General features: G+C 68.8%; 53 protein-coding genes (1 of these 53 only partly in view). 19 read left to right on the top strand and 34 right to left on the bottom strand.

Translation table 11 applies throughout. From position 1 onward, the window contains the following. Window positions 1-4: 4 nt before the first annotated feature. Both OO70_RS33505 and OO70_RS33510 read right to left on the bottom strand, forming a co-directional pair. Window positions 5-1,312 carry a hypothetical protein gene (locus OO70_RS33505; protein WP_043679674.1) on the bottom strand — a complete coding sequence of 436 codons (1,308 nt, stop codon included), beginning with the start codon at window positions 1,310-1,312 and terminating at the stop codon, window positions 5-7. 46 nt (window positions 1,313-1,358) lie between these two features. Next, window positions 1,359-3,815: a Flp family type IVb pilin gene (locus OO70_RS33510; RefSeq protein ID WP_051741876.1), complete on the bottom strand. Its 2,457-nt coding sequence runs from the start codon at window positions 3,813-3,815 to the stop codon at window positions 1,359-1,361. Window positions 3,816-4,139: 324 nt separating this feature from the next. On the opposite strand from OO70_RS33510, the gene OO70_RS33515 reads away from it, so the two are divergent. From OO70_RS33515 to OO70_RS33530, 4 genes are all read left to right on the top strand, one after another. Then, entirely contained in the window at window positions 4,140-4,577 is a 438-nt protein-coding gene (locus OO70_RS33515) for a hypothetical protein (RefSeq protein ID WP_051741877.1), read from the top strand. A gap of 82 nt (window positions 4,578-4,659) precedes the next feature. Next, window positions 4,660-5,937 carry a hypothetical protein gene (locus OO70_RS33520; protein ID WP_158711548.1) on the top strand — a complete coding sequence of 426 codons (1,278 nt, stop codon included), beginning with the start codon at window positions 4,660-4,662 and terminating at the stop codon, window positions 5,935-5,937. Then, complete coding sequence (locus OO70_RS33525; RefSeq protein ID WP_051741879.1) at window positions 5,934-6,530, top strand: hypothetical protein; 597 nt, start codon at window positions 5,934-5,936, stop codon at window positions 6,528-6,530. The genes OO70_RS33520 and OO70_RS33525 overlap by 4 nt, the downstream gene beginning before the upstream one ends. After that, window positions 6,527-7,264, top strand: coding sequence for an ATP-binding cassette domain-containing protein (locus tag OO70_RS33530; RefSeq protein WP_043679680.1), 738 nt, complete (start codon window positions 6,527-6,529; stop codon window positions 7,262-7,264). The genes OO70_RS33525 and OO70_RS33530 overlap by 4 nt, the downstream gene beginning before the upstream one ends. A gap of 78 nt (window positions 7,265-7,342) precedes the next feature. Here OO70_RS33530 and OO70_RS33535 read toward each other — a convergent pair whose 3' ends face one another. From OO70_RS33535 to OO70_RS33600, 14 genes are all read right to left on the bottom strand, one after another. Next, on the bottom strand, window positions 7,343-7,930 hold the full coding sequence (locus OO70_RS33535; protein ID WP_234337010.1) for an OmpA family protein: 588 nt from the start codon (window positions 7,928-7,930) through the stop codon (window positions 7,343-7,345). A gap of 55 nt (window positions 7,931-7,985) precedes the next feature. Continuing rightward, the gene (locus tag OO70_RS33540) at window positions 7,986-8,567 is read right to left on the bottom strand and encodes a hypothetical protein (RefSeq protein WP_043679685.1); all 582 of its coding nucleotides are present in this window, start codon (window positions 8,565-8,567) and stop codon (window positions 7,986-7,988) included. A 34-nt stretch (window positions 8,568-8,601) separates the two neighbouring features. Continuing rightward, window positions 8,602-9,204, bottom strand: coding sequence for a pilus assembly protein TadG-related protein (locus OO70_RS33545; RefSeq protein ID WP_043679687.1), 603 nt, complete (start codon window positions 9,202-9,204; stop codon window positions 8,602-8,604). Then, the gene (locus OO70_RS33550) at window positions 9,201-9,434 is read right to left on the bottom strand and encodes a Flp family type IVb pilin (RefSeq protein ID WP_043679689.1); all 234 of its coding nucleotides are present in this window, start codon (window positions 9,432-9,434) and stop codon (window positions 9,201-9,203) included. Before OO70_RS33550 ends, OO70_RS33545 begins: the two co-directional genes overlap by 4 nt. 190 nt (window positions 9,435-9,624) lie before the next feature. Continuing rightward, window positions 9,625-10,506, bottom strand: a complete 882-nt coding sequence (locus OO70_RS33555) for a response regulator (protein ID WP_043679692.1) — start codon at window positions 10,504-10,506, stop codon at window positions 9,625-9,627. Window positions 10,507-10,568: 62 nt separating this feature from the next. Beyond that, entirely contained in the window at window positions 10,569-11,762 is a 1,194-nt protein-coding gene (locus tag OO70_RS33560; RefSeq protein WP_199827468.1) for a sensor histidine kinase, read from the bottom strand. 404 nt (window positions 11,763-12,166) lie between these two features. Beyond that, window positions 12,167-13,057 carry a DUF5936 domain-containing protein gene (locus tag OO70_RS33565; RefSeq protein ID WP_043679697.1) on the bottom strand — a complete coding sequence of 297 codons (891 nt, stop codon included), beginning with the start codon at window positions 13,055-13,057 and terminating at the stop codon, window positions 12,167-12,169. 16 nt (window positions 13,058-13,073) lie between these two features. Continuing rightward, window positions 13,074-14,015: a type II secretion system F family protein gene (locus OO70_RS33570; protein WP_043679700.1), complete on the bottom strand. Its 942-nt coding sequence runs from the start codon at window positions 14,013-14,015 to the stop codon at window positions 13,074-13,076. A gap of 11 nt (window positions 14,016-14,026) precedes the next feature. Next, window positions 14,027-15,367, bottom strand: coding sequence for a CpaF family protein (locus tag OO70_RS33575; protein WP_043679703.1), 1,341 nt, complete (start codon window positions 15,365-15,367; stop codon window positions 14,027-14,029). 24 nt (window positions 15,368-15,391) lie between these two features. Next, window positions 15,392-15,748: a TadE/TadG family type IV pilus assembly protein gene (locus OO70_RS33580; RefSeq protein ID WP_043679706.1), complete on the bottom strand. Its 357-nt coding sequence runs from the start codon at window positions 15,746-15,748 to the stop codon at window positions 15,392-15,394. A 1-nt stretch (window position 15,749) separates the two neighbouring features. Continuing rightward, window positions 15,750-16,136 carry a TadE/TadG family type IV pilus assembly protein gene (locus tag OO70_RS33585; RefSeq protein ID WP_043679973.1) on the bottom strand — a complete coding sequence of 129 codons (387 nt, stop codon included), beginning with the start codon at window positions 16,134-16,136 and terminating at the stop codon, window positions 15,750-15,752. An 11-nt stretch (window positions 16,137-16,147) separates the two neighbouring features. Next, a complete protein-coding gene (locus OO70_RS33590) occupies window positions 16,148-17,395 on the bottom strand; it encodes an AAA family ATPase (protein ID WP_043679708.1) in 1,248 nt (415 codons plus the stop codon). A 9-nt stretch (window positions 17,396-17,404) separates the two neighbouring features. After that, window positions 17,405-18,118: a Flp pilus assembly protein CpaB gene (gene cpaB, locus OO70_RS33595; protein ID WP_043679711.1), complete on the bottom strand. Its 714-nt coding sequence runs from the start codon at window positions 18,116-18,118 to the stop codon at window positions 17,405-17,407. A 131-nt stretch (window positions 18,119-18,249) separates the two neighbouring features. Next, the gene (locus OO70_RS33600) at window positions 18,250-19,059 is read right to left on the bottom strand and encodes a hypothetical protein (RefSeq protein WP_234337011.1); all 810 of its coding nucleotides are present in this window, start codon (window positions 19,057-19,059) and stop codon (window positions 18,250-18,252) included. A gap of 378 nt (window positions 19,060-19,437) precedes the next feature. Between OO70_RS33600 and OO70_RS33605 the strand changes: the two genes are divergently transcribed. Beyond that, complete coding sequence (locus tag OO70_RS33605; RefSeq protein WP_199827469.1) at window positions 19,438-21,126, top strand: chitinase; 1,689 nt, start codon at window positions 19,438-19,440, stop codon at window positions 21,124-21,126. A 70-nt stretch (window positions 21,127-21,196) separates the two neighbouring features. Here OO70_RS33605 and OO70_RS33610 read toward each other — a convergent pair whose 3' ends face one another. After that, window positions 21,197-21,424 (bottom strand): antitoxin, encoded by a 228-nt coding sequence (locus OO70_RS33610; protein ID WP_043679719.1) that lies wholly within the window; start codon window positions 21,422-21,424, stop codon window positions 21,197-21,199. 191 nt (window positions 21,425-21,615) lie between these two features. Between OO70_RS33610 and OO70_RS33615 the strand changes: the two genes are divergently transcribed. The 3 genes from OO70_RS33615 to OO70_RS33625 all read left to right on the top strand — a co-directional run bounded on the left by OO70_RS33615 (window position 21,616) and on the right by OO70_RS33625 (window position 24,945). Further along, window positions 21,616-22,137 (top strand): SigE family RNA polymerase sigma factor, encoded by a 522-nt coding sequence (locus OO70_RS33615; RefSeq protein WP_043679722.1) that lies wholly within the window; start codon window positions 21,616-21,618, stop codon window positions 22,135-22,137. A gap of 52 nt (window positions 22,138-22,189) precedes the next feature. Beyond that, window positions 22,190-23,434: a hypothetical protein gene (locus tag OO70_RS33620; protein ID WP_043679724.1), complete on the top strand. Its 1,245-nt coding sequence runs from the start codon at window positions 22,190-22,192 to the stop codon at window positions 23,432-23,434. A gap of 122 nt (window positions 23,435-23,556) precedes the next feature. After that, on the top strand, window positions 23,557-24,945 hold the full coding sequence (locus OO70_RS33625; protein WP_043679727.1) for a M14 family metallopeptidase: 1,389 nt from the start codon (window positions 23,557-23,559) through the stop codon (window positions 24,943-24,945). A 21-nt stretch (window positions 24,946-24,966) separates the two neighbouring features. Here OO70_RS33625 and OO70_RS33630 read toward each other — a convergent pair whose 3' ends face one another. From OO70_RS33630 to OO70_RS33650, 5 genes are all read right to left on the bottom strand, one after another. Further along, window positions 24,967-25,677, bottom strand: coding sequence for a hypothetical protein (locus OO70_RS33630; protein WP_043679730.1), 711 nt, complete (start codon window positions 25,675-25,677; stop codon window positions 24,967-24,969). Between the two features lie 75 nt (window positions 25,678-25,752). After that, complete coding sequence (locus OO70_RS33635) at window positions 25,753-27,231, bottom strand: GntP family permease (RefSeq protein ID WP_043679733.1); 1,479 nt, start codon at window positions 27,229-27,231, stop codon at window positions 25,753-25,755. Window positions 27,232-27,358: 127 nt separating this feature from the next. After that, window positions 27,359-27,769, bottom strand: a complete 411-nt coding sequence (locus tag OO70_RS33640) for a RidA family protein (protein ID WP_043679736.1) — start codon at window positions 27,767-27,769, stop codon at window positions 27,359-27,361. A 10-nt stretch (window positions 27,770-27,779) separates the two neighbouring features. Next, a complete protein-coding gene (locus OO70_RS33645; protein ID WP_043679975.1) occupies window positions 27,780-28,550 on the bottom strand; it encodes an IclR family transcriptional regulator in 771 nt (256 codons plus the stop codon). Next, window positions 28,547-29,593: a sugar kinase gene (locus OO70_RS33650; RefSeq protein ID WP_043679739.1), complete on the bottom strand. Its 1,047-nt coding sequence runs from the start codon at window positions 29,591-29,593 to the stop codon at window positions 28,547-28,549. Before OO70_RS33650 ends, OO70_RS33645 begins: the two co-directional genes overlap by 4 nt. 138 nt (window positions 29,594-29,731) lie before the next feature. Between OO70_RS33650 and OO70_RS33655 the strand changes: the two genes are divergently transcribed. Continuing rightward, window positions 29,732-31,009, top strand: coding sequence for an amino acid deaminase (locus OO70_RS33655; protein WP_043679742.1), 1,278 nt, complete (start codon window positions 29,732-29,734; stop codon window positions 31,007-31,009). 31 nt (window positions 31,010-31,040) lie between these two features. Further along, a complete protein-coding gene (locus tag OO70_RS33660; RefSeq protein ID WP_043679744.1) occupies window positions 31,041-32,648 on the top strand; it encodes an N-acyl-D-amino-acid deacylase family protein in 1,608 nt (535 codons plus the stop codon). A 27-nt stretch (window positions 32,649-32,675) separates the two neighbouring features. On the opposite strand, the gene OO70_RS33665 is transcribed toward OO70_RS33660, so the two are convergent. Further along, window positions 32,676-33,500, bottom strand: a complete 825-nt coding sequence (locus OO70_RS33665; RefSeq protein ID WP_043679747.1) for a trypsin-like serine peptidase — start codon at window positions 33,498-33,500, stop codon at window positions 32,676-32,678. A 159-nt stretch (window positions 33,501-33,659) separates the two neighbouring features. Between OO70_RS33665 and OO70_RS33670 the strand changes: the two genes are divergently transcribed. From OO70_RS33670 to OO70_RS33695, 6 genes are all read left to right on the top strand, one after another. Then, window positions 33,660-34,871 carry a pyridoxal phosphate-dependent aminotransferase gene (locus OO70_RS33670; RefSeq protein ID WP_043679750.1) on the top strand — a complete coding sequence of 404 codons (1,212 nt, stop codon included), beginning with the start codon at window positions 33,660-33,662 and terminating at the stop codon, window positions 34,869-34,871. Between the two features lie 112 nt (window positions 34,872-34,983). Further along, window positions 34,984-35,403: an SCO4983 family protein gene (locus tag OO70_RS33675; protein WP_043679753.1), complete on the top strand. Its 420-nt coding sequence runs from the start codon at window positions 34,984-34,986 to the stop codon at window positions 35,401-35,403. A gap of 288 nt (window positions 35,404-35,691) precedes the next feature. Further along, window positions 35,692-36,771: a substrate-binding domain-containing protein gene (locus OO70_RS33680; RefSeq protein WP_043679977.1), complete on the top strand. Its 1,080-nt coding sequence runs from the start codon at window positions 35,692-35,694 to the stop codon at window positions 36,769-36,771. A gap of 14 nt (window positions 36,772-36,785) precedes the next feature. Then, window positions 36,786-38,003: a toxic anion resistance protein gene (locus tag OO70_RS33685; protein WP_043679756.1), complete on the top strand. Its 1,218-nt coding sequence runs from the start codon at window positions 36,786-36,788 to the stop codon at window positions 38,001-38,003. Then, window positions 38,000-39,538, top strand: a complete 1,539-nt coding sequence (locus OO70_RS33690; protein ID WP_043679759.1) for a vWA domain-containing protein — start codon at window positions 38,000-38,002, stop codon at window positions 39,536-39,538. Before OO70_RS33685 ends, OO70_RS33690 begins: the two co-directional genes overlap by 4 nt. Beyond that, a complete protein-coding gene (locus tag OO70_RS33695; RefSeq protein WP_199827461.1) occupies window positions 39,525-40,136 on the top strand; it encodes a hypothetical protein in 612 nt (203 codons plus the stop codon). The genes OO70_RS33690 and OO70_RS33695 overlap by 14 nt, the downstream gene beginning before the upstream one ends. Window positions 40,137-40,140: 4 nt before the next feature. Here the strand turns inward: OO70_RS33695 and OO70_RS33700 are convergent, their stop codons facing one another. The 7 genes from OO70_RS33700 to OO70_RS33730 all read right to left on the bottom strand — a co-directional run bounded on the left by OO70_RS33700 (window position 40,141) and on the right by OO70_RS33730 (window position 47,422). Continuing rightward, window positions 40,141-41,304: a hypothetical protein gene (locus OO70_RS33700; protein ID WP_043679762.1), complete on the bottom strand. Its 1,164-nt coding sequence runs from the start codon at window positions 41,302-41,304 to the stop codon at window positions 40,141-40,143. Beyond that, a complete protein-coding gene (locus OO70_RS33705) occupies window positions 41,301-42,092 on the bottom strand; it encodes a PP2C family serine/threonine-protein phosphatase (protein ID WP_043679765.1) in 792 nt (263 codons plus the stop codon). Before OO70_RS33705 ends, OO70_RS33700 begins: the two co-directional genes overlap by 4 nt. Window positions 42,093-42,095: 3 nt before the next feature. Further along, window positions 42,096-42,857 (bottom strand): vWA domain-containing protein, encoded by a 762-nt coding sequence (locus tag OO70_RS33710; protein ID WP_043679768.1) that lies wholly within the window; start codon window positions 42,855-42,857, stop codon window positions 42,096-42,098. A 32-nt stretch (window positions 42,858-42,889) separates the two neighbouring features. Beyond that, entirely contained in the window at window positions 42,890-43,813 is a 924-nt protein-coding gene (locus tag OO70_RS33715) for a hypothetical protein (RefSeq protein ID WP_199827462.1), read from the bottom strand. An 80-nt stretch (window positions 43,814-43,893) separates the two neighbouring features. Then, a complete protein-coding gene (locus tag OO70_RS33720; protein WP_043679771.1) occupies window positions 43,894-44,355 on the bottom strand; it encodes a hypothetical protein in 462 nt (153 codons plus the stop codon). Beyond that, the gene (locus OO70_RS33725) at window positions 44,342-45,325 is read right to left on the bottom strand and encodes a serine/threonine-protein kinase (RefSeq protein WP_043679773.1); all 984 of its coding nucleotides are present in this window, start codon (window positions 45,323-45,325) and stop codon (window positions 44,342-44,344) included. Before OO70_RS33725 ends, OO70_RS33720 begins: the two co-directional genes overlap by 14 nt. A gap of 252 nt (window positions 45,326-45,577) precedes the next feature. Beyond that, window positions 45,578-47,422, bottom strand: a complete 1,845-nt coding sequence (locus OO70_RS33730; RefSeq protein ID WP_043679775.1) for a phosphoenolpyruvate carboxykinase (GTP) — start codon at window positions 47,420-47,422, stop codon at window positions 45,578-45,580. 329 nt (window positions 47,423-47,751) lie between these two features. On the opposite strand from OO70_RS33730, the gene trhA reads away from it, so the two are divergent. The 3 genes from trhA to OO70_RS33745 all read left to right on the top strand — a co-directional run bounded on the left by trhA (window position 47,752) and on the right by OO70_RS33745 (window position 50,799). After that, window positions 47,752-48,465 (top strand): PAQR family membrane homeostasis protein TrhA, encoded by a 714-nt coding sequence (gene trhA, locus OO70_RS33735; RefSeq protein ID WP_043679777.1) that lies wholly within the window; start codon window positions 47,752-47,754, stop codon window positions 48,463-48,465. A gap of 115 nt (window positions 48,466-48,580) precedes the next feature. Continuing rightward, window positions 48,581-50,170, top strand: coding sequence for an MFS transporter (locus OO70_RS33740; RefSeq protein WP_043679780.1), 1,590 nt, complete (start codon window positions 48,581-48,583; stop codon window positions 50,168-50,170). A gap of 5 nt (window positions 50,171-50,175) precedes the next feature. Beyond that, window positions 50,176-50,799 (top strand): TetR/AcrR family transcriptional regulator, encoded by a 624-nt coding sequence (locus tag OO70_RS33745; protein ID WP_456113481.1) that lies wholly within the window; start codon window positions 50,176-50,178, stop codon window positions 50,797-50,799. Between the two features lie 27 nt (window positions 50,800-50,826). On the opposite strand, the gene OO70_RS33750 is transcribed toward OO70_RS33745, so the two are convergent. The 4 genes in view from OO70_RS33750 to OO70_RS33765 are tightly spaced (each overlapping or abutting the next) and all read right to left on the bottom strand, a layout consistent with a single transcriptional unit that may run on beyond the window. Continuing rightward, window positions 50,827-53,244 (bottom strand): galactose oxidase early set domain-containing protein, encoded by a 2,418-nt coding sequence (locus tag OO70_RS33750; protein WP_043679787.1) that lies wholly within the window; start codon window positions 53,242-53,244, stop codon window positions 50,827-50,829. Next, on the bottom strand, window positions 53,241-54,431 hold the full coding sequence (locus tag OO70_RS33755; RefSeq protein WP_043679790.1) for a glycosyltransferase: 1,191 nt from the start codon (window positions 54,429-54,431) through the stop codon (window positions 53,241-53,243). The genes OO70_RS33750 and OO70_RS33755 overlap by 4 nt, the downstream gene beginning before the upstream one ends. Next, window positions 54,431-56,077, bottom strand: a complete 1,647-nt coding sequence (locus OO70_RS33760) for an ArnT family glycosyltransferase (RefSeq protein ID WP_043679793.1) — start codon at window positions 56,075-56,077, stop codon at window positions 54,431-54,433. The genes OO70_RS33755 and OO70_RS33760 overlap by 1 nt, the downstream gene beginning before the upstream one ends. Further along, window positions 56,074-56,811, bottom strand: partial view of a glycosyltransferase gene (locus tag OO70_RS33765; RefSeq protein WP_043679796.1) — the 3' portion only. 531 nt of this gene lie beyond the right edge of the window; the window shows 738 of its 1,269 coding nt (coding positions 532-1,269); its start codon lies off the right edge, out of view; it ends in the stop codon at window positions 56,074-56,076. Before OO70_RS33765 ends, OO70_RS33760 begins: the two co-directional genes overlap by 4 nt.

The raw sequence follows: 56,811 nt of genomic DNA on the forward strand, positions 1-56,811 counted from the left end.
GGGGTCATGACGGAGTGGGGGGTGGGGGTGGGGGCTCGGGTGACGGTGGAGACGGAGTAGGTTCCGCCGCCAGTCGGGCCAGGGCCTCGCGGCTGCGGGGCACGGTGTCGTGCCCGCGCAGCATCGCCACGGCCTGCTCGGGGACGAAGCCGAACCGGGCGTACCGCTCGGCGAGTTCCATCGCCCACGAGGTGACGAGGGTGTCGTCGTCGACGTACATGCCGAGCCAGGTGAAGACCTCGCCGGCGATCCAGCCGCTGATCCATGTCGTCCAGCGCCGGACGAAGTGCGCGGCCTCCTCACTGTTCGGGTCGGGCGGTACGCCGGGGATGCCGAGCAGCGCGCACTCCCGCGTCGCCTCGGTCATCCGCTCCTCAGTGACCAGGCGGGCGTACGGCATCAACTCCCGCATGACCTGCCGGACTTCGAGCCAGGCGGGTGGTTCCTCGTCCTCGTAGCCGTGCCAGGAGGGGGCGGGGACCGGTTCGTTCACGGGCTCGGACGGAGCGCAGGCCAGGAGAATCGCCCTTGCGCGGGCGATGTTCTCGTCGCTCTCCGGCAGTTCCACCGGCCATTGGAAGCCGGCGCCCCAGCTGTACGGGAGTTCCCGTACGGCGGGAGGCAGCAGGGGGTGCTCTCCCTGCGCCGGTTGCCGGGCACGGGCGTCGTAGCCGGGGCGGCGCAGCCACAGCAGTGCGTCCCGCGCCTGTGCGCGGCTGTTCTCGCTCGCTCCGGCGTCCTGTACGACGCGCAGCAGGGCCTGTTCGCCGTGGGGTGTGCCGAGGGCATGCAGCAGGTTCACCGCGTCCTGGGAGGCGAGCCCGTTCTCGACGCAGCGCTCGGCGGCCGCCGCGACACCCGCCTCGTCGTACGGCTTCTGCTGAAGCCAGCGCAGCACGTCATGGGCCCAGCCCTGGAGCACCTGGTCGGTCAACACCCCGACGATCAGGTCGAGTTGGTCCTCCAGCCACCAGGACGGTACCGGCAGTCGCGCTGCGCCCGCCCACTCCCGCAGTACATCGGCGATGCCCTCGCGGGTGAACCGGTCGGCCGTCGGCATGACCTGGTCCAGGCGGTACCCGGCCTCGTGACGGATCCGGTCGAAGAGTTCCCACGACTCGTCGCTCCAGACGCGCGGCACGGGCGGCGCCGACGAGCCCGAGAGCGCGGCCGCCAGTGCATCGAGGGCGGCTCGCTCGGTCGCCTCCGTGTGCGGCAGCTCGTCCAGTGCCGGCTTCCGTTCCCAGGTCAGGTCGTTCCACGGTGAGGGGAGCCGCCGCATGTCCGCGGGCAGCAGGTGATGTGCGGTCACTGTCCGGCCGCTCCGTTCCTCTGGTCGTCCGCCGGTCCGCTCCACGTCAGGAAACACCCAGATACTGCATGGCGGTCTTCGGGTCCTTCATCCTGCCCGAGTCCCGTGCCGCCTGCCGCTCGGCCGGAGTCTTCCTGCTCCATGCGTCGTTCATCGCCTTGAGCTGCTGCGCCGAGATGTCCTGGCCGGCGACGCGAAGGTCGAGGCCGTTCTCGGCGAGAGTCTGCGCGGGAGTGCCGTCCGGGACGGTGCCGGTCTTCTTGTCCTTCTGGAAACCGTCGAAGACCTTGTCCCAGCCGTCCTGCGTCTCGATCTCGTAGCGGGCCTTGCGGCCGGGGTTCGCCTTCTGCCAGTCGGCCAGTTTCTGCGCCTGGGCACGGATCGAGGCCTGGGTGGCGGCCTGTCCCGTGTTCTTGACCTCCACGACATTGAGGGTGCCGTCCTTGCCCTTGTAGACCACGTCGGCGTCGTCGATACCGCTGAGATCGGCGGTGGTGCCGTCCCCCATGTCCACGGTCTGGCGACCCTTCTTCGCGCCGACGCCGGCGTAGACCTTGGTGCCCTCGGCGGCATCGTCGGCGGCACGTGTCGCGGCCTTGACCTCGGCCATGGCTTCGGCCAGTTGATAGCGGTTGCCGGCCCTGAGCACGGGGCCGCCGAGCGAACCGCGGCTCTGGCTGTCGATGGTCGTGTTCTTCAGCATGTCCGCCAAGTCCTTGAGGGACTGGGTCAGTTCGACCTTCCCGATCTCCCCCTTGCTGAGGTCCGGGTTGTCCTTGGCCTTGGCGACAAGGTCGTCGATCTTCTTCTCGTCGAGCGTGAACCGGTCGCCCTTGGGCGTCTTCTGCTTGTCCTTGGCGTCCGTAATGGCCTTCTTGGCCTCGTCCGCGGCGTGCTGCAAGTCCGCGGCACGGGCCGCCGCGTCGGCCTCGTCCGCCTTCTTACGGGCGTCCTCCGCCTCCTTCTTGGCGTCCTCGTCGCAGCCGCCTCCTTGAGCGAGTACGACGTGGGGCGAGCCGCCGGCGGCCAGGACGGTGGTGCCCGTGCCGGAGGAACCGGTGAGTCCGCCGTCGTACTTCGGACCGTTGCCGTCGTACGGAATGCGGCGGCTCGGTGCGCCGATCGTGCAGCCGGTCTTCTCGGCCTTCTTCTCCGCCTCCTCGGCCGCGTCGTCGGCCTCTTTCGCCGCCTTCTCCGCGCCCTCCACGTCACCGACCTTGGCCGCCCTCTTCGCGTCCTCCGCCGCCTTGGCCGCCTTCTCGGCGAGTTCGCCGAGTTTGCCCAGCTTGCCGATCTTGCCGAGGTCGCCGACCTTCTCGACGACCTTGCCGATGTCGTAGCCCGGGATGAAGAGGGAGCCGACGTTCCAGAGGACGTGACTGACGGCACGGGTCTTGTCGCCGTTCTTCCAGTCCTTGGCGACATCGTCGCCGATGAACACGTCGTAGAGGACCGTGCCGCCCGTCTTGACGGAGGCGCCGGTCCAGTCCCACAGAGCGCCGCCGTAGTCGCCGTCGGACCACTTCTTCCCGGCGTCCTTGGAGTTCTCCGACCAGTCGTGGCCGAGCTGCTTGCCGTAGTCGCCGATGCCCTTCACGGTGTCGACCGGGTGGCGGACCATGTCGTAGATACCGGTGAGGTCGCCCCAGACGCCGTCGACGAAGATGCCTTGGCCGACTTGCTTGACCTGGTTGCCGGCGCAGCCGAAGAAGGCGCCTACGCCGGAGAAGCAGCCGTCGTCGTCTTTCTTGTCGTCGGCGGGGTCGGTCTTCTTGTCGTCGGTCGGGTCGGTGGTGGTGGTTGTCGTGTCAGTGCCGCCCGTGCCTCCGGTGGTGCCGGTACCGCCAGTGGTGCCGTTCCCGTTCCCGTTGCCGTCGCCATTTCCGTTGCCGTTGCCGTTTTGGGCGGTCACGTCCGTGTCGCCGCCGGCCGGCGCCGGGCAGGCCATGCCGGTGACCTTGCAGATCTCCGACTGGATGCCGGTGAAGATCTGGGTGCCGAGGCCGCTGACGAGCAGAGCGGTGATGAGGGCTGCGACGATGGCGATGAACCCGGCGTACTCGACCGCGGTCTGCCCGTCGTCCCGGCGCCAACGGATCAGCCGGGACAGGGAGAACGGGCGGCGCTCGACGCGTTCCAGCTCGGTGAGGCCGTACCACTGGCGGCTCTCCGGGCGGAACAGGAAGAAGAGGATGAGGATCGGGAGGAGGAGTTGCAGTCCGCCGCGGGCGGATCCGGAGACGAGGTTGACGACACCGCCGAGGATCAACCAGCCCTGTACGGCGACGAGTCCGTGCCGGACCCGGGTGCCGCCCTCCCAACTCCGCCGGGCCAGCCACCAGCCGAGGGCACCCGGCGCGGCGGCGTACGCGACGAGGGCGATGACCTGTCCGTCGAGGGCGTCGTACGACGCGGCGGTCATCAGCAGGCCGAAGCCGCCGACGACGGTGACCGCGAACAGGGCGTTTACGAGGACCAGGGCCACGGACAGTTCTCCGGGCATCTCCTGACGCCCACCCCGACCACCCGGCCGGCCGCCACCGGCCTGCGAAATGCCTCCGACCGACGCCATGTTCCCCCCTGCGTGGCAACTTCCGCCGGTCCTCCCGACGTTGGTTCACAACATGGCTGAGGTTAGAGACGGGGCGCGTGCCCGGGATGGGTCCGTGGGCCCAGATCCGTGCCCAATCTCCGGTGGGGCCCGGAGCTCAGGACCATCCGATAATCGACGTGATCATGACCAAAAAGCAGCTTGTAACCACCGAGTAACCATCCGTACCTTCAAGCTTCATTCACGTGAAGGCAAAGTAAAGGGGGGTGGAAGTTCATGCAGATGCAAAGCACCGTCAAGAGGGCTGGGGCTGCCCTGGTCGCCGCAGCGAGCCTGGTCGTACTCAGCGCTTCGACCGCGTCCGCCAACTGGTCCAGCTACATCTCAAGCTGGACCGACGGCGACAAGTCGAGAACCTGGGAGGACCAGGGAACCTACAGCCAGATCCAGTTCACCAACTGCTTTGCGCAGTACGGGACAACAGAGTCCGTTGTCGTCAAGCTCTGGCACTACTACTCGGTCCTTCCCAACGAGAGCCTCGGCAGCAAGACGTTCACCGCTTGCTTCAATGGCGGCACCAGCAACGGCGAGTGGACCAACGTCCCGAGCGGCACCAACACACTGCAGTTCGAGGCCGACAAGATAGCCCAGGGCGGCTCCTGCTGCCTGCTCAACGTGGGCACGGTGTACGTCGACACGTCCAAGGCCGACTAGTCGATCTCAGGGCCAGAAGGATCCATGTGGTGGCACCCGGAACATCTACCGGGTGCCACCTTCCACTCCTGCCGGAGTCAATGTGCGCATATCAACCCTCATACGGTCGTCAACCGCTCTCCCCGCCCTGGTGCCCGCCCTCGGTCTGACGCTCTCCTTCTACGTCTTCTCCACTCATGACCAGGTCGCCTACTGGCCGTATCCATATGCTCCGACCCTGGTCCAACGGTCCATCGAACAGGTGTATGCGCTCTCCTACGCGCTGGTCTCCGCGGCCGCTGCCTGGCAGGGAGCGCGGTTCAAGGAGTCACGCGTCCGTGAGTCGGCCCCGTACCGGCGGGAGTGGACGGTCGTCGCCCTGGCCCTGAGCCCTGTCGTGGCCGTCGGCTGGCTGATTCTGCTCGTACCGGTGGCCTTGGCCTTCAGTGAGCGACCCACGTGGCCCACTCCGGTCAGTCTTCCCCCCTTGCTGCTGGGTATGGCGCTCTGCGCGGCACACGGGGTGATCGGCTTCGTCGTCGGACAGCGTCTGAAGCCCGCGCTGGCCGTTCCCGTCATGGCATGCGGAGTCTTCCTGCTGGTGTCCTATCCGCATGCCATGGAGCCCTTCTACCTACGGCACATGTCGGGCGAGTACTTCGCGCACCTCGGGTTCGCGGAGACCGCGACCGCGGCGTCGATGGTGGCGCAGCTCCTTCCCACTCTGAGCCTCGCGGTCGCGGCCTCACTCACCTTGACGCGGGGACACGCGCTGCTGCGAAGCGGGCTGGGACTGGTCGTGTGCGTGGGCGCCGTGCTGATTTCCCACAGCATCGTGAAGGACTGGAACTACAACCCCAGCGTGAACGTCAACGCCGTGCGGACAACCTGCACGGGTACGGCTCCGGAGGTCTGTCTCCCGGTGAACGCGGGGAAGGACGCGAAGGCGATCAGCGATGAGGTCCACCGGACCTTCGCCGTGCTGGAGAAGTACCAGGTGGTCGACTCGCCGCCGAAGCGTGTGGAAGAGGCACTGGACTACGGCAGGTTCACGCCGGACAACACGAAGGACACCGGCTATCTCCTGTTGTCCACGGCGCAGCAGGAGAACCGGGTCAATGCCGAAGTCATCGGCACCTACGTGAAGTTCCCCTGCGAGATGCCGCAGCCGACACTGCGGCGGGCCGTTCTGCTCTGGCTGGAGCAGAAGACGGGAACCATGCCCGGTTACGAGCGGATAGCGGCCGGTGACCCGTTCTACACCCCGGCGCAGCACCAGGAGACTCTGAAGGCGGTGGACGAGGTCTCCGCGAAGTCGGCGACCGAGCAAGTGTCCTGGTACAAGAAGATCTCCCGGTCGGCCTGCGAGGGATCCTCGTGATCTGGTGGCTGAAGACCCGCTTGGTCCACACCGTGCTCGCCTGCGGTGTCGCTGCCTTCGGCCTGCTGACGTTCCTCTTCCAGGACGGGACGGTCGTCCTGCCCGCGATCAGTGTCACCGCGGGCAACACCGTCCTGCTGGCCGGCTTCACCCCACTGCTCGTCGTGGGAGCTCTGGTGCAGAGTCTCGACTCCCGCCTTACCACGGCCGAAGTGACAGGCACCCGTCCGGTCGCCTGGCTGGACACGGGTCTGGTAGTGGTGACCATGATCACGGTCGCGGCACTCACAGCCGTCGGAGGCTTCCTTCTCGACTCCCCCGCAGTCGTCGCGGCCGGTCGTAACAGCCTGTTCCTGACCGGCCTGGCGCTGTGCGCGCGCGGGTGGACGGGAAGGTCGAGCATCGTGTTTCCCACGGCATGGATCTTCCTCGTGGTCCTCGTGGGACACCGCACCGCAGACGATTTCTTTCCCTGGGCCGTCACCGGACTCGCCCTCGGATCGTCCACCGCGGCCGTCGCCGCCGGAGCGTCCCTTCTCCTCGGCATCTCACTCAACCACCACATGACAACCCGGCAAGGATCGCGCCCATGAGCATCGTGTTCACCGACTGCACCTACCGGTACAAGCGTCGGCACCAGCCCGTGCTCACCAACTTCTCGTACCAGGTCCCGGACGGCCTCACCATTCTCCTGGGACCCAACGGAGCCGGGAAGTCGACTCTGCTGCGGCTCGGAGCCTCCGTGATCCAACCGCAGTCCGGTCGGATCACCTGTGACACCATCGCCTCGACCGCGCGGGAGTACCGCCGCCACGTCTCCTGGATGCCGCAGCAGATCACCCCGGTGGCCGGTCTGACCGCCAGGGAGCAGGTCTCCTACGCCGGCTGGTTGAAAGGCATGAGCCGTCGGGACGCATGGGACCACGCTCTGGGCGCACTCACCAAAGTCGGCCTCCAGGACCGGGCCGACGACAAGGCCAAGACCTTGTCAGGCGGCCAGCTGCGTCGCGTAGGCGTCGCCGCCGCACTCATGCACGACTGCCGAGTCCTCCTCCTGGACGAACCGACAGCGGGCATGGACCCCACTCAGCGACGGGTGTTTCGCGACCTGCTCGCCACGGCAGTGGGCACGAGCCAGCTCAGCATCCTGATGTCGACCCACGATGTGGCGGACCTCACCGACGACGCCGACCACATCACCGTCCTGTCCCAGGGACACATCCGTTTCGACGGCGTGCCCCACCAGTTCCTTCGCAACGCCCCCGCCGACACCTCTGCCGCACGACACGCGGAAGCCGCCTACACGGCGCTGACGTCACACGGTTGAGACAAGGTGCCGCCTGATCCTTACTGCCGCGGTGAAATCGGCCCGGGGCGCGGACCACCTGTTGTAAAGCCACGTCGCTCAGCTCCCCGTGCGCGGGAACGTCACCTCGACCCTTCGGTTCTTCTTGCGGCCGGCCTCCGTGGAGTTGTCGGCGATCGGGTACTGCTCGCCGTAGCCGCGTACCTCGAAGGTGATGTTCGGGTCGTTCAACTCCGAGTCCAGGACGGCCTGTACGGCGTCGGCGCGCTGCTTGGAGAGGACGTCGCCGTGTGCGGACGAGCCGAGGTTGTCGGTGAAGCCGAAGACGCGGACCGTTGTCGCGTTCTGCTTCTTGATCTCCTCGGCGATCGTGTCGATACGGGACTTCGCCGCGGCGCTCAGCTTGGCGCTGTTCTTGCTGAAGAGGACCTCGGCCTGGAGGGCGAAGGTGACGTCCGTGTTGGTGTCCTCACGGCGTTCCTCGCCGCCCTGGTCCTCGACGACCGACTTGATGTCCAGAACCTTGGGGTCGGCGAGCGTCGCGCCCTCGGGGAGTTTCAGGTCCGGGTCGTTCGGGTCGACCTTCACCGGGGCGGAGGCCGAGGCCTCGGTGCCCGGGGGGACGCTCGGGCTCGGGGTGTCGTCGGCGTGGGCCGCCACCGCGCCGACGATGTTCGCGGCGACCATGATCGTGGCGGCGGTGACGACGAGGGCGAGACGGGGAGTGGTGGTCACTGTGGCCTCACCCGGAGATCTTGATGGTGCCGCTGGCGAAGGTGGGCAGTTGAATCGTGACGTCCGTCGTCCCCGTCGGCGGCGCGGGGAACTGCATGAAGACCGGCAGCGTCTGCCCCGCTTCCAGATTGCCGAGGCCGGTCGTCGTCAGCGGGCGGCCCTCGGTGTCCCGCAGCACGTAATAGCGCTTCTTCCCCTTCGAGTCCACCAGGGTGGCACCGCCCAGCGAGATGCCGTGGGCGATGATCTCCGTCTCGTCCCCGCTGACCTGGGCCGGGACGGTGACAACCTTGTCGCCGTCGTTCTTGAGGGTGCCGTTCACGGTGACGAATCCGCCCGAATCACGTGTGGCGGAGGTGATTTGAAGAAGCAGGCCGTCGGCGCCCTGGAGCTCGGCCAGGGGAGTCTCCGACTGTCCTTCCTGAGAACTCGGGTCGGAGCCGGCGCTCTTCGACGCGGACGCCGATGTGTCCGGCTTCTTGCCGTCGTCGCCGCTCCCGCCGCAGCCGGCCACCCCGAGGGCCAGACCGGCCGCGAGAGCCAACGCGACCGTCCCCCTGCGGGCCTTCGCAGTGAACCGAATGCTCATCACTCTGCTTCCTTCGTCACTCGTCGTTCGCTTGTCAGTCGGCCAGATGGACGTCGAAGAGGTCCTGGGGCTCCGGGAGATCGGTGAGATCGGTCGGATCCAGGTCCCAGTTCCTCCCGTCCTTGCAAGTGAGCTGCGGCAACACACCGCTGCCGGCGTCCGCGCCGGGGAGTTCGAACGTGCAGAGCGGCTCGATGACCGCCGCGGCGAAGGCCTTCGACCTCTTGGTCGCCGTGATGGGGACGATGGACTCTCCCATCGTCTTCGTGGTCTGCACATTCACGTCGTAGCGCAGGAGGGACGGGTTCCCCTCGCACCTCAGCACATTGGCGTCGTTCTGCGCCGCGAGCTGGTCAGCCCGCCCGCAGCCGCCGAACACCACTCCCTGGCCGTCGAAGATGCCCTGCCACTTGGTCGGGTCGAGTACGTCGTTCACCCACTCGTCCGCAAGTTGGTCCCGGGTGTCCTGTGCCGCCGCGAGCGCCGCGGCGTCAGCGGCCGTCTGGGCGCCGCTCCGGTTCACTGTGGCCTGGCCGACCGCGAAATACGCCAACGCAAGGAAGAGCAGACCCCCCACCACCGTGATGTAGATGGGGAAGGCCTGCCCTGCGTCGCCGTACCGGCGCGGTCGCGTCAATTCCCCACCTTGCCGATCAACGCCGTGATCTTGGTGAGGATCGCCTGCCCGATGCCCGTACCGCTGATCGCCAGCACGATCGCCACCACCACCGCGATGATCCCCAGGTACTCCACCGCGGTCTGCCCCTTGTCGCCGCCCCGGCGCCGGACGGCCGCGACGGTCGTGTTCTTCCAGCCGTTCACGCGGACCTTGGTCGCGACGGCGGTCTTCAGCATCAGGTCGCTCATGGTGTTCCCCTCCGAGTGACGCGTTACCGGCTTCCTCGTCGCCGGTGCCGCTTTCGACACGAGAACGGTATGCCGGAACACCCGGTCCGCAAGAGGGCCCCAGGGCCCAATCCCGGGCCCAATCGGAGTCCCGACCGGCGCGCCGGACCCGCAGGCCCGACAACTCGCTGCCCCGCCCCGGCATCCCCGGTCACCCCAGTCCTCGTGCCGAACCCGGCGCCGTACCAAGCCACTTGGCGGCGGCCTCGGAACGGCTGGTGCTGTGGAGTTTGGCGAAGATGCGGTTGATGTGGTTCTTGACGGTCTTCTCGGAGATGAAGCAGGTGGCGGCGATCTGCTGGTTGGTCATGCCGGACGCGATGTGGTCCATGATCTCCGCCTCCCTCGCGCTCAGTTGGAACCGTGACCTGTCCGAGGACGACTGTCTCACATTTGATTGCAGTTGCGAAAGCCCCTGCGGTGAATTCGCCTGAGGAAGGGTCATTGAAGAGGCTGCTCCGTTTGCAGCTGCACCTAGTTGAGACTCGTAGGAGCCCAGGCCCTCGGGCAGCGACGCACCCGAACCTGCCCGCTCCTGGCGCAACTGCGCCAGCAGCGCGCCCGCCGCCGACGGCGTGAAGTGGGCCCTGCCCAGCTTGATGTCCCTTACGGCGGCCACCAGTTCGTCCGCCGTGAACTCGCCGTGGACCAGATACCCGCCCGCCCCGCGCCGCAGCGCCTCCTGGACGATCTCCGACTCCCTGCTGTACGTGAGCATCACGACCGGCGCGATCCGCACCAGGTAGGGAAGCGCCGAGATGCCGTCCACGCCCGGCATCCGTACGTCCAGGAGGACCACGTCGGGGCGGTGGAGGTGCGCCGCCTCGTAGGCCTCCCGGCCGTCCGTCGCCTCCGCCACGACCGTGATGTCCGCGCGGCCCGACAACAGGGCCGTCAGGCCGGCCCGGACCACCGGGTTGTCGTCGGCCACCACGACTCGGAGGGACGAAGTCGGGGTGGGTCGCGGGAAGTTGTGGAACGGGTTCGGTGGCGGCTGCGGCGCGCCGGGGTGGGGCGTCGTCTGGTCCGGCATGGCTGCCTCCTCTCGGGTCGTTGTGTGGGGGGATGGGTGGGGCGTCGGACTCGGCTGCCTGGTTACGTCTTCGCTGACGTCAGGGCTCCCAGCGGGAGTTCCAGCCGGACCTCCGTGCCCGTGTCGTGGCCGCCTCTGCCGATACGGATGCGGGCGCCCACCGACGCGGCCCGTTCGACCATGCCGACCAGGCCGAAGTGGCCTGCCCTGCGCAGCTGTTCGAGGGTCGTGCCGGGGGGCAGGCCGCGGCCGTCGTCGTAGACGCTGATGCGGAGCAGGTTGTCGTGGACTCCGGCGTGTACGTCGACCTTGGTGGGGGTTGCGTGGCGGTGGGCGTTCTCCATCGCCTCCGTCGCGATGGTGAGGAGTTGGCGGGCCACGGCGGGCGGGACCGGCGGCACCCCGTGGTCGCCCGTCGGGCGATACGTCGTGGGCAGGCCGGTCCTGGTGTTGAAGTCCCTTGTGCGGGCGGCCAGTTCGACGAGTACGTCCGTGCCCTCGTCCGGGTCGGACTCGCGTCGCAGGTCCGCCAGGAGTTCTCGGGACTCCGCCGCCGCCCTGCGCGCCGACCGGGCCACCAGTTCCGCCTGTTGTCTGATCAGGGTCGGGTTCATGCGGTCCGCGCCCGCCGTACCCGCGAGGCCGTCCGCCGCGAGTGCCACGCCGTGCAGGGTCTTTGCCACGGAGTCGTGCAACTCGCGTGCCAGGCGGGCTCGTTCGGCCCCTACCGCCTCTGTCACGGCGAGACGGGCCTGGACTGTCGTCAGGGCCGTCGTGGCTTCGCCGAAGCGGAGCATCAGGTTGCGCAGGGTCACGCCCACCGCGCCGGCGATCACGCACAGGCCGGGGAGCAGGAAGGTCTGCGCCACACCCTTGTGGGCGTCCGCCGCGGCGGTCTGCGCCAGCGCCAGGATCAGCGCCTGGAGGCTCGCGAAGGCGGCGGCGCCGCGCCAGCCGTAGACGATGCCTGCGAGGAGGGGGGTGCAGACGCTGACGTAGGCGAGCGTGCTGGTGGGCCCTGCCGAGATCAGGAGGAGGGAGCCGAAGAGGGTGTCCACGGCGAGGAGGGAGGGGTGGCGTAGGAGGAGGGGGCCGAAGCGTTCCCAGTCCCTGAACAGGACGTAGGACGCCATGAAGGTGACCACTACGGCTGCGCCCACGAGGCGGGTGGCTACGCCGGGGTTGGCGTTGACGAGGGCGGAGGGGGCGGCGAGGGCGATCATCGCGAGGCGGAAGCCGAAGACTTGCCTGCACATCGCTTGCAGCGCGCTCACCTGGATGGGGAGAGCCACTTCCCGGCCTTCGGCCGGGATCGATTTCCCACCCGCACCGCCCGTGCGGCCTTCATTGTCGGGTGCGGGTGGCCCCTGTGGGGGGCCTTCACCGTCGGCGGCCGTCCGCCCCACGCCCGGCTGCGCCGGCACCCCGGCCAGCCTCGACGCCGTCGACCCCGTCCCCGTAGACCCCGCCCGCACCCACCCCGGCGGCAACGCCGGCGTGACGGACGTGATCGGTATGTCCGACGCCCCCGACCGCACATGGTCCGGCAGGACCGTGCCCGCGGGCGGTGTCGTGATCTCCGTCGGTTTGGGGCGCCGGCGCAGCAGTCTCGTACGTTCGCGTTCCTCCGTCGTCGCCATCTTTCCCGTCGCCCCCGTCCCTACTTGCCCGTGATCGTGCTGAAGTCCGTGCCGGAGCCGAGGAGCAGGCCCGCGCCGAGGAGGAGCATCGTCGCCGGGACCATGAACGTGGTGATCATCATGGTGGCCTTGGGCACCGCACGAGCCGCCTTCCGCCGCGCGTTCTGCGCGTCCGTGCGGCGCATGTCCTTCGCCAGGGAGACCAGGGTGTCCACGATCGGCGCGCCCAGCTCCTCGCCCTGCTGCAACGCCGTGACGAACATGGCTACTTGCTCGCTGTCGTTCCGGCGTCGTAGTTCCGTGAAGGCCGCTCGGCGGCTCATGCCCAGGTCCATCTGGCGGAGGGTGATGCGGAGTTCGTCCGCCCACGGGCCCTCGTACTTCGACGCCACACGGTCGAGCGCCTGGCGGAAGCCCAGGCCCGCGCTCACCACCACCGCGAGGACGTCCAGGAAGTCCGGCAGGGTCCGTTCGATCACGTCCCTGCGGATGCGGATCGCCGACCAGATGCCGACCTCCGTCCAGAACGCGCCGAAGGCGAACAGGATCAGGGCGAGGAGGTAGTTCCCCTTCACCAGGAACACCAGGCCGCCGAAGCCGCCGAGGAAGCCGTAGACCGCGCGGCGGGCCGCGTAGCGGTCGATGGTCAGGCCGCCGGGGTTGCCCGCGAGGTCTATCCTGCGGCGGTACCTGGCGACCAGTTTGGGGCCCATCATGCGCAGGACCGCCGGGGCGTAGCGCATGCCCATGCGGTCGACGAGGGAGTCGACCGCGCCGGTGCGGGTCGAGCCGACCTCCAGGGCCAGGACCAGGTCGCTCGGTAGCTTCGCGTCCGCGCGGTACATGCGGATGCCCGCGAAGATGCCCCACACGCTGAGGCCCATGACCAGTCCGAGTACGAGTGCCGTCATCAGATCTCCCCTCCCCTCAGACGTCGATGCGGGACAGGCGGCGGATGAGGATGAAGCCCACCGCGTACAGCCCGAACGCGATGATCACGCAGGCCTGGCCGATCGGGGAGCCCGTCATCCGTTCCAGGGCACCGGGTTTGACGCCGTTCATCAGGAAGAGGGCGCCCACGCCCATCACCGGAACGGCGTACGACGTCATGTTGACCTGGGAGAGCTGGGTGCGGACCTCGCGGCGGGTCTCCTTGCGTTCGTCCAGGGTCTCCGTGAGGTTGCGCAGGGCGCTGACGACCTGGCCGCCCGCCCGGTTGGAGAGCACCAAGGTGGTGACCAGGACGACGAGTTCACGGGAGGGGAGGCGGTCCGCCAGCTCGCCCAGCGCGTCGTCCATGGAGGCTCCCACCGCCAACTGGTTGGCCACCTTGGCGAGTTCCTCCCCGGCCGGTGCCTCCAGCTCCTCCGCCGCCATGCTGATCGCGGTGCGCAGCGCGAGGCCGGCGTGGGTGGCGTTGGCCATGATGCGGGCCAGTTCGGGGAGTTGGCTGATGAACCGCTCGATGCGCTTCTGGCGCTGCCAGTTGAGGAACTGGATCGCCACCCCGATGCCCAGCAGCCCCGCGATCGGGCCGAAGAAGGGTGCCAGGGACGCCTGGCCGATCAGCCAGAGGGCCGCGACCGTGGCCAGCATGTAGACGAAGAACTCGCCCGGTGTCATGTCCAACCCCGTTGCCGACAGCCGCAGTTCGAGCTTGCGGCCGAGGCGGGTGCGGCGCAGTCTGCGGTCCAGGTTGCGGAAGCGGCGGGTGCGGCCGAGCGGGATCTGGCCGGTCGACGACAGCCGGTCGACCAGGGCCGCGCGCTGCGCCTTGCCGGTGGCGTAGGCGTGCACGCCGGCGACACCCAGGACACAGGTCAGCAGGGTGATGCCGGTGGTGAGCGTGACGATCGTCTGGAGATCCATGAGGTCGGTCCCTACCTACTGGCTTCTCGGAGGGCTAGCTGTTCTGCGGTGTGGGCGACGCCGAAGGCCTGCGGCAGGGGCTGGCTCGCCATGTAGAGACGGTCGGCGGTACGGCGCGAGAGCGGGAAGTACTCGAAGGCGCCGTAGACCCGGCCGTCGGCGGAGATGGGCTGGGGGCTGAAGCGGGCCACCGTCGCCAGCCGGTACGGCTCGCTGCCGTGGCTGTCGAGGAGGGCTATCTCGGTGATGCGGCGGGCGCCGTCGGCGAAGCGGGTCAGCTGGATGATGACGTCGACGGCGCTGTTGATCTGGTCGTGCAGGGCCTCGAAGGGGATCTCGACCTCGGACATGGACGCCAGGGTCTTCAGGCGCATCAGCGCGTCCTCGGCGCTGTTGGCGTGGACGGTCGCGAGGGAGCCGTCGTGGCCCGTGGACATCGCCTGGAGCATGTCGAGGGATTCGCCGCCTCGAACCTCACCGACGACGATGCGGTCGGGGCGCATGCGCAGCGAGTTGCGCACCAGGTCGCGGATGGTGACCTGGCCGTTGCCCTCCACGTTCGGGGGGCGGGCCTCCAGGCGGATCACGTGCGACTGCTGGAGCTGGAGTTCGGCCGAGTCCTCGATGGTGATGATGCGCTCGGTCTCCGGGATGAGGCCGGAGAGCGCGTTGAGGAGAGTCGTCTTCCCGGTGCCCGTGGCGCCCGACACGATGATGTTGAACTTCGCGTGCACCAACCCCGCGAGGAGATACAGCATGTGCTCGTCCAGCGAGCCGAAGCCGACCATCTCCTGGAGGGTGAAGGAGCGCGGGAAGCGGCGGATGGTGAGCGTCGCGCCCGTCAACGACAGCGGCGGGATGATGACGTTGACGCGCTCGCCGGACGGGAGGCGCGCGTCGACCATCGGATTCGACTCGTCCACCCGGCGGTTGACCGTCGACACGATGCGCTCGATGGTCTGCATCAGCTGGTCGTGGGAGGGGAAGCGGAGCGGCAACTGCTCGACCCGGCCGCCGCGTTCGACGAAGATCGCGTCCGGGCCGTTCACCATGATCTCGGTGATCGACGCGTCCTCGAGGAGCGGTTCGAGGATGCCCAGGCCCAGCGCCTCGTCGACGACCCGGCGGATCAGCTGCGCGCGCTCGACCGTCGAGAGGACCGGGCCCTCACGGCTGATGATGTGCCCGAGCACCCGTTCCAGACGGGCCCGTCGCTCGGCGGCGGCCAGCGCGCTCATCTCCGCGAGGTCGATCTCCTCCAGGAGTTTGGCGCGGTAGGAGGCGACCATGTGGCCGTCCTCGCCCCGATGGCCGTTCTCCTCGGGATGGTTGACTCGTTCCCGCAGACCCATGAGTCCTTGCTCCTTGCTCCGCGTTCAGTGGTCGAGCGGCATGGTGGCGGTCTTGCTGGCGTCCCCGAAGCCGTCGTAGCCGGGGATGACGGACGGGATGTGGATGGACGCGGTGACGGTGACCGTGTCGCCGCCGAACGTGGCCGCGCAGCCGGTGACCGAGAGACTGGCGCTGACCGCGTCGCTGCACGCCGGCTGGGCGCCCTGCCGGAGCGAGGCGCTGCGCGCGCCCGCCCTGGCCGCCGTCCCCGCCTGCTCCGCGGTGTAGGCGATCAGCCCGAGCTGCACCGCCGCCAGGGTGACGAGGATCAGGATCGGGATGAACCCGATGTATTCGACGGCGACTTGTCCGCGGTCGCGCGCTCGGAGGCCGGAGGACATGTCAGTTCGTCGCCTCCTCTACGGCGCCCGCGTGGGCGTGCACGGTGAAGGGGAAGGCGATCGAGCCCGGGAAAAGGACGGGCACCTTGAGCGTGACGTCGGCCGTGACGAACCCCGTGCCCCCGCACCTCACTTCGGCGTCCCCCCTCCACGCGGCGGACAGCTTGCTGAGGCCCGCCTGTTCGCAGGCGGCCTGCCGCTCACCGCGTGTGGCGGCTGTCGCCGCCCGCACCGCCTCGTCCGCAGCATTCCCCGCGAGCGTGAAGGTGTACCCCACCAGCACGAACTGCCACATCAACACCAGTGTCAGGATGATCAGCGGGGTCATGCCGAGGAACTCGATGGTGACCTGGCCCCGGTCCCGCTCGTGCGAAGAGATCGACCACATGCGCATCCCCCTCACTCTCTCCGGCGCCGGAAGCTCACCGAGCCGCGGTCGCCGCCGCGCGACCGGCCGCCCCGCTGGGCGACTTCGGGGACCTTGACCAGTCCCAGTTCGCCCGCGAGACCCCAAAGGGCCTGCTTCACCACGCTCTTGTTGTCGAGTTCGTGGAGACGGCCGGCGTCCACCGCGCCCTGGAGTTCCTTGAAGTTAGCGGGGATCGCGGTGGCGGCGACCGCCGTGCCGGTGATGCGCTGGATCAGGGCGGGCTGGATCTCCGTACCGCGCGTGTGCCGGTTGACGACGATGGTCGTCTCCTCGGCCTTGCGGATCTGCAGCCGGTCCCACATGCGGACGGTGCGCTTCGCGGCGCGTACGGCGACCACGTCCGGGGTGGTGAACAGCAGTGCCGTGTCGGCCATTTCGACGGCCGCCGCGCTCGCGCCGCTCATCTGGGCACCGCAGTCGATGACGACGACCTCGTAGCGGGAGCGCAGCGCGCTGACGATCTGCCGGGCGGCCCGGTCGGTGACCTCCTCGCCGCGCTCGCCCTCGCCGGGGGCCAGCAGCAGCGCCATCCCGGTGTCGTGCCGGAACACGGCGTCGGCAAGGACCCGGGGCGAGATGTCGGTGATCGCGGCGAGGTCGACGACCGAGCGGCGGAACTGGACGTCCAGGTAGGAGGCGATGTCACCGGTCTGGAGATCCATGTCGACGAGCGCGGCGCTACGGCCCGACGCCTGCGCGGCGAGGGCGAGTTGGATCGCGGCGAGGGTGGCGCCGACGCCGCCCTTGGCGCCGCTGACCGTGACGACGGTGCCGCCGACACCGGTGAACACGTCACCGCCGTGGCCCAGATGACGCCGTACGCCCACGGACCAGGCGGCGACGGCCTGGACGCGGGTGGCCAACTCCTCGTAGCTCAGCGGCAGGGCGATCAGGCCGCGGGCGCCGGAGTCCATGGCGGCCTGGAAGAGGCCGGGGCTGGCGTCGGTGGTGACGAGGATGACGCCGACCGCCGGGAAGCGCAGCGCGACCTCGCGGACCAGCTCCAACGCGGGGACGGGCCCGATGCGTTCATGCACCACCACGACCTCGGGCAGCTCGTCGACGGACTCGGCGCCGAGCCGGGCCAGGGTGTCGATGAGCTGCGTCGAGTCGGCCACCGGGGCCACCGGGTCGGCGTCCGGGAGCTGGCTGAGCAGGGTCGTGATGGCGCGGATGGCATCCGCGTCGCCGACCGCCGGAAGAATCCTGGTGGGCATGCGGGCCTCTCACTTGTCCTTCGCGAGTTCGTACGTCCGGTCCTGCTCGGGCACGGTCGTATCGCTGCCCGGCGCCACCAGCGCGAGCCGCACCCGCTCGGCGAACGACTCGGCGTAGGTGATGCGTTGGGCGTCGAGCGTGGAAAGGGCGAAGGTGATCGGGACGGCGTTGGTGGTCTGCTGCTGGTTCTTGTCGCTGTTGCTGCCCGGGTCGAGGGCGGTGATGTGGCCGACGTCGATGACCTTCGCGTTCGTCACGATGATCTTCGACTGGTCGGGGTCGCCCTCTTTCGCGCCCGCGAAGGTGGCGTACACGTTGACCGTGGAGCCCGGTGTGATCTTGCCGGCGACGCCGGTCGCCGCGTCGATCATGATGGCGACCTCCTGCTGCCCGGGCTGGAGGGCCGGCTGGTCGACGATCATGTCGGTCTGCAGCAGGGAGCCGCTCCGCAGGGTCGTCACCGCGATCTTGCCCTGGATCTGCCGGAGATCGGTCACGGCGTTGTCCGACAGCCACCGCTTGGGCATCTCGATCTTCTTGAACTGGGCGGCGGTGAGGGCCGTGTACGGCGCCACGTTGTCCTTGACCTGGTAGGCGGCGACTTCGGGGCCGACCTTGGACTTCACGTCGCTGATGACGGAGAGGACGCCGGCGAACGCGCCGAGGGCGCAGAGGACCGACAGGAGCAGGAGTATCACGCCGCGGCGCTGACGGGAGTTCATGAACCGTACAACCTCATTGGGGATATCGGTCGAGCGGAAATGAGCGGATCGAGCGGGATCAAGCGGGATCGGGCCGGGTCGAACTGTTCGAGCGGATCGTGTGCTGTAAGCGTGTCCTGTGAGTGGAGGACTTATCCGGTCGACGTTTGGTTCTCGTGAACGGGCGGTGTGGCGGAGCAGAAGACACAACGGTCGCCGATGACGTCGATTCCGCACCAGTGGCACACGGACTGCCGTACCGAGGTGACCAGTTGGTACAGCACCGACAGGTCGGGCAGATACGTACAGAACTCGATCAGCTTGTTCGTACCCCACCAACTCACCGACTCCGCGGGCAGGGTGGCCTCGCGCAGCCCCATCGCGTTCCACGCCGGGGCGAGGGTGGTGCCGATCCAGTCGGACTGCAACTGCCCCTTGGCGACCAGCATCCAGGTGCCGAACTCCGGCCCCTCGAGCGTGACTCCGGGGCCGACCTTGACGAGCTGCGGCTCGGGGTGGGCGATCACCGCGAACTGGCTGCCGGGCACCCAGGACTTGGCGTGCGACTTGAGACCGACGGGGACCCGGTCCAGTTTGGTGACCGAGCCGAGGACCGCGCCGGCGTGGATGTAGTGCGTGAGCAGCCGGCCGGCCGAGGCGAGCACTCCGGGGCTGAGGTCACAGGTGCCGAGCTGCCTCAACTGACGGGCCAGTACGGCGAGTCCGAGTGGGGGGAGATTCGGACGGAACAGGGCGATCCGGTCACTCTCCAGGATGGACCGGATGGTGTGCAGCCGTCGGTCCACGCCCTCGGAGACGGCGTGCGAGGACACGACGACGACATGCCCGTGCTGGTCGATGAGGGCCTGCATCTCCGACAGCGCCTGGTCCAGCGGTCGTTGATCCAGGTCCCGCAGGACGACGGCGGGCAGGGTTCGTTCGTCCTGTGGTGGCAGCGCCATGTCGGCGCTGGTCACGGCAATGGCAGTTGGCACGCGCAGCTCCCCGTTTCACGCCTGTCGGCACACCGGCATCACTCCGGCACACCGAGTCGACTTCATTGCGTGACTACCTCAGCACTGTAACCACGCCCCTGTTACCGGAGAACAGCGTTTGTGCAGCCGTGCCGCAACTGTCATCGCGCACAACACGCCAAAACGGGGCAGGTCGAGCAGCCGATCGAGGTCGGGGCACCGAAACCGCTGCCGGGGAAGTTGGTCTGGACCTCTTGACAGCAGATTGGTCTGGACCAACTCTTGAACTCCAGCGGTGGCCACCGTCGTTCGTCACAGTCCCCTCCAACTCCCCCACCGGAGGCATCAGTGGACCGCGCACCAGGCATGCCCGTACTCAGGAAAAGACGTCTGTGGGCCGGGGTCGCCATGGCCGCCCTCGCCCTCTCCTTCGCGGGCACCGGCCAGGCGTCCGCCGCCGACATCAACAACGCCAAGAACGCCGGCTTCGAGTCGGGCCTGACCAACTGGACCTGTACGGCGGGCAGCGGCACGACCGTCTCGTCCCCGGTGCACAGCGGCGCGGCGGCCCTGAAGGGCACCCCGGCCGGCCAGGACAACGCCCAGTGCACCCAGTCGGTCGCGGTCAAGCCCAACTCGACCTACACGCTGAGCGCGTGGGTGCAGGGCGGCTACTCCTACCTGGGCGTGACGGGCACGGGCACGACGGACGTGTCGACGTGGACCCCCGACACCACGTCCTGGAAACAACTGTCGACGACGTTCACGACGGGCGCCTCCACCACGTCCGTCACGGTCTACACGCACGGCTGGTACGGGCAGGCGGCCTACTACGCGGACGACATCTCGGTCTACGGCCCGGACGGCGGCGGTGGCAGCGACCCGGCCCCGACGGTCCCGGCGACACCGACAGGCCTGACCGTGCCCTCCACGACGTCCTCGTCGGTCTCCCTGGCGTGGAGCGCGGTGTCGGGAGCCACGGGCTACAACGTCTACCGCAGCGGCACGAAGATCACGGCGGTGACGGGAACGTCCGCCACGATCACGGGACTTGCGGCGTCGACGTCGTACTCCTTCCAGGTCACGGCGACCAACTCGGCGGGTGAGTCGGGCAAGTCGACGGCGGTGACGGGCACGACGACGGCAACGGGCGGGGGCGGAGGCGGCACCCTCCCGAAGCACGCGGTGACCGGCTACTGGCAGAACTTCAACAACGGCGCGACCGTCCAGAAGCTCTCGGCCGTCTCCTCCCAGTACGACATCATCGCGGTCGCCTTCGCGGACGCGACCTCGACACCGGGCGCGGTCTCCTTCACGCTCGACTCGTCCGGCCTCGGCGGCTACACGGTCGACCAGTTCAAGGCGGACATCGTCGCCAAGCACGCGGCCGGCAAGAAGGTGATCATCTCGATCGGCGGCCAGAACGGCACGATCTCGGTGAGCGACTCGACGTCCGCGACGAACTTCGCCAACTCGGTCTACTCCCTGATGCAGACGTACGGCTTCGACGGCGTCGACATCGACCTGGAGAACGGCATCAACGCGACATACATGACACAGGCGTTGAGGTCACTGTCGTCCAAGGCGGGCTCGTCCCTCATCATCACGATGGCCCCCCAGACGATCGACATGCAGTCGACGTCGAACGCGTACTTCCAGACCGCCCTGAACGTGAAGGACATCCTCACGGTCGTCAACATGCAGTACTACAACAGCGGCACGATGCTGGGCTGCGACGGCAAGGTCTACGGCCAGGGCACGGTCGACTTCCTGACGGCCCTCGCCTGCATCCAGCTCCAGGGCGGCCTCTCCCCGTCCCAGGTGGGCCTGGGCCTCCCGGCCTCGACAAGCGCGGCCGGCAGCGGCTACGTCTCCCCCACCATCGTGAACAACGCCCTCGACTGCCTCACCGCCGGCACCAACTGCGGCACCTTCAAGCCGTCGAAGACGTACCCCGACCTGCGGGGGGCGATGACGTGGTCGACGAACTGGGATGCGGCTGCGGGTAGTTCGTGGTCGAACTCGGTGGGGGCGCATGTGCATGCGTTGCCGTAGCGGCGCCTGAAGATCTGTGGTGATCGAGGAGTGCGACCCGGTCGTCGGGTCGCACTCCTTCGCGTTGTGCCTACTCCGCCGGCCGGTTCTTGCCGTCGGCGTTCTCGGCGAGCCTCTCCAGCAGTCCCTGCGCCTTGTCGACCGCAGTGTCGATCTGCTCGCTGTGCTTGCCGTCCGTCTTCTCGTCGACGAGATCACCGGCCTTCTCCAGCCCGCCGGCGATCGTGTCACCGTGGTCCTCGGCGATCTCCTCGGCCTTGTCCTTGAGCTTGTCCAGGTCCCGCAGGTTGTCGAACACGACAGTTCCCCTCGCTGCAACGGGCGTACGCGGTCCAGGACATGGTCTTCACGCCGGCCCCCGGGAGGGCAAGGGCGTGTTCGGGGCGCACGAATCGATACGGACGACCTGAAACATTTCCGCGCGCCCACCGCATCAGTACAAGTGAGGGCGGTGCCGTCAACAGCCCACGGGGGCCAGGGGGATCGGGTATGAGACGACGACAGGAACGTGCCGATGAGTACGAGGAGTTCGCCGCCGCGCGCGCCGGGCATCTCTATCGGTCCGCCTGTCTGCTGACCGCCGGGGACACGCATCTCGCCGAGGATCTGGTGCAGGAGACCCTCGGCAGGCTGTACGTCGGCTGGGGACGGATGTCCCGGGTCGGCAACCCCGCCGGGTACGCCCAGACCGTCCTCACCCGCACCTTCCTCACCCATCAGCGGCGCCGCAGCAGCACCGAGCGCGCCACCGCCGTACTGCCCGACCTGCCCGACCCCGGCACCGCGGGCGGCGACACCCCGTTGCGGCTGACTCTGCTCCAGGCCCTGTCCCGGCTGCCCGCCAAGGACCGTGCCGTGGTCGTCCTGCGCTACTGGGAGGACCGGTCCGTCGAGGAGACGGCCGACGTCATGCACGTCAGCTCGGCCGCCGTACGCACCCGGTGCGTCCGCGCGCTCGGCCGGCTGCGCGAACTGCTCGGCGAGAACCTCGACGAGTACGCGCGCCCCTGAACACCCCTCTCGTCACCCCGTCAACTCCCCTTATGCGAAACGGTGGTTCGCCATGCCCGACGTACAACCCAGCGATACCGTCGACCCCTTCGAGGAACGGCTCACCGCCGGCCTGCGGCACGCGGGCGACGCCTTCGAGACCGACCGCGCCGCACTCGTCACCGCCGGTGCCCTCAAGGGACGACGGCGGCTGCTGCGACGCCGGAACGCCGCCGTCATGGGCGGCGCCGCCGGTATCGCCCTCGTCGGCATCGGCGGCGCCCTGCTCCTGCCGAGCGGCGACCCCGCCAAGGCACAGGGTTCCGCGGCCGCGTCCACCCGCGCCTCCGCCGCCCCCACCCCCGTCTCCGGCGACGCCCTGATCCGTACGCTCGAAAGGCTGCTCGGCGACGGCAAGTTCACGAACGCCGAGGCCTTGGGCACGGACGCGGGAGTGTCGCCGTACGTCCAACTCGTCTACGACGACGGCAAGGGCGCGTCCGCCATCGGTGTCGGCCTCGGCAGGATCCAGCCGGGGAGCGACGAGGCGCGCCAGGTCACCACGTGCCCGGCGAAGGCGTTCACGCCCTACGACGCGTGCGGCAGGAGTCGGTTGGCGGACGGGTCGGTGGTCATGGTCCTTCAGGGGTACGAGTATCCGGACCGGCGCGTGGACACCAAGTGGTGGAGCGCCGAACTCGTCACCCCGCAGGGCCAGCACGTCAGCATCAGCGAGTGGAACGCCGCCGCCGAGAAGGACGCACCGATCACCAGGCCCCAACCGCCGCTGTCTGCGGACCGGTTGAGGAAGCTGGCCGCCGCGACGGCGTGGCGGGAGGCGATCGACGCGATGCCGGCGGACTCGAACCCGCCGACCACACCGTCGAGTTCGAGCACGGCCGCCCCCCTCTCCGTCACCTCCATGCTCCGGAGTCTGCTGCCGAAGGGCCTCACCGTGTCCGAGGCGGGCGACACCGACGACGCCGAGTTCGGCTATCTGGTCGTCGACGACGGCAAGGGCAAGAGCCTCGTACAGATCAACGTGCAGCCCGACATGTCGGATGTCGAGGACCAGCTGTTCGGCTCCGACGCGGAGGTCCTGTCCGACGGCACGAAGGTCGCCACGCACCAGGGACCCGGCGAGAAGGGCGGCGCGGGCGTCGTCATGTGGACCGTCGACACCATCCGGACCGACGGGAGGCGAGTGGTGATCAGCGCCTTCAACTCCGGTGCCCAGGACACCGCTTCGACGCGCAAGACCCCGGCCCTGACCATGAAGCAGCTCCGGGAGATCGCGCTCAGTCCGCAGTGGAGGTAATCCAGCCAGCCGACTTTGGACACTCTTGACCTGACCATGCCAACACATCAACATAGGCGCCACACAGGAACACCCACCCGCACGTCGCACTGGAACACCCCCCACTCCAGCAAGGAGATTTCATGCGACTCCGAATACGCGGCTCAGGCGCCCGAACCGACACCCGTAGCGGCACCCGAAGCGGCAGACGCACCGCCGCGCTCGCCGCCCTGATGGCCCTCGCCCTCGCCGCCCCCGTCGCCGAGACGGCCACGGCGGCCAGGGCCTCCGCCGACAGCGCCCCGCAGGCCGCCCCGGCCGCGGACGACATCCGCCAGTACGAGATCCACGTCGACCACAACACACCGGTCACGCGTACGGCCATCGCGGCGGCCGGCGTCACCGTCGACGAGTCCGACGAGGAGACCGTGGTCGTCTCCGGCCGCGCCGCCCAGATCAAGCAGCTGCGCCAACAGGGCTACGCGGTCTCGCTGTTGGGCTCCGCCCCGGACCGCTCCACGGCAGCGGACGCCCCCCGCCTCCTCGACTTCCCCACGGCCGACTCGAAGTACCACAACTACGCCGAGGCGAACACGGAGATCGACCAGCGGCTCGCCGCCTACCCGGGCATCATGAGCAAGAAGGTGATCGGCAAGTCGTACCAGGGCCGGGACATCGTCGCCATCAAGGTCAGCGACAACGTGGCCACCGACGAGAACGAGCCCGAGGTCCTCTTCACCTTCCACCAGCACGCGCGCGAACACCTCACGGTGGAGATGGCGTTGTACCTGCTGCGCGAGCTGGGCGCGGGCTACGGCACCGACTCCCGCGTCACGAACATCGTCAACAGCCGCGAGATCTGGATCGTGCCCGACCTCAACCCGGACGGCGGCGAGTACGACATCGCGACCGGCGCCTACCGGTCCTGGCGCAAGAACCGCCAGCCCAACTCCGGTTCCAGTTACGTCGGTACGGACCTCAACCGGAACTGGAACTACAAGTGGGGCTGCTGCGGCGGCTCTTCGGGCTCGACCTCGTCCGAGACCTACCGGGGTACGTCCGCCGAGTCGGCGCCCGAGGTGAAGGTGGTCGCGGACTTCGTGCGGAGCCGGGTCGTCGGCGGGAAGCAACAGATCACCGCGGGCATCGACTTCCACACCTACAGCGAACTGGTGCTGTGGCCCTTCGGGTACACGTACTCCGACACCGCCACCGGGATGACCGCGGACGACGCCGCCGCGTTCAAGGCCGTCGGGCAGAAGATGGGCGCGAGCAACGGCTACACGGCCGAGCAGTCCAGCGACCTGTACATCACGGACGGTTCGATCGACGACTACCTCTGGGGCAGTCAGAAGATCTTCGACTACACCTTCGAGATGTATCCGACGTCCAGTTCCGGGGGTGGGTTCTACCCGCCCGACGAGGTCATCGAGCGGGAGACCTCCCGGAACCGGGACGCGGTGTTCCAACTGCTGGAGAACGCCGACTGCATGTACCGGTCCATCGGCAAAGAGGCCCAGTACTGCGGCTAGTCGGTCCTCTGCTGCGGCCGGCTAGTCCTTGCGGACCTCTGCCTCCGCCTCGGCGAGCGCCGCTTCGTCGACTTCGGCGGACTCGTCGTCCGCGTCCTCGTCGCCGTCCTCGAAGTAAGCGTCGAGGACGGCGTCGAGCTGTGTCTCCCACTCGGCGAACCGGCTCCTGGCCGCCGCCTCGATCTCGATCGGGTACCACCGGCGGTCAGGAGTGTGCACCGTGATGGTGAACCGCTTGCCGAAGCGCGGGGTCTCCGTCTCCACGGCACCGATCTCGTCCCAGCGGAACTCGCACGCCTGGTCGTCCAGGCGCAGTCGTACGCCCTTCTCGTCCGCGACGATCTCCGCACGACGGTCGGATGCCTCGAAGACGGGGCCTTCGGACTCCGGGTCGGCATCATCGGCCTCGGCGTCGTCGGCCTCGGTCTTCTTCTCGACGTCCGCCTTCTTGACGTCCACCTTCGCGACCGACGGCTCCTCGCCCTCGGGCTCAGAAGACGCCGAGGACTCTTCCGACGTCTCCGGCTCCTCCGCCTCGGCCTTCGCGTCCTCGACCTTCGCGTCCTCCGGCTTCACGTCCTCCGGCTTCGCGTCCCCCGACTTCGTGTCCTCCGGTGCGTCGGAGGACACGGCGGGTGCGGTGAGCCCCGGGATGAAGGCCGGGTCGAATCCGGCACCCTTCACGGGCTCGCCCTCCAGGGGCTGGCTGCTCGAACCTATGCGCTGCTCCACAGCGGGCAGTATGGTCGACGATCCTGTGCCGCACACAGCCAGCCCCAACTTTGTTATCAGACGCCTACAAGCGGCTTACACGAACACACTGAGCACAGCGGCCACAGCGAACCCCGCCACGGACAGCACGGACTCCAGCACGGTCCACGTCTTCAACGTGTCCCGCTCGCTGATCCCGAAGTACTTCGCCACCATCCAGAAGCCCCCGTCATTGACGTGCGAGGCGAAGATCGAGCCCGCCGAGATCGCCATGATGACGAGGGCGACGAAGGCCTGGGAGTGGTCGCCCTCGGCGAGCAGCGGGGCCACGATCCCCGCCGTCGTCACGATCGCCACCGTCGCCGAACCCTGTGCGACCCGTAGTACCAGCGAGATCAGGTACGACAGGACGAGCACCGGCAGGCCTACGTCGTGGAAGGTGTCCGAGAGGGCCTGGGCGACGCCGCTCGCCTTGAGGACGGCGCCGAAGACCCCGCCCGCGCCGACGACCAGGATGATGTTGCCGACGGGCTTGAGGGAGGCGGTGGAGACGGTCTCCAGGGACTTGCGGGACCAGCCACGCCGTAGACCCAGGAGGTAGTACGCGAGGAGGAGCGCGATCGTCAGGGCCACGAAGGGGCTGCCGAAGAACTCCACCACCGAGCGGCCGGTCGACGGGTCGAAGGCGATCGACGAGAAGGTGGCCGCGAGGATCAGCACCAGGGGCGTACCGATGATCGCCAGGACCGTCGCCAGCGGTACCGGCTTCTCCTGCGGTTCGACACCGGACGCACGCTGTTCGTCGAGGACCGCCTGCTTGGCCTCGGCGGCCGCCTCGACCATGTCCTGCGGTACGGCGACGAAGATCCGCTTGCCGATCCAGGCCGCGTAGGCCCACGCGGCGAGCACCGCCGGGATGCCGCAGACGATGCCCATGAGGATGACCCAGCCGAGCTGGACGTGCAGGAGGCCCGCGGCGGCCACCGGGCCGGGGTGCGGCGGCAGGAACGCGTGGGTCATCGACAGGCCCGCGAGCAGGGGCAGGCAGTACAGCAGGATCGACTTGCCGCCGCGCTTGGCGGCGGCGTAGACGATCGGCGCGAGGACGAAGATGCCGACGTCGAAGAAGACCGGGATGCCGAAGATCAGGCCGGTGAGGCCCATGGCGAGCGGGGCTCTCTTCTCGCCGAAGAGATTCAGCAGCCGGGACGCCAACACCTCGGCGCCACCGCTGACTTCGAGGATCGCGCCGAGCATCGTGCCCAGGCCGATGATGATCGCGACATGCCCGAGGATGCCGCCCATGCCGGACTCGATGGTGGAGACGGCGTCCGAGCGCTGGACCGTACCGAAGAGTTCGGTGACCGACAGACCGGCCAGCAGGCCGACGGTTATGGAGACGGCGAGGAGGGCCACGAAGGGCTGGAGTCTGACCTTGATGATCAGGAAGAGGAGGAGCGCGATACCGAGGGCGGCGACCGTCAACAGGCCTGCGGTGCCGTCGAGAAGGAGGAGCAGGCCTCCGGTGTGGGGTGGGGGTGCGGGGGTGGGTGTGGCGGCGAGCGGATAGGACATTTGGGGGTCCTCTGGGTAGGGGCATGGGGCTTTCGGGCAGGGGGGATCGCGGCGCGGCACCCCGGAGGGCGCCCAACCGTCGTACGGTGTGCGGGAATTGATGGAGCGTCAGCTCAGCGGAGGGCGCTCAGTCGAGAACGGCAAGCGCGTCGATCTCGATGAGCAGCCCGGCGGGAAGGCCGACGTAGACGGTGGTCCGGGCGGCCGGCGGAGCGGTCAGCTCCTGCTCCTCGAAGTACGCGTTGTAGAGCGCGTTCATCTCGGCGAAGTGGTCCACGTCCGTCAGATAGACGCGGAGCATCATGACGTCCTCCCAGCTCGCCCCGCCCTCCTCCAGGATCGCCTTGACGTTGGCGAGGGTCTGGAGGGTCTGCTCGCGCAGGGTGGGCCCGGCGGGGGTGGGCGGCTTGCCCTCCTCGGCGGGGAGGAAGCCGACCTGGCCGGCGACCTGGAGGATGTTCCCCATGCGGACGCCGTGCGAGAACTTCGCGGGCGGGGTGGTGTGGGTCTTGGGCGTGAGCGCGATCTTGTCCGTCATACGAGGTCCTTCATGCGGGGTCGTTTGTAGGGGTCACTGGGGTCCTGCCGGAGTACTCCCCACTGATGGCGTCCGCCGTACGACGGACCAGCGGGAGCAGGGTGAGGAGTTCGTCGGCGGTGACGACGACGTTGGGCGCGGAGACCGACATCGCGGCGACCACGCGTCCGTCGGCGCCCCGGATCGGCGCGGCGACGCAGTTGATGGACTCTTCGTGGCCGCCGAGGTCGGTGGCCCAGCCCTGTTCCCGTACCTTCTCCAACTCCCGTACGAAAGCGGGGGCGTTGGGAGTGGAACGGGCCGTGTACATGGGGTATTCGAGCTTGTCCGCGAGCACCCGGCGCTCGCCCTCCGGGAGATCGGCGAGCAGCAGCTTCGCGACGGCGGCGACGGTGATGGCGACCGGCTTGCCGATCCGCGAGTACATGCGCACCGGGTAGCGGCTCTCCACCTTGTCGATGTAGAGGACCTCGTTCTCCTCGTACACCGCGAGGTGGACGGTATGACCGCACTGCTCGTTCAGCCGTACGAGATGGGGGTGGGCGATCTCGCGGATGTCGAGGTTCTCCATCGCCTCCTGGGCAAGGGCGATGAGGCGGGCGCCGAGGCGGTAGCGCTGGTCGGACTGGCGGTAGACGAGGCCGTGTTCGTGCAGGGTGCGCAGGAGGCGCAGGGCCGTCGACTTGTGGACGTCGAGGCGCTCGGCGACCTGGCCGAGGTCGGCGGGGCCCTCGGCGAGCAGCGGCAGGATGCTGAGTGCGCGGTCGACGGTCTGACTCATGGCGTACATACCTCCTCGTCGGCCCAGTCGGCGGCGTCGGTCCAGCCGGGGCCGAGTCGAAGTCTCCCCCACGCCCGGTCGTCCAGGGCGACCAGGCGGTCGGCGTGGTCGCGGACCGGGGGCGCGGCGAGGTCGCCGGGGACGGTGAGGGCGGCGGCGGCCGTGAGGTGCCCGTGCCGCAGCCGGTCCCGTACGGGAAGTCCCCGCAGGGTCGCGGAGAGGAACCCGGCGGCGAAGGCGTCCCCGGCACCCACCTCGGCGACGACGTCGACGTGCGGCGCGGGCACGAAGGTGACGTCACCCCGGTGGAAGACGGTGGCCCCGCGCCCGCCCTGCTTGACGACGAGCGTCTCGGGGTCGGGGAACGCGGCCCGTACGGCATCGGCCCCGACGAGCCCCCAGACCTCGGCGGCCTCGTCCTCGCCGACAAACACGAGGTCCGCACCGCGCGCCAGCTCCAGCAGCACACTCGGTCCGTCGGCCGAACGCCCCAGCGCGGGGCGGTGGTTGACGTCAAAGGAGATCAGCGGGCGGTGCGCGCGGATCGCGGTCAGCTCACGGACCAGGCCGAGGCAGTCGTCGGACAGCATCGGGGTGATCCCGGACAGATGCAGCACCCGCCCGGCCCGTACGGCGGCCAGGTCCACGTTCGCCACGGCCATCGCGGAGGCGGCGGACCCGGCCCGGTAGTACGCCACCTCGTGCGCGTCGGTGGCCCGGTCCCCGGCGGTGCGGAAGTAGATACCGGTCGGCCGCGCGGGATCACGCCCTACGGCGGAGACATCGACCCCGTACCCACCGACGGTCTCGACGAGATGGTCGCCGAACCCGTCGGCCCCGACCCGGCTGACCCACCGGACGGCGTGCCCGGCGGCGGCCAGCACGCACGCGACATTCGACTCGGCGCCGCCGATGGCGCGATCGAAGGACGGCACGTCGGCGAGGCGGCCGGGTCGGCTGGGTAGGAACGTGACCATGGACTCGCCCAGCGCTACGACGTCCACGACGTCACGGGCGGCGGTGGACTGTCCGTCGGCGGTCACGATGGTGATGGCTCCTCGTCCGGTGCACCGGGGGCGGCGGCTCCGTTGACCCGGTGTTGGGCGAGATGTTAGACAGCGGTAAGCGATATACGCAATGAAGGTTGCAGAGATTGCAACAGTCCAGCTCAGGGAGGCCCCATGGTCCGCGACACCGGTACCGAAGCGCTCGCCCGGCTCGCCGGGGAACGCGTCGACCACCGTTTCAAGGGCCTCCCCCCGGACGCGGACGGCCGCACGGTCGCCGAACTGTCGGCCCAGCGCCGCAACCTCTTCACCGGCGGCTTCACCACCCCCGTCCTCGCCCTCTCCGCCGAGCGCCTGGAGCACAACCTCCGGCTCATGGAGACGTACGCGACCCGCCACGGCCTCGCCTTCGCCCCGCACGGCAAGACCTCCATGGCCCCCCAGCTCTTCCACCGCCAACTAGCCCACGGCGCCTGGGGCATCACCCTCGCGGTCCCCCACCAGGTACGCGTGGCACGGCAGTTCGGCATCGCCCGGATCTTCCTCGCGAACGAACTGGTCGACCCGGCGGCGCTGAAGTGGATCTCCGCGCAGCTGGACACTGACGACGACTTCCGCTTCATCTGCTACGTCGATTCCGTGCGCGGGGTCGAGTTGATGGACGCGGCTCTGCGCGGCGCCGCCCGCCCGCTGGACGTCGTCGTCGAACTGGCCGCCGGCGAGGGCGCCCGCACCGGCGCCCGCACGGAGGCGGAGTGCGCGGCGGTCGCGGACGCGGTGGCCGCCGTAGGGACACTGCGGTTGGTGGGGGTCGCCGGGTACGAGGGGGAGGTACCGCAGGCGAATCCGGAGCGGGTGCACGCGTGGTTGCGGCGACTGACCGCTCTTGCCGTGGACTTCGACAAGGGCGGGCGTTTTCAGGGAGTTGAGGAGATCGTCGTCAGCGCGGGTGGCAGCGCGTGGTTCGACGCGGTGGCCGACGTCTTCGCCGAGCTGCCCGAACTCTCCCTCCCCGCCCTCAAGTTGCTGCGCTCGGGCGCCTACGTCTCGCACGACGACGGCCACTACAGCGAGGTGACCCCCTTCACCCGCATCCCCGAAGAGGGCACGCTGGAGCCCGCGTTCCGGCTCTGGGCGCAGATCGTCTCCCGCCCCTCCCCCGAGCAGGCCTTCGCCAACGCGGGCAAGCGGGACGCGGCCTACGACCTCGACCTCCCCTTCGCCCAGGTCGTCCGCCGGGACGGCACCGAGCGCCCGGCGACCGGCGTCGAGGTCACCGGCCTGTCCGACCAGCACACCTGGCTGCGGACGACGGCCGAGGCGGACCTGGAGGTGGGTGACTGGATCGGCCTGGGCCTGTCCCACCCCTGCACGTCCTTCGACAAGTGGCAGTTGATCCCGGTGGCGGAGGCGGACGGGACGGTCGTCGACTACATCCGCACGTTCTTCTAGAGGCCGTTCTGGATCCCGCTGGAGGCATGGCATGGAAGAGCTGGTCATCCGGGACGCGGACGTCGTAGACGGCAGCGGTGGGCCGTCGTACCGCGCCGATGTGGTGATCGACGGCGGACGGATCGTCTCGATCGTGCGGGAAGCTTCGGCTGCGGGCTGTCAACGTCCCAAGGCACGGCGGAAGTTGGACGCCGAGGGGCTGGCCCTCTCCCCCGGCTTCATCGACATGCACGCCCACAGCGACCTCGCCCTGCTCCGCGACCCGGACCACAGCGCCAAGGCCGCGCAGGGGGTGACCCTCGAAGTCATCGGGCAGGACGGGCTGTCGTACGCGCCCGTCGACGACCGCACGCTCGCAGAGGTGCGCCGGGCGATCACCGGGTGGAACGGGTACGGCGACGACATCGACTTCGACTGGCGTTCGGTGGGCGAGTACCTGGACCGCCTGGATCGCGGGATCGCCGTCAACGCGGCCTACTTGATCCCCCAGGGCACGGTCCGCATGCTCGCCGTCGGCTGGGAGGACCGGGAGGCGACACCCCGAGAGCTGGACCGGATGCGGCAGTTGGTGGCCGAGGGCATGGAACAGGGCGCGGTCGGCATGTCGTCCGGGCTCACCTACACCCCCGGCATGTACGCCAAGGACGCCGAACTCACCGCACTCTGCCGGGTGGTGGCGTCGTACGACGGCTACTACTGCCCGCACCACCGCTCGTACGGCGCGGGCGCGCTGGAGGCCTACGAGGAGATGGTCGAGCTGAGCCGCGAGGCGGGCTGCTCGCTCCATCTGGCCCACGCCACCATGAACTTCGGCGTGAACAAGGGCCGGGCACCGGAGCTGCTGACGCTCCTGGACGAGGCACTGGCGGCCGGCGCGGACATCAGCCTGGACACCTACCCCTACACGCCCGGCTGCACAACTCTCGTGGCGATGCTGCCGAGTTGGGCGAGTGAGGGCGGCCCGGAGGAGACCCTGAAGCGGCTGGCCGACGACGGGACGGCCGACCGTATCCGTCATCACCTGGAGGTGGTCGGCTCGGACGGTTGCCACGGGGTGCCGATGGAGTGGGACACGATCGAGATCTCGGGGGTGACGGATCCCGCGCTGGCGGAGTACGTGGGCCGCCGCCTGAACAGCTGGACCACCGCCCGCCACCTCCTCCTCGCCGACCGGCTCGCCCCGTCGATCCTCCAGCACGTGGGCCACGAGGAGAACGTCCGGCAGATCATGCGGCACCGCGTCCACACCGGCGGCTCGGACGGCATCCTCCAGGGCGCGAAGCCGCATCCGCGGGCGTACGGCACGTTCCCGCAGTATCTGGGGCGGTATACAAGGGAGTTGGGTGTGCTGTCCCTGGAGGAGTGCGTGGCCCATCTGACGTCCCGCCCGGCGGCTCGCCTGCGCCTGCCCGACCGGGGTCTGGTCAAGGAGGGCTACCGCGCGGACCTGGTCCTCTTCAACCCGCGTACGGTGGCGGCGGGTTCGACATTCGAGGAGCCGCGCAGGCTGCCGACCGGCATCCCCCACGTCCTGATCGACGGCCGATTCGTGATCGAGGACGGCCGGCGGACGGATGTGCTGGCGGGCCGGTCGATCCGTCGCAGTCCCGTGCGACGGAACGCCAACTCCCGCTCCTGACCTACGACTTGAGCGAGATCCCGGAACCTACGGCTTCGGCAGGGTGCAGCCGCTCGCGCTCAGGCTGAGCACATTCGCCGAGGTGAAGCAGGCCGGGATGTTGTAGGTCTCCTCGGCGTAGTTGATGCCCTCGCGAACAGTCACCGTGCCGTTCTCGTCGACCTCGCACGGGTTGTCGACGGTGCAGGTCTCGCCGTCCTCGTTGCCCGTGTTGTTGACGGCGACGACCTGGCCGGTGCTGGTGTCGATCACCGGGGAGCCGGAGGTACCGCCGATGGTGTTGCAGGCGGAGGTGTAGCGGACCGAGTCCTTCCAGGTCCAGTCGCCCTCCTTCAGCCGGTACACGAACCCGTCGATGTTGCAGCTGTAGATCGTCTTCCAGTAGCCGGAGACGACCTTGATGGCGGTGCCGGCGGTCGGGTGCGTGGCGCTCACGGTGAGCGGGCTGATGCCGTACGCGCTCTTGATCGCCGCGTACGTGGTGGTGGTGCGGTAGATCGTCACGTCCGTGTCGGTCATCGTCGAGTAGACGACCTGGTTGGCGCGGAGCGTGGCGACCTTGGTGCCGGCCGAGTTCAGCAGCCCGAAGGTACGGCTGGAGGACTGGCCGGTGATGACCTCACCGGGCTCCGGGAACCCGGTCTCCAGGCAGTGGCCGTTGGTCAGCACGAGGGCCGGGGAGGTGTCGGTCGAGTTCGGGAAGCGGATGACCGAGCCGGAGCAGTTGCTGAGCGAGACGGTGCCGGCGAAGTCGACGGTCACAGCGGCGGCCTGCGGCGCGGCGACGGCGGGTGCCACGCCCGCCCCGGCGATGGCCAGGCCCGAGAGTGCGGCAAGGAGAGGCTTCTTCATGTGGGGGTCCCCTCTTACAGACGCGAGCGACCGGAGATCTTCCGGTCGCTCTCACGTCATTGTCATGCACATTCTCACGACAAGAGCGGGTCGCCGCAAGAAGCCCACGTGGTGGAAAACACGGCGCGAGAGGCGTTACCGCGCCGTAAGCTCACCGACATGCAGGTGATCCAGTCGACCAAGCTCTCCAACGTCTGTTACGAGATCCGGGGCCCGGTTCTCGAAGAGGCGATGCGTCTGGAGGCGGCAGGCCACCGCATCCTGAAGCTCAACACGGGCAACCCGGCCGCGTTCGGGTTCGAGTGCCCGCCGGAGATCCTGGAGGACATCCTCCGGAACGTGTCGTCGGCGCACGGGTACGGCGATGCCAAGGGGTTGCTGGCCGCCCGCCGCGCGGTCGTCATGCACAACCAGACCCTGGGCATCGAGACGGACGTGGAACACGTCTTCATCGGCAACGGCGTCTCCGAGCTGATCGTCATGGCGATGCAGGGGCTGCTCGACGACGGCGACGAGGTTCTTGTGCCCTCGCCCGACTACCCCCTGTGGACCGCCGCCGTCTCGCTCTCCGGCGGAACCGCCGTCCACTACCGCTGCGACGAGCAGTCCGACTGGATGCCCGACCTCGCCGACGTGGAGCGCAAGGTCAGCGACCGCACCAAGGCGATCGTCATCATCAACCCGAACAACCCGACCGGGGCCGTGTACGACGAGGAGATGCTGCGCGGGCTGACCGACATCGCCCGCCGCCACAACCTGCTCGTCTGCTCCGACGAGATCTACGACAAGATCCTCTACGACGACGCCACGCACACCCCGACCGCGAAGATCGCCCCGGATCTGCTCACCCTCACCTTCAACGGGATGTCGAAGGCGTACCGGGTGGCCGGTTATCGCGTCGGCTGGGTGTCGATCTCCGGACCGCGCGCGCACGCCGAGTCCTACATCGAGGGTCTGACGATCCTGGCCAACATGCGGCTCTGCGCCAACATGCCCGGCCAGCACGGGGTCGTCGCCGCGCTCAGCGGGCGGCAGACCATCAACGACCTGGTGCTTCCCGGCGGACGACTGAAGGAACAGCGGGATGTGGCCTACGAACTGCTGACCCAGATCCCGGGTGTGACCTGCGTGAAGCCGAAGGGTGCGCTGTATCTGTTCCCGCGGCTCGATCCGCAGGTCTTCAAGGTCAAGGACGACCGACAGATGGTCCTCGACCTGCTGCGCCAGGAGAAGATCATGGTCGTCCACGGCACCGGCTTCAACTGGGCCGAGCCCGACCACTTCCGGGTCGTGACCCTGCCGACGGTCGGGGATCTGCGGGACGCGGTGACCCGGATCGGCAACTTCCTGGACGGGTACAGCCAGCCGTAAACCTCGCGGCCCGGTTTTCTTGGGGTTTCTTCCGGCCAATTTTTCGGCCAGCACAACTTTAGACGAGATCTAAGCTAGGATGGTTTCCTGTCAGAGCACAGGAGACCATGCCATGTACGAACCGATCCGCACCAAGTCGGTCCACAGCACCCTGGCCCGCACCCCTTCCTCCGACTTCCCCCACCGGTCGCGCGAGGAGGAACTGGACATCCAGCTCGCGGGTCACCTCGCCGCGCTGCTCGCGGTCACCGACGAGTTGCGGGCGTTGGCGCCTTCGGCCGACCTCGATGCTGCGGCTGAGCGGCTTGCCGCGCAGCTGAACCGGTTGCGTGGTGGCACGACGCCTCGCCTCGCGTCCGCGACCCCGCCCGCGTCCCATCTGGACGCCCTGCATCAGCGGGCGCATGCCCTTGCCGGGCGGGCGCTCGTCGTTGCCGCGTCTCGTGCGGACACGGCGGCGGCGATTCTGTCGGCGCAGCGGATGGATGCGCACGCTGACGCGGCGGAGCCGCGGGCGCTGGCCGCGCGCTGAGCCGTACACCTAGCTGTATGTCGACGGCTCCCTGAACGGCCCCGGTCCGCGTGCACCCGCAGCGACGCGCGGACCGGGTGCCATGCACTGCGTTGGCTTGAGCGGGGCGCCTATTCGTCGTGGGGTTCGTGTCGGCTTGCGGGTGCGGGTCCGTTGTGGCTTGTCGCGCCGTTCCCCGCGCCCCTGACGGGGCGCTGCAGTCGTCCGTGTTGATCCGGGACCCGGCCGACACCTCCTGTTCATCCCTTTCCTCGGGGAATGTTGGGTTCCGCGAGCACGCTGCACCTCGTGAGACGTATCGCGGGAATCGTCCTCGCGGTGTTGCTGATCGGCGGAGTGGTGGCAGCCGTCGTAGCGGGCCGGGACAGTGGGGACAAGGGCACGGCAACGAAGACCGTGCGAGGTGTGATCGGTTCGGAGAAGGCGGACTTCTTCGCCGATCCCGATGTGGTGAAGGCCCTTGCCGCCAAGGGGTTCACCGTGAAGACGGAGACCTCCGGGTCCTGGGCCATGGAAGGGCTCGACCTCAAGGGGTACGACTTCGCCTTCCCCTCCAGCCAGGCGCCGGCCGACGCGCTGGCCGACAAGTACAAGGTGCGGCAGCCCTTGCCGCGGCCCTTCTACTCGCCGCTCGTCGTCGTGGCCCATCGCAGTGCCGCCCAGGTGCTCGCCGCCAACGGGCTTGCCACGCTGGACAAGAGCCAGGATCGCGGCACATTGAAGATGGCCGCCTATCTCGGCGCCGCCAAGAACGACCGGACCTGGCAGCAGCTCAAGGGGGCCTCGAAACATGGGGAGTTGACCGGCACCCTCTACATCGCGACCACCGATCCGGAGACCTCCAACTCCGGCGCGCTCTATCTCGCCGCCGCCTCCTACGTCGCCAACGGCGGTCGGGTAGCGGCCAGTAGCGGCGATGTCGATCGCACCGCGCCCCTGATGCACAAGCTGATCAGCGTGCAGGGTGCCCAACAGTCCAGCTCGGACGCGCCGTTCAGGGACTTCATCAGCGGCGCCGGCAATCCGCTGGTCCTGGTGTACGAGTCCCAGGTGGCCTCCCTGCTTCTCGACAAGCAGCCGGTCGGCGACCTCGTCGTGCTCTACCCGGACACCACGGCCAACAGCGACCACACCGTCGTACCGCTCACTCCGGAGGGTCGTGCGCTCGGTGAACTCCTCAGCAGCGACCCGACGTTGCGCAGGCTCGCCGTACGGCACGGGTTCCGGCCGCAGGGCGACACCGCCGAGTTCGTCGCGGCCACCGCCGCGCACGCCAGCTATCTCAACCAGACGCTGACCGGCGTCCGGCAGGCGCCCGTGCCCACCTCGAAGGTGCTGCACGACATGGCGCGCCGGGCGCGCGGTTGAACGGGGGACCGACAATGAGCAGCAGTTTCAACACCAGCCAGAACAGCAGCGAGCACACCCTCAGCGGTGATGACGTCTTCACTCTTACTCCGCCGGAGGCCGTGAAGCCCGTTCCGAAGGAGAAGGCCGGCGGGCTCGTGCCCGTCGACGACTCCGTCCGTACGGACATGGAGCGCAAGGCCGCCTCCTACGTCGAGGGACTCGCCGCTCTGGACGCCCGTTCGCCCGAATTCGCGGGCAAGGTCGGGGAGATCACCGCGCTCGGCGCCGGTGAGATGCGCAGCGCGACCGCGCAGTCCAACCGCATGCTGGAACGGACCGTGCGCAGCCTGCCGTCGAAGGGCGGGGACGCGCAGTCGCAGGTCGCCGGATCGCTCGTCGAACTCCGGCGGGTGGTCGAGGACTTGGACCCGCGTGACCTGCCCGCCTCGAAGGGGCGGAAGTTCCTGTCCCGGCTGCCCGGTGGCAACAAACTGCGCGACCACGTCGCCAAGTACGCCTCCGCGCAAGGCACGTTGAACAAGATCGTGGGCTCGCTGCGCGGTGGCCAGGACGAACTCCGGCGCGACAACGCCGGGTTGCAGACCGAGCGGGTCCGCCTCTGGGAGACCATGGGCAAGCTCCAGGAGTACGTCGTCCTCACCCAGGCCCTCGACACGGCCGTCGAGCAGCACATCGCCGGCGTCGAGTCCACCGACCCGAGCCAGGCCGACACGCTGCGCGCGGACGTCCTTTTCCCGGTCCGGCAGAAGCACCAGGACCTGCTGACGCAGCTCGCGGTGTGCGCGCAGGGCTACTTGGCGATGGATGTCGTCCGGCGCAACAACGACGAACTGATCAAGGGCGTGGATCGGGCGGCCACGACCACGGTCTCCGCCCTCCGTATCTCGGTCATGCTCGCCTCCGCCCTGGAGAACCAGCGCAAGGTCGTCGACCAGGTCAACGCGCTGCGCGGCACCACCGAGGACCTCATCCGGGGCAACGCGGAGATGCTCGCCACGCAGAGCGGAGAGATCCAGCGCATCGCGGCCGACCCTGCCGTGGGTGCGGAGACGCTCCGCACGGCCTTCCAGCAGATCTACCGCACCCTCGACGCGATCGACACCTACAAGGTCCAGGCGACCGAGGTGATGGCCGCGACTGTCGAGTCTCTTACGTCCGAACTCCAGAACGCCAGCTCGTACTTGGAGCGGAGCCGGTCGCAGAGCGCGCTGGAGGGTGGGCTCGGATGAGACGCCTCCTCGCGCTCGCCCTCGGCACCGTCGCCCTGCTCACCGCCTGCACGGCGCAGCAGGAGACGAAGACCGACAGCGACAACGCCCCTCGGCCCGGCACCCTCCGCGTCCTCGCCTCCAGCGAACTCAGCGACATGACCCCGGTGTTCGACCGGATCCACAAGGACACCGGCATCACGATCCGCCCCACCTACATGGGCACCCTCGACGCGGTGGACCTGCTGGCGAAGGGCAAGGTCGACGGCCGGTACGACGCCCTGTGGCTGTCGTCGAACGACTATCTGCGGCTACGGCCCGACGCGGCGAAGAAGGTCGTGTCCGAGACGCCGATCATGTCCAGCCCGGTCGCGATCGGCGTCAAGACAGCCACGGTGCAGAAGCTGGGCTGGACGCCCGACAAGGTCACGTGGTCGCAGATCGAACAGGCAGTCCAGGACGGCAAGTTGACCTACGGCATGACGGACCCGGCCCGCTCCAACTCCGGTTTCTCGACCCTCATCTCGGTCGCCTCCGCCCTCTCCGGCGCCCAGTCGGCGCTCACGGACGCGGACGTCGCCAAGGCGACTCCCCGGCTGAAGGAGTTCTTCAAGGGGCAGAAGCTGACGTCGGGTTCGTCGGGCTGGCTGGCTCAGGCGTATCAACGCCGGGGGAACGTCGACGCGTTGCTCAACTACGAGTCCGTCCTCAAAGGCATCCCGGGCCTCACCGTGATCCGCCCCAGCGACGGAGTCGTCACCGCCGACTACCCGCTGACCTCCCTCGCCTCGACCAGCGCCACGACCCGCGAGAACGTCCGCCGGGTGACGACGGACCTGCGTACCGACGCCCTGCAGCAGCTGATCACCACCCGCACGCACCGCCGCCCGGTCGTCGCCTCCGTGCCACCCGCGTCGGGCCTCGACACGAGCCGACGGCGTGAACTCCCGTTCCCTGGTACCCAGTCCGTTGCCGACGGGCTCCTCGACTCGTACGAGAACAAGCTGCGCCGCCCCTCGCGGACCGTGTACGTGCTCGACACCTCGGGCTCGATGGCGGGTGACCGGCTGTCCCGGTTGAAGAAGGCACTCTCCGATCTGACCGGCGACTTCCGGCAGCGCGAGGAGGTCACGCTGATGCCGTTCGGGTCGGCCGTGAAGAGTGTGAAGACGCATGTGGTGAGTCCGGGTGATCCGCAGGCCGGGCTCGACGCCATCCGCGCGGACACCAAGGCGCTCAGCGCCGACGGGAACACCGCGATCTACACCTCGTTGGAGAAGGCGTACGAGCATCTCGGCACCGGGGGCGACACGTTCACGTCGATCGTGCTGATGACGGACGGCGAGAACACGACCGGCGCGAAGGCGAAGGAGTTCGACGGGTTCTACCGGCAACTGCCCGGCGCCCAGCAGGAGATACCTGTCTTCCCCATTCTCTTCGGCGACTCGGACAAGGCGGAGCTCCAGCACATCGCCGACCTGACCGGCGGCCGGCTCTTCGACGCCCAACAGGGCTCGCTGGACGGCGCCTTCGAGGAGATCCGTGGCTACCAATAGGTTCCTGGGCTACTTGGAGTCCCGCAAGAACCTCACCGGCAGCGCGTGCGGGCTCGTCGGGCTGGTGCTGACGTTCGTCGGCGTGGCGGGGCCGTACTGGCCGGTCGTGGTCGTGGGGCTGTACGGCGCGGGTGCGCTGATCGCTCCGCCGGAGCGGCCGGTGCTGCCCGAATTCCCGGACCCGTCGGCCCAACTGGAGGAACTGCGGGACGACTTCGAGAAGCTGGGCGGATATCTGACGGGTGTCGAGCTGCCGCCCGCCGCCGCAGGCCGGCTCACCGAGCTGAACCAACTCCTCGCCGGGCTCCTCGATCCGCAGGTCACGCACGATCTCGCCCAGGACCCGGAGGGCGTGCACATCCTGTCGCGGGCGATCCGGCAGGACGTACCGGAGGCGGTCGACACGTTCGTACGGACGCGGTGGTGGACACGGGTGGCGCCGGGGACCGAACCTCCGGAGCGGCATCTGGAACGGCAGTTGAACGTGCTGCACGAGGAGGCGCAGGGGCTGGCGACGAGTCTGCGCGAGACGGAGGCGCGGCGGCAGGAGTCGCACACACGGTATCTGGAGGACCGGGGGCGCTCTCAGAACGGCTGAACTCTCACAGCACCCCGATCAGGACGATCAGCAGGACGAGTACGAGCAGTACGCCCACCACCTTCAGCGGGCCGAAGCGGTTGCTCTCCCGCGGGTCCCCCGGCGGCGGTGGCGGTACCGGGACGGTCGGCCGTACCGGCAGGTTGAACACGTCGTGTCCCGTCACCGCGGCCCTCGTGCACCACGGGCAGGTCGGGAGGTGGGAGCCGTAGGCGTGCAGGGGGCGGGCCTGACAGACCTGGACTCGGGAACGCTCCTGGTCGAGGGCGCGCAGCCAGACTTCCGGGCTGGGGCGGGCGGCGGGAGTGTGGACGCCCGCGCCGAAGGCCGCATGGGCCAGGGTGAGGAGGCCGGGCGGGAGCACCGAGGGGTCCACTGTGCCGCGTGGGATGACGACCGCCTCGGGGCGGACCACGTAGGAGACGCTGGCGGCGATGTTGTCCTTGACGGTGGACTCGGGGGTGCTGTCGTGCGGGACGCCGCCGAAGGGGTGGTTGCCGGCCGTGAGGAGCTGGTAAATGAGCACCGCCAGCGCGAAGTTGTCGCTCTCCGGGGTGGCGGCGGCGCCCGACTGGCGTTCCGGTGAGGAGTAGTCGGTGGTGTGCATCAGGCACGGGAAGTGCTCGCCGGTGACGGGGTCGGTGAAGGCGATGGAGTCGCAGTCGAGGAAGGTGACGAAGCCGTTGGTGTCGACGACGACGTTGCTCGACGAGAAGTCGCCGATGACGAGGTGGTCGTAGTGCATGCGGGCCGTCATGAAGGCGAGGTTCCAGGCGACGCCGAGGAGGAAGCGCCAGTCCGCGCGGTCGCCGAAGAGGCGTAGTCGCTGGGCGCGGGTGAACAGGCCCACCAGCTGGACGTGTTGGGGTTCGCCGAAGCGGCGCATGGCGTAGCCGAGGAACTCGCCCTCGGGGCCCCGGGCCACGGCGGTGGGCCAGGCGAGTTCGGGTGGCTGGTTGGCGTCGGTGGGGCGAGCGGTCAGGGGGGACATCGTGAGCATGCGGGCGAGGCGGCGCTCCAGGTCCGGGCCCGGGCGGTCGCGGTAGAGCTTGACGACGATCGTGTCGTCGCCCTCGACGGGGAAGACGGCCGCCTGGCCGCCGCCCTTGAGCGGGAGTTCGGCGAGGGTGACGGGCTTGCCGTCCAGGTGGACGGTGCGGCCGGTCACGGTGCCACCGCGCGCACGGCCCGCAGCAGGGTCTTGTCGTCGGCGTTGAGGCTGGTCAGCCGGTCCGACCTGAGGAGGGCGGCGAGGCTCTCGTGCGCTTTGTCGGTGACCGGTCCCGGGGTGTCGAGAGAGCCCAACACCGCTTCCACGAAAGAGGTGTTGGGCTGGGGCGGGCCGCCGCCGGAGAGGGAGAGGGCGGCCTGGGCGAGGCCGTCGGTGGACAGCAGTACGCCGTCGACGCGCGGGTCCGCCACACAGTCGGTGCGCAGTCGGCGGGGTGCGTCGGGCGAGGTGAGGAAGACGGTCTCGTTGCTGTACTCGCTGACGGCGGGCGGCTGCGGGAGGAGGTGGAACTGCCGTTCCCCGTCCTCCGTTCCGGCGCGTACGACGACGAAGCCGTCACCGACGCTGAGGTGGCCGAGCCAGCCGGGGGTGAGGACCACGACGGTGAGGGTCGTGGCGTAGTCGGGGGCGGCGGCGCCGTAGGTGTCCAGGAAGATCTTGGCTACGTCCTGGAAGGCGTCGGAGAGCAGGTCGTGGACCTCGTCGCCCGGCGGGCAGCCGGACGCGGCGGCGGCCCGGCGCCGGAAGTGCTCGGCCGCCAACTCGACGGCGTGCAGGGCCCCTTGGTCGGAGTGCGGGCGGCTGCCCGCGCCGTCCGCGACGGCGAGGACGGTCACCGACGCGGAGGCCGTGTAGGTGCAGGCGTCCTGGCAGGGCGTGCCGGTACGGCGGTGGCGGTAGCCCTCGACGCTCAGGCCGTGGATGCGCCAGGGCGAGTCGGCCACCGGTCAGCTCTCCCAGGCCGGGCGCTGCGTCTTGAACTGGCTGAAGATCTTCTCGAAGACCTCGTCGCCCGCGCCCTTCTGCTCGGCGTTCGCGCTGGCCGACATCATCTGCAGCAGCTCGCGGAACGGGAAGCCCTGGATGCGCGCGTTGAACTTCGGCGCGAAGGCCTGGAGCACCTGTTCGCCGCGGTCGGTGATGCCGCCGACGCCGATCGCGTAGAGCCGGAAGCGGCGCTCCTGTTGCTCCTCGGCGAGGACGGGCAGCAGCCGGTGCCAGGAGTCGGTCATGTGGCCGGTGCCGTCGGTGGGGAGGCCGTCGGTGACCAGGCAGATCTGCGGGCGGTAGTACTGGAGTCCGGAGGCGCGCAGCTCCGCCTTGCGGGCCGCGACGACGTGCATGGCCAGTTCCAGGGCCTCGGTCATCAGGGTCACGCCGGACGCGGTGAACCGGGGTGCCTGGAAGGCGTGCGCGGGCACGAAGGGGCTCACCGGGGTGCGCGGGTCGAGGAGTTGGGGTCCGCGCCAGGCGCCGACGCCCCGGCCGCCGAAGGTGATCACGGCGACCTCGACGCTGTAGCTGAGGGAGACGTCGTCGTGGAGTTCCCGGGTCCACTCGGCGAGGGCGTCGTTGAGCGACTGAATGGGCGCGCCCGCCATGGAACTCGAGGTGTCGAGGCACAGCACCAGCGGCAGCCGTTGCGCGTTGTTCTCGAACTCGATGTCGGCGTACTCCGCCGGCAGCGTGGGCGGGTATTCGCTGTGCATGGCTTCTCCTGGTCGGCCGGGCGGAGCGGGGGTCATGAGCTGCCGCGGGCATGGTGCCGGGCGGCGGGCGGGAAGGCGTACAGGACGTCGGAGTCGGCTTCGCGAGCGTCGGTCACCTCGACGTAGGCGCCGGGCTCGGGCGGCGTCCGCTCCGGTTCGGCCCACACCGCGCGGTACAGGACGCGGTCGAGTTCGACGTAGCCCTGCGGGTGAAGTGCCGTACGGACGACGGCTGTTCGGGACGGGCCGGTGCGGGGGCCGACGTGGCGGCCGGGGGACGGGGTCGGTGCGGGGGTGGGCGCGGGGCTCACGGGGCGGAGTCTGGTGGTGGTTTCGGCGGGCCCGACTTCGGCATTCGCCACGGCCGGGGCGCGGGAGCGGCGGACGGCGAGGAGGAGGCCGAGGAGCAGGAGGAGGAGTACGGCGACCAGGGCGAAGAGGAGAAGGCGCAGGTAGTCCGTGGACTTGTGGTCGCCGACGGTGAAGGTGTGGGTGCCGAGTGGGGCGACGCCCTGCTCTTTGATCAGTTCGCTGCCGGTCAGCGACGCCCCCTGGAGGGCCTTGCACACGTCGTCGTCGCCGCAGCCGCCGAGGTCCTTCAGCGTCTTTTTGCTCAGCTGGTCGATCCTGGCGTCCGGGTCGACGAGCCGTTGGCCGGCCAGGACGAACAGCGCGGTGCCGCCCTGGCCGGTGTGGACACCGGCCGGTACCCGTACCTGAAGGTTCTTGAGGTCCTGACGGATGTCGGCCTGGCGGATCTGCTGACCGCCGTCGAAGTCCAGGGGCTCGTTCAGCGTGACCGTGACCACGACCCCGTCGTCGAGCGCGTCCTTCCAGCAGTCCAGCCGGGCCGGAAAGTCCTTGCCGCAGGCATCACCCGCGGCAGTCGCCGACCCCGCCGGAATCATCGCGATCAACAAACCGAACAGCAGGACAGTGAACAACGTACGTCTCATGACAACCCCCCGTTGGCGCCCATAGTGGAGGCAACAGGCCGGTGGCCGAAAGGGGTTGACTGAGAATGCTCAATTCACTTCTACAGCTGGAAAACCTGATGACAACGGGTGAACATCTGTCGCGCCCGTTCCACCCAATCACTGGCCAGAACATCAAAATCCGCCTGGGCGATCCGGCAGGTCAGCGGGAGGTCGCAGACCCCGGCGAGGCACGGTCCGGGTCCGCGTACGTCCCACACGGAGAGCATGGGATTCAGCTGTTCGGTGTTCCACGCGTTCGACGCGGCGGCGGCGATCGCCAATTGATCCTTGCGCAGAGAATGACCGTCGGTGACAAAGGCGACAAGGAGTCTTTTCGTGGTCATGAAACGCACGGTGAGCATCCGCCCGGACGTCTCTAGATCGAATTGCAGGGAGACGGAATCGACATCGCTCTCGACGTGGTAATTCCGGCGGGCTCCCCAGTTGTGCACCAACTGCCGCCAGGACGAACCGATGTCGTAGTCCCGGCCCGGCGGGATCGAGGCCTCAGGCGTCGCCACGGGCCACCGCCTGCGTGATCATGTCGTCGGTGAGCCCCGCGTCGAGCAGGGCCTGCGCGTGCAGCAGCAGACAGGACGGCACCGGCAGACTGGTGCCGCCCCCGCGCCGGGCCTCCAACTCGCTGCGGCGGACCTCGATCGTGCGGGCCACGGCGGGCGGCGGCCAGGCCACGGTGCGCGGCTGTGCCAGCAACTCGCCCAGCAGGACGTCGAGTCGGGGCCGATCCGCGGGCCGCTTGGCGAGACACCGTGCGATCAGCGGCCGTATCCCCGCCGGTACGCCGTCCAGGTCGGGCTCGCCGTGCACGACCCGCAGGCTCACCGCCTCCCCCGCGCCGTACGGAGCTCGGCCGGTCAGCGCGTAGACGAGGACGCCGCCGAGGGAGAACACGTCGCTGGGCGGGCCGACCGGTGCGGCTGTCATCTGCTCCGGTGACATGAAGGGTGGGGTGCCGACGACGATTCCGGCCTGGGTCAGGCTGGGGGCGCCCTCTACGCGGGAGATGCCGAAGTCGATGACGCGGGGGCCGTCGGAGGCGAGCAGCACGTTGGCCGGCTTGAGGTCGCGGTGGACCAGGTTGGCCGCATGGATCGCCTGCAAGGCCTCGACGAGGAAGGCGCCGAGCCTGCGAACCTGCGCCTCGGGCAGTGGTCCGTCGGCGCGGACGGCCTCGGCGAGGGAGGGACCGGGCACGTACATCGTTGCCAGCCAAGGGAGTTCGGCCTCGGTGTCGGCGTCGACGACGGCCGCGGTGTAGGCGCCGCTGACCAGGCGGGCGGCGGCGACCTCGCGGGCGAAGCGCTCGCGGAACTCGCGCTCCGCGGCCAGTTCGGGACGTACGACCTTCACCGCCACCTCACGGCCGGCCGGTGAACGCCCGAGATACACCCATCCCATCCCGCCGGAGCCGAGCCGCCCGGTGATCCGGTACGGCCCCACGCTGAGCGGATCGCTGACCGGAGTGCGCACCCCGCTCACCTCACTTCGGGGTTCGTTGCAGGTTGTCCCGAGTGTCCCCCGAAATCCCGTCCTGGGCAGGGGGGATGCGCGAAATGGGGGTCATGTCTACGCCGTGGCGCCCCGGTGGTGTAAAGGGCAACAGGCAGGACCCCGCACGCCGTTGTGCGGGGTCCTGCCTGTTGCACTGCCACCGCGGCCGGCCTGTGACGACATTGCTGGTCAGGGCACAATCGGCGGCCGGCCGCGGAGTCTTCTACGGGACTAGCCCAGGCGCTCCACGAGCGCGCGGTACTCGTCCCACAGTTCCTTCGGGGTGTGGTCGCCGAAGGTGTTGAGGTGGTCGGGGACCAGGGCGGCCTCCTCGCGCCACACGTCCTTGTCGACGGTGAGCAGGAAGTCCAGGTCCGACTCGGACAGGTCGAGGCCCTTGGTGTCGAGGGCGCCCTTGGCCGGCAGCACGCCGATGGGGGTCTCGACGCCCTCGGCGCGGCCGTCGAGGCGGTCCACGATCCATTTCAGGACCCGGCTGTTCTCGCCGAAGCCCGGCCACACGAACTTGCCCGCGTCGTTCTTGCGGAACCAGTTCACGTAGTAGATCTTCGGGAGCTTCGCCTGGTCCCTGCCCTTGGCCACATCGACCCAATGGCCCATGTAGTCACCCATGTTGTAGCCGCAGAACGGCAGCATGGCGAACGGGTCGCGCCGCAGCTCGCCGACCTTGCCCTCGGCGGCGGCGGTCTTCTCGGAGGCCACGTTGGCGCCGAGGAAGACACCGTGGTTCCAGTCGAAGGACTCCGTCACCAGCGGTACGGCGGTGGCGCGCCGCCCGCCGAACAGGATCGCCGAGATCGGCACGCCCTTGGGGTCCTCCCACTCGGGCGCGATGATCGGGCACTGCGAAGCGGGCACGGTGAAGCGGGCGTTGGGGTGCGCGGCGGGCGAACCGGACTCCGGTGTCCAGGAGTTGCCCTTCCAGTCGGTGAGGTGGGCCGGAGTCTCCTCCGTCATGCCCTCCCACCAGATGTCGTTGTCGTCGGTCAACGCCACGTTGGTGAAGACGGAGTTGCCCCACAGCGTCTTCATCGCGTTGGCGTTGGTGTGCTCGCCGGTGCCGGGCGCGACGCCGAAGAAACCGGCCTCGGGGTTGATCGCGTAGAGCCGGCCGTCCTCCCCGAACCGCATCCAGGCGATGTCGTCACCGATCGTCTCCACGGTCCAGCCTGAGACGGTGGGTTCCAGCATCGCGAGGTTGGTCTTGCCGCAGGCGCTCGGGAAAGCGGCGGCGACGTACTTCGACTCCCCCTGCGGCGGGGTGAGTTTGAGGATCAGCATGTGCTCGGCGAGCCAGCCCTCGTCCCGCGCCATCACGGAGGCGATGCGCAGGGCGTAGCACTTCTTGCCGAGCAGCGCGTTGCCGCCGTAGCCGGAGCCGTAGGACCAGATCTCGCGGCTCTCGGGGAAGTGCGAGATGTACTTGGTGGAGTTGCACGGCCACGGCACGTCCGCCTCGCCCTCGGCCAGCGGTGCTCCGAGCGTGTGCACAGCACGCACGAAGAAGCCGTCGGTACCGAGTTCGTCGAGGACGGGCTGTCCCATGCGGGTCATGGTGCGCATGGAGACGGCGACATAGGCGGAGTCGGTGATCTCGACGCCGATCGCGGAGAGGTCCGAACCGAGGGGGCCCATGCAGAACGGGACGACGTACATCGTCCGGCCCTTCATGGAGCCGCGGAAGATGCCCTTTTCTCCCGCGAAACTGTTTCCTTCTCCGGTAAAGATGGCCCGCATTTCAGCGGGAGCCTTCCAGTGGTTGGTCGGTCCCGCGTCCTGCTCCTGCTCGGAGCAGATGAACGTCCTGTCCTCGACCCGGGCGACATCGGTCGGGTCGGAGGCGGCGTAGTAGGAGTTGGGGCGCTTGATCGGGTCGAGCTTCTTGAAGGTGCCCTTTCGGACGAGCTCCTCGCTCAGCCGGTCGTACTCCGCTTCGGATCCGTCACACCAGACCACGCTGTCCGGCTGGGTCAGTTCTGCGATCTCGTTCACCCACGAGACCAGTTCTTTGTGCTCGGTTGGGATGACGGGGGGAGCCGCGATGTCGCGCGCCACGATTGCTCCTATGGTGAGGGATTTTGTCCTTGTTGCCCCGTGGGGGCCGCGACCCGGATGCTTCACGATGGTCGATCTTGGCGCTCATCCGGTGCCGACCGCACTCATTTGATCATCCGACTCGCCCGCCCATATGTCCAGAGGGCCTCACAGACGAGCGACGTGAGGATCGCCACTCATCCGCCCCTCACCGACATGTTTTCCGTGCGTCACCACCGCTTCACCCCGGGTACCCGGATGTCGGCTACGCATGAGAGAGTGGCCACTTCCGGCCCCTCATCTCGTCGCACTGATACGTAACTTACGGTTCCGTAGGTACGATTGCGCGCATGACTGCGTCCGTCCCCGACGCGCCCACGGACACGCCGATCGCAGGCCACGGTCCCTCCGCGCTCTCCCTCCCCGACCATGTCAAGCCGAAGTTGCGCGGCTGGCTGCACCTCGGCATGTTCCCGGCCGTGCTCATCTCGGGCCTGGTGCTCACCGCGCTCGCCGACACACCCCGGGCCCGTATCGCCTGCGGGATCTTCGCCCTGACGGCCTGCCTGCTCTTCGGGGTCAGCGCGCTGTACCACCGGGGCGACTGGAGCCCGCGCATGGACGGCATCCTGCGCAGACTCGATCACGCCAACATCTTCCTGATCATCGCGGGCACGTACACGCCCCTGACGATGCTGCTGCTGCCGGGCGCCAAGGGGCAGTGGCTGCTGTGGAGCATCTGGGCCGCGGCGGCGGCCGGCATCGCCTTCCGGGTGTTCTGGGTCGGCGCGCCGCGCTGGCTCTACACCCCCTGCTACATCGCGATGGGCTGGGCGGCCGTCTTCTTCCTGCCCGACTTCATGCGCACGGGCGGCATCGCCGTCCTGGTCCTGGTGGTCGTCGGCGGACTGCTCTACAGCGCGGGCGGCGTGATCTACGGCATCAAGCGCCCGAACCCGTCACCGCGCTGGTTCGGCTTCCACGAGGTCTTCCACTCCCTCACGGTGGCGGCGTTCCTCGTGCACTACGTCGGGATCTCACTGGTGGCGTACCAGCACGGGTAACACCTGAGACCCACCCCAGCTTCATGGCCACGGCTTTCGAGCCGTGGCCATTTTTCATGCGCTGAAAGTCGATCCCTGTTGACACGCACCATCTTTTGACAGCTACTCTCATTTCATGGTTACTGTCACTCAGAACAACGAGGTGCGACGCGACCCGCGCCGCTGGTGGGCCCTCGGGGCCCTGGTCGCGAGCATGCTCACGCTCGGCTTCGACACGACGATCCTCAATGTCGCCCTGCCCACGATGGCGGGCCAGCTCGGCGCCACCACCGGCCAGCAGCAGTGGATGGCGGACTCGTACGTCATCGTCTTCGCCGCGCTGATGCTCCCGGCGGGACTGCTCGGCGACCGGTACGGACGGCGGCGCATGCTCGTCGTGGGGCTCGGCGTCTTCCTCGCCGGTTCCGTGGCCGGCGCCCTGGCCGACGACGTCAACTGGGTCATCGCCGCCCGCACGCTCATGGGCCTCGGCGCCGCACTGGTCATGCCGCTCGCCCTGTCCGTGCTGCCCTCGCTCTTCGGACCCGACGAGCGCACCAAGGCCGTCGGCATCATCTCCGCGGCCTCGTCGCTCGGGCTGCCGCTCGGCCCGATCATCGGCGGCTGGCTGCTCAACCACTTCTGGTGGGGCTCGGTCTTCCTGGTCAACGTGCCCATGGCCGCCGCCGGCATCGCCGCCTGCGTCTTCCTGCTGCCCGAGACCCGCGACCCCGCCTCCCCCAAGGTCGACGTCCCCTCCACCGCGCTCACCGCGGCCGGCCTCGGCGCCCTCATCTACGCGATCATCGAAGCGCCCGGCCGCGGCTGGGGCGACCCGCTGATCGTGGGCATGCTCGCCGGAGCCGTCGTACTGATCGCCGCCCTTGTACTGCGCGAGCGGCGCATGGAACGCCCCATGCTCGACATGAGCCTGCTCCGCCACCGCGGCTTCCTCTTCAACACACTCGCCGCGACCCTCGTGATGTTCGTCCTGTCCGGCCTGCTGTTCGTGCTGCCGCAGTACCTCCAGGCGGTGCTCGGCAACGACGCCCTCGGCACCGGCGTCCGGCTGCTGCCCATGATGGGCGGCCTGATCGTCGCGGCCCGGGCCGCACAGCCGCTCGTCGCCAAGTTCGGCTCCCGCGCGGTGGTCACCGCGGGCCTGGTGGTGCTGGCCTTCGCCGCCGTGCTCGGCAGCCGTACGAGCGTCGACTCCGGCTACGGCTTCACCGCGCTGTGGCTGTCCATCACCGGCTTCGGCTTCGGCTTCTCGATCGTCCCCGCGATGGACGGTGCCCTCAGTGCGCTGCCCCGCGACCGGGCCGGCAGCGGTTCCGGGCTCCTGATGACGATGCGCCAGGTCGGCGCCGCGATCGGCATCGCCCTGCTCGGCAGCCTGCTCGCGAGCACGTTCCGCGACCGCCTCGACGTCACCGGCCTGCCCGCGAAGGCGGCGGACACCGCCGGGGAGTCGGTCGTAGCGGCGCACATCGTCGCTCAGAAGACGGGCTCGGCAGACCTCATCGCCTCCGCGAACAGCGCGTACGTCCACGGCATGGGCCTGGTCCTGCTGGTGTGCGGCGCCGCCGCGCTCGTCACCGCGCTGCTGGCGGCGGCGTTCCTGCCGAACACCCCGGTGGCCCCGACCACGAAGGAGGACGAGGACGAGGACAAGGACGACACCGCCGCAGCCGTGGCCACCGCTCTGGCGGATGCCGGACAATGAACGGCATGACGGCCGCACCCTCCCCCTTCAGCCCCGCCGACCGCCCTCAACTGGGCCTCCGCGAGCGCAAGAAGATCAAGACCCGCGAGGCGATCCGCACCGCGACGTACGCACTGGTCAAGGAACAGGGGTACGACGCCACGACCATCGAGCAGATCGCCGAACGCGCCGAGGTGTCGCCGTCGACCGTCTTCCGCTACTTCCCCACCAAGGAGGACATCGTCCTCACGGACGAGTTCGACCCGCTCATCATGGAGGAGCTCCGGGCCCGTCCGGCCGACGAACCATGGATGGACACCCTCCGCTACGTCATGCAGAAGGCCGTCAGCCTCGGCATGAAGGAGGACGAGGAGGTCTCCCGGCTCCGGACCCATCTGATGGTCCAGGTCCCGGCGGTGCGCTCACGCATGATGGAGAGCATGTCGGTCACCGGCACCATGCTCTGCGAGGCCATCGCCGAACGCACCGGCAGGGACCAGGACAGCCTGGAGGTACGGGTCTACGCCATGTCGATCATCGGCGCCCTGATGGAGACGTCCCTGTACTGGGCGGAGAACGGCCACCGGGACGATTTCAAGGTCCTGCTGGACCGCACGCTGGACGTGCTGGAGCACGGGCTTTCCGAGTGAGCCCGTGCTCCAGGTCGGTATCGACCGCTAGCGCTTGGTCAGCACGGTCCTCACGTCACCCTTCCCGCAAGCCACCCCGTCCTTGTTCGGGTCGAGCCGCAGCGGATCGTCCTTGCCGTTGACCTTCAAGCGGCCGTAGTCGTTCTGCCGGAGCCATGAACAGCGGGCCGCAGTCGTCGACTTGACCTCGGCAGGGAAGACCGTCGGCACGCAAACGTTGATCGTGCCGTAGTGGCGGTCGCAGCCGGAGATGGTCACGGAGACCTTCTGCGAGGTGCGCTTCTTGCCGGGCTCGGTGACCTTGCCCGTCAGGGAGTCGGCGAAGGAGTGGACGTGGGCCGAGGCCGTGTCCGTGGTCAGGGCCGAAGGGCCTTGCAGATGGACCCACTTGGCCACCGACGGCACACCGTTGGCGTCGACCGCGAAGAGCATGTACCAGCCTGGCGGCGCCAGGTTGGGGTTACTCGTCACGTTCAGGTCGACCGTGTTGCCGTCCACCGAGAGCGGCAGGTCGACGAAACGCTGGTTCGGGTCCGAGGAGTGCGTGACCGCGGCCGGGCGGATCAACTCCGCCTTGGCGATGGGCCGGTCGACGGTGATCGTCTGGGTGTCACCGTACTCCCACTCGTTGTCGATCACCGAAGTGATCGTCGGCCGCGTGCCCTTGAGGAGATACGGCGGGGTGTAGATCGACACGTTGTGGTTCCAGGTGCCGTTGCCCGGGTTGTCACCGGTCGACATCACCCGCCCGTCCGGCAGGAGGAAGGACGAGGAGTGGTAGCCGCGCGCCTCCGGGTCGGCGGCCACCGGATCGAACGTCGTCGTCGCCGGGTCGAAGATCGACGCCTCATAGACGGGGTTCGCGCGGTTGTGCAGCCCGCCGCCCGTCTCCAGCACCGTGCCGTCCGGCAGGAGTACGGCGGACACGTACATCTTGCCCTGCGCGCCGGTCTCGGCCACCGGACCGTTCCCCAAGTCGACGGTCCCCTGCGGGATTTGGGGGCCGACGGTGTACGTCGGGTTCGCGGCCTTGAGGTCGATGATGTCGGTCAGCCGGTTCGCGTCCGGGTTGGAGTCGATGTTGCCGCCGCCGATGGTGAGGACCTTCTGGTCCTGCGCCGGAGGCAGCAACACGCTTGCCGACTGGTCTCGTTCGTCCTTGTTCTGCAGCCCCGACACCGAAGTGATCGTGTTGGCTCCGTAGTCGTAGATCGCGCTGCCCGTGCCCGGGATGTTGTTCCCGAAGACATGGCTGCCCGTGTAGAAGAGCCGGCCGTCCTGCATCAGGACCATCGACGGGTACAGCCCCCAGTACGACCAGGTCTGGTTGACCTGCGACAACGGCAGCCACTTCTGCTGGGCGTCCGACCAGTACTCGGCGGTCACCGACCCCGTCGAGTCCTCGCGCAGCCCGCCGAAGGAGATGACGTCACCGTTGCCGAGTTCGGTCGCCGACGGGTACCAGTGGCCGTCGTTGAGGTCGTTCGTCTTGCTGTACGTCTCGGTCACCGGGTCGAAGATGTACGAGTCCTTGTACCCCTCGTACCCGTGCGAACCGTCCGCCGCCGGGAACGCCTTGTTGCCGCTCAGCACCAGCACCCGGCCGTCCTGCAACTGGATGTGTCCCGAGCAGAACATGTCCTTCGGCGTCGGAATCACCTTGTACGTCCCCGCGACCGGGTCGTACACCGCACTCGTGAACGTCCCCGCGTCGAACTGCTCCTGGCTGTTGCCGGAGCCCGCGATCAGCAGCACCTTGCCGTTGTTGAGGACGACGGAGTGCATCGAGCGGACCGGGTTCTGCGTGGGCAGCACGTCCCAACGCCCATTCGCGCACTCCTCGGCGGTCGCCGTGCAGGTCGCGGGCGGCAGCGTGTCCGGGACCTGGTCCATCGTGTAGTCGTCGGTGGTCGCGGACCCGGTGCCGTAGACCGAGACACCCCAGGTGATCCGGTCGGTACCGGCCGGGACCTCCGGCGTACGCACGCTCGCCTGGGCCCAACTCGCGCTCATGTCCAGGGTCTTGAGGTCGGTCCAGTACTGCCAGCCGGCCGTCGCGTCGTGCCGGAACAGCGTGATGTTCGCGTCCGGCGTGGTCGTCTTGTACCAGAGCCCGAGGTCGTACTGCTTGCCCGCCGTCACCACCGGCGCGCAGGCCGTGGACTCGGTGATCAGCGCCTTCCGGTCACCGTCGACGCGCCGCGTCACGTTGACCTGCATGGCCTTCGAACCCGAGTGGGCGTCCGAAGTGGTCGTGAAACTGAAGTCGTTGTCGCCCCAACCCGACTTCTCCCAGCAGTACGGCATCCCGTCGCCGCCGTCGGTCTCGAACCCCGGGTTGAGGACGAGGTTCGCGGCCTCGGCGGACTGCGGCACGGCGAGCAGCAGTCCGGCGGTCAGCGTTCCCACCCCGAGGAACGCGGTTCTTCTGCGGTACTTGTTCACACGGCTCTCCTTGCGGCTGTACGACTCCCCTTACGACGCGGGAGGTAGACCAGCGCTTCGGTGCCGACGAAGCGCAGGACGAACGTCATGACCAGTGCGAGCGCGGTCGCCGACACGGCGCCCATGCCGAACCTGTGGACGAACAGGGCGATCAGCGGGATGCGCAGCACCAGGTCGGCGTTGGCGAGCAGCGCGAACCGGCCCGCCCGGTCCCACCAGTTGCGGTGCCGGCGCCGGTCGCGGAACAGCAGGTGCTCGATGAGGTAGAAGTTCCAGGCCACGCCGAGCTGGTTGGCGAGGATCTCGGCGGGGACGTAGTGCATGCCCGTCTTGGTGAGGGCCCACAGGCCGACCAGGTTGGGGATGAAGCCGGTGGCACCGATCAGGCCGAACACGATCATGCGCGCGACGGGCGAGGCGGTGCGCAGGCCGAGCAGGTGGCGCAGGAAGCGGAAGCCTTCCTGCGCGGTCGACTTGGACTCTCCGGCGAACCGGTCCTGGAAGACGAACGGCACCTCGGTGACCTGGCGCGGACGGCTGCGTACGGCGAGTTCGAGCAGGATCTTGTAGCCGAGCGGCTTGAGCGCGTCCGCCGTCACCGCGCTGCGCCGGATCGCGAAGAAGCCGCTCATCGGGTCGCTGATACCGCGGAGTCGGCGAGGGAAGAGTGTCTTGGTGAGCCAAGTCGCCCCGCGGGACACGGCGATGCGATATCCGCCCGCCAATCCCTCGCGGCTGCCGCCCTTGATGTACCGGGAGGCGACGACGAGCCCGGCGTTCGCGCGCTCGCCGGTGCCGACCAACTCCGGTACCAGGGACGGCGGATGCTGGAGGTCGCCGTCCATGACGACGATCCAGTCGGACGTCGCCGCCTTGATCCCCTCGACGACGGCGCCGCCGAGCCCGCCGACCGGTTCGTCCCGGTGCAGGACGGTCACCGGGAACGGGCAGTCCTGGGCCGCCTCGAAGATGACCTCGGGGGTGTCGTCGGTGGAGTCGTCGACGAAGACGACCTCACAAGGGAGCCTGGTCGGCACGGATTCGGTGATCCGGTGCAGCAACTCCCGTACGTTTGCGGACTCGTTGAAGGTCGGTACGACGATGGTGACGGCACCGGGCTCGGCGATCTCGGCACCGCGTACGGCCGGGTCGCCCAACTCTCCGGGGACGATGGACTCTTGGCTCATCACTCGGCTCCCACGGTCTCGCGCTGGATCTGCCGGATCTCGATGCGGTCGGCGCCGGTGCCGAAGGTGGCGACCGGTGTGGAGTGCTGGATCGCCGCCTTGACGTTGGGCAGGTCGACCGCGTCGCGCCGTACCGTCGGGGAGGCCACGACGTAGTCGATGTCCTTCCAGCCGTGGGGCATCGTCTTGGTGACGGCGGGGTCGAGGTCGGCCTTGTAGAACCAGATGACCCCGAGCCCGGGCCGGTACCCGGCGTGCACCAGGTCCAGCCAGAGCGCGTCGTCGACGAGGACCCGGGTGTCCTTCGGGTCCTTCACCTCGGTGGACAGCCACTTGGAGGCTGCCCGGTAGGGGGCGTTGGCATCCGCGGTCACGGCGGTGTGGTCGCCGTCGTACCAGTGCGGTACGACATAGGCGCCGGCGGCGACCGCGAGGACGGCGGCGAGGGCGTACCGGCCGCCGGTGACGTACCGCCGCTCCCCCTCGTGCCGCCATCTGCGCAGCACCGCGTGGGCGACGGAGGCGGTGCCTCCGGCGAGGACGAGCGCGAGGAAGGGCAGCGCGCCGATGACGTACATGGCGGGCAGGTAGCCGCCCGGGCGCATCGCCACGGCGGCGAGGATCGCCACGGTCAGGGCGGGTCCGGCGAGCGAGCGGGCGGTGACCGACCAGCGCCAGGTGACCAGCAGGAGCAACGCCCCGGCGAGACCGCCCAGCGGCAGGACACGGTCGTAGTACAGCCAGGAGTGGAGGACGCCGAACGAACCCGTGCCCTGGTCGAGGATGAAGCCCGAACCGGGCCTGGTCATCTGGTACTTGAGGCCGTCCCACAGGGAGACGTGGCCGCTGCCCGGCAGCAACTCGCCCTTGAGCAGGGCGAAGAGAGGGTACGAGAAGCCGATGAGGGCGCAGGCGGTGATGGCGCCGGTGAGTGCGAACTTCCTGGTGTCCCGGTGTCCGTGGCGCCACATGGTGACCAGCAGCGCGGGCAGGATGACGACCATCGTCTCCTTGGTGAGGACCGAGGCCGCGGCGGCGAGTCCTGCACCGAAGTGGTGCCAGAGATGGCGACTTGGGGAGGCAGCCGCGCAGAACGCGAGCAGCATCCACATCACGGCGATGTTGTCGAGGAAGATCTCCCGCTGGAGGATCACGGACAGCGGGGACAGCCCGAAGAGCAGCATGCCCAGGCCGGCCGCCCAGCGGGGCAGGGACAGCCGGCGGGCGAGGACGTAGACGAGGATCGCGCTGATCGCGCTGATGACCAGCATCGCGAGGCGCATGGTGCCGACGGTCATCGAGCCGGGGCTGAAGTGCGCCGGTATCCAGGTGAGCAGGGCGATCTGGATCCAGCCGAGGGGCGGATGGTCGTACCAGTAGGTGTAGTGGGCCAGGCCGGTGCCCTGCTGGACGGCCCAGGCCTGGGCGAGGTAGGTGCCCTCGTCGTCGCTGAGCGTCGGGTAGTCGGCGATGTTCCAGCCCTGCACGACGAGGATCGCGACGAGGAGCAGGCCGCAGAGGAGGAGGTCGGAGTGGGAGGAACGGAGTCTGCTCGGCGGTGTTGTTCGACCCGCCGAACCGGTTTCAGGCGCAGGCTGCCGCTGCGCGGGGACCGTGGTGGTCACCGCGGGAAGGGTGGAAGTCACGCAGGAACGTCCTCTCGGATCACTGCGGTTTCGGTGAGGTGCGCGCCGACATGGGAGGTCAACTCCCAGTCGTTCCGGCCACGTTGCTCACGCCACACTGCGCGGATCGCGGCTCCGGCGAGGAGGACCTGATAGAAGGGGCCGCCCACGACGAGCTTCAGATAGTGGACGGCGCGGACGCGCAGTCCGTACTGCTTGCCGAAGTCGTGCAGTCCGACGACCTCGAAGACGAAGGTGACCGCGGCGGTGACCAACGGCAGGAAGGTGAGGAAGGCGATGCCGACCGGCACGTCCAGGAACAGCGCGACCGCCGCGTTCAGCGGGATGATCACCCCGGAGAAGGCCTGCAGGAACGGCGTCATCAGCGTGTACCGGGCGAGCAACCGCTGCCCGAATCCCGGGAGTTGCTTCCAGTCCTTCTTCCGGTAGACCTGAAGGAAGCCCTGGTTCCAGCGGGTTCGCTGCTTCAGCAACGACATCAGGGAGCCCGGGGTCTCCTCCCGGGTCACCATGTCGGAGTCGTAGGCGACGACGACCTTCTTGCCGACACTGGACAGCCGGACGCCCAAGTCGCAGTCCTCGGCGAGGCAGTTGGGGTCCCAGCCGTCGGCTTCCCGAAGGGTGTCGGTCCGCACGAAGACGGTGTTGCCGCCGAGCGGAATGAACCCCTTCTGCGCGTGCAGGTGCAGCCGGGACCGGAACCAGAAGAAGTACTCCAGGCAGTTGCGCAGGCT

This window comes from Streptomyces xylophagus (genome assembly GCF_000716435.1).
Taxonomy (GTDB): Bacteria; Actinomycetota; Actinomycetes; order Streptomycetales; family Streptomycetaceae; genus Streptomyces; species Streptomyces xylophagus.

Excerpts from the sequence above, each read along its gene's own strand:
- OO70_RS33570 (WP_043679700.1), bottom strand. The coding sequence starts at position 14,015 with ATGGATCTCCAGACGATCGTCACGCTCACCACCGGCATCACCCTGCTG.
- OO70_RS33755 (WP_043679790.1), bottom strand. The coding sequence starts at position 54,431 with ATGAGCCAAGAGTCCATCGTCCCCGGAGAGTTGGGCGACCCGGCCGTA.
- OO70_RS33745 (WP_456113481.1), top strand. The coding sequence starts at position 50,176 with ATGACGGCCGCACCCTCCCCCTTCAGCCCCGCCGACCGCCCTCAACTG.
- OO70_RS33565 (WP_043679697.1), bottom strand. The coding sequence starts at position 13,057 with ATGACGGCACTCGTACTCGGACTGGTCATGGGCCTCAGCGTGTGGGGC.
- OO70_RS33715 (WP_199827462.1), bottom strand. The coding sequence starts at position 43,813 with ATGAGACGTACGTTGTTCACTGTCCTGCTGTTCGGTTTGTTGATCGCG.
- OO70_RS33740 (WP_043679780.1), top strand. The coding sequence starts at position 48,581 with ATGGTTACTGTCACTCAGAACAACGAGGTGCGACGCGACCCGCGCCGC.
- OO70_RS33510 (WP_051741876.1), bottom strand. The coding sequence starts at position 3,815 with ATGCCCGGAGAACTGTCCGTGGCCCTGGTCCTCGTAAACGCCCTGTTC.
- OO70_RS33530 (WP_043679680.1), top strand. The coding sequence starts at position 6,527 with ATGAGCATCGTGTTCACCGACTGCACCTACCGGTACAAGCGTCGGCAC.
- OO70_RS33660 (WP_043679744.1), top strand. The coding sequence starts at position 31,041 with ATGGAAGAGCTGGTCATCCGGGACGCGGACGTCGTAGACGGCAGCGGT.
- OO70_RS33685 (WP_043679756.1), top strand. The coding sequence starts at position 36,786 with ATGAGCAGCAGTTTCAACACCAGCCAGAACAGCAGCGAGCACACCCTC.
- cpaB (WP_043679711.1), bottom strand. The coding sequence starts at position 18,118 with ATGAACTCCCGTCAGCGCCGCGGCGTGATACTCCTGCTCCTGTCGGTC.
- OO70_RS33640 (WP_043679736.1), bottom strand. The coding sequence starts at position 27,769 with ATGACGGACAAGATCGCGCTCACGCCCAAGACCCACACCACCCCGCCC.
- OO70_RS33540 (WP_043679685.1), bottom strand. The coding sequence starts at position 8,567 with ATGAGCATTCGGTTCACTGCGAAGGCCCGCAGGGGGACGGTCGCGTTG.
- OO70_RS33665 (WP_043679747.1), bottom strand. The coding sequence starts at position 33,500 with ATGAAGAAGCCTCTCCTTGCCGCACTCTCGGGCCTGGCCATCGCCGGG.
- OO70_RS33625 (WP_043679727.1), top strand. The coding sequence starts at position 23,557 with ATGCGACTCCGAATACGCGGCTCAGGCGCCCGAACCGACACCCGTAGC.
- OO70_RS33515 (WP_051741877.1), top strand. The coding sequence starts at position 4,140 with ATGCAGATGCAAAGCACCGTCAAGAGGGCTGGGGCTGCCCTGGTCGCC.
- OO70_RS33675 (WP_043679753.1), top strand. The coding sequence starts at position 34,984 with ATGTACGAACCGATCCGCACCAAGTCGGTCCACAGCACCCTGGCCCGC.
- OO70_RS33600 (WP_234337011.1), bottom strand. The coding sequence starts at position 19,059 with ATGGCGCTGCCACCACAGGACGAACGAACCCTGCCCGCCGTCGTCCTG.
- OO70_RS33580 (WP_043679706.1), bottom strand. The coding sequence starts at position 15,748 with ATGTCCTCCGGCCTCCGAGCGCGCGACCGCGGACAAGTCGCCGTCGAA.
- OO70_RS33635 (WP_043679733.1), bottom strand. The coding sequence starts at position 27,231 with ATGTCCTATCCGCTCGCCGCCACACCCACCCCCGCACCCCCACCCCAC.
- OO70_RS33555 (WP_043679692.1), bottom strand. The coding sequence starts at position 10,506 with ATGCCGGACCAGACGACGCCCCACCCCGGCGCGCCGCAGCCGCCACCG.
- OO70_RS33690 (WP_043679759.1), top strand. The coding sequence starts at position 38,000 with ATGAGACGCCTCCTCGCGCTCGCCCTCGGCACCGTCGCCCTGCTCACC.
- OO70_RS33590 (WP_043679708.1), bottom strand. The coding sequence starts at position 17,395 with ATGCCCACCAGGATTCTTCCGGCGGTCGGCGACGCGGATGCCATCCGC.
- OO70_RS33670 (WP_043679750.1), top strand. The coding sequence starts at position 33,660 with ATGCAGGTGATCCAGTCGACCAAGCTCTCCAACGTCTGTTACGAGATC.
- OO70_RS33645 (WP_043679975.1), bottom strand. The coding sequence starts at position 28,550 with ATGAGTCAGACCGTCGACCGCGCACTCAGCATCCTGCCGCTGCTCGCC.
- OO70_RS33710 (WP_043679768.1), bottom strand. The coding sequence starts at position 42,857 with ATGCACAGCGAATACCCGCCCACGCTGCCGGCGGAGTACGCCGACATC.
- OO70_RS33550 (WP_043679689.1), bottom strand. The coding sequence starts at position 9,434 with ATGAGCGACCTGATGCTGAAGACCGCCGTCGCGACCAAGGTCCGCGTG.
- OO70_RS33605 (WP_199827469.1), top strand. The coding sequence starts at position 19,438 with ATGCCCGTACTCAGGAAAAGACGTCTGTGGGCCGGGGTCGCCATGGCC.
- OO70_RS33620 (WP_043679724.1), top strand. The coding sequence starts at position 22,190 with ATGCCCGACGTACAACCCAGCGATACCGTCGACCCCTTCGAGGAACGG.
- trhA (WP_043679777.1), top strand. The coding sequence starts at position 47,752 with ATGACTGCGTCCGTCCCCGACGCGCCCACGGACACGCCGATCGCAGGC.
- OO70_RS33575 (WP_043679703.1), bottom strand. The coding sequence starts at position 15,367 with ATGGGTCTGCGGGAACGAGTCAACCATCCCGAGGAGAACGGCCATCGG.
- OO70_RS33655 (WP_043679742.1), top strand. The coding sequence starts at position 29,732 with ATGGTCCGCGACACCGGTACCGAAGCGCTCGCCCGGCTCGCCGGGGAA.
- OO70_RS33560 (WP_199827468.1), bottom strand. The coding sequence starts at position 11,762 with ATGTGCAGGCAAGTCTTCGGCTTCCGCCTCGCGATGATCGCCCTCGCC.
- OO70_RS33615 (WP_043679722.1), top strand. The coding sequence starts at position 21,616 with ATGAGACGACGACAGGAACGTGCCGATGAGTACGAGGAGTTCGCCGCC.
- OO70_RS33535 (WP_234337010.1), bottom strand. The coding sequence starts at position 7,930 with ATGGTCGCCGCGAACATCGTCGGCGCGGTGGCGGCCCACGCCGACGAC.
- OO70_RS33585 (WP_043679973.1), bottom strand. The coding sequence starts at position 16,136 with ATGTGGTCGATCTCTTCGCACGAGCGGGACCGGGGCCAGGTCACCATC.